Annotated in this window: 61 protein-coding genes, 1 tRNA gene and 1 pseudogene (2 of these 63 running past the window's edge); 32 read left to right on the top strand and 31 right to left on the bottom strand. The window is 66.0% G+C overall.

All coding sequences use genetic code 11. The features are described from left to right. Positions 1-204 carry the 5' end (the start) of a cystathionine beta-synthase gene (locus QGN32_RS17535; protein ID WP_326545580.1) on the bottom strand. Its footprint begins 1,197 nt before the window's first position, so the window shows 204 of its 1,401 coding nt (coding positions 1-204); the start codon lies at positions 202-204; its stop codon lies off the left edge, out of view. A 29-nt stretch (positions 205-233) separates the two neighbouring features. Further along, positions 234-1,295 carry an alpha/beta hydrolase fold domain-containing protein gene (locus QGN32_RS17530; RefSeq protein WP_326545579.1) on the bottom strand — a complete coding sequence of 354 codons (1,062 nt, stop codon included), beginning with the start codon at positions 1,293-1,295 and terminating at the stop codon, positions 234-236. 205 nt (positions 1,296-1,500) lie between these two features. Between QGN32_RS17530 and QGN32_RS17525 the strand changes: the two genes are divergently transcribed. Together QGN32_RS17525 and QGN32_RS17520 are read left to right on the top strand one after the other, a co-directional pair. After that, positions 1,501-2,463: an SGNH/GDSL hydrolase family protein gene (locus tag QGN32_RS17525; protein ID WP_326545578.1), complete on the top strand. Its 963-nt coding sequence runs from the start codon at positions 1,501-1,503 to the stop codon at positions 2,461-2,463. Positions 2,464-2,496: 33 nt separating this feature from the next. After that, positions 2,497-3,714 carry an acetyl-CoA C-acetyltransferase gene (locus tag QGN32_RS17520; protein ID WP_326545577.1) on the top strand — a complete coding sequence of 406 codons (1,218 nt, stop codon included), beginning with the start codon at positions 2,497-2,499 and terminating at the stop codon, positions 3,712-3,714. Between the two features lie 153 nt (positions 3,715-3,867). Here QGN32_RS17520 and QGN32_RS17515 read toward each other — a convergent pair whose 3' ends face one another. Beyond that, entirely contained in the window at positions 3,868-4,725 is an 858-nt protein-coding gene (locus QGN32_RS17515; protein ID WP_326545576.1) for a Bax inhibitor-1/YccA family protein, read from the bottom strand. A gap of 178 nt (positions 4,726-4,903) precedes the next feature. Between QGN32_RS17515 and QGN32_RS17510 the strand changes: the two genes are divergently transcribed. The 3 genes from QGN32_RS17510 to QGN32_RS17500 are packed head-to-tail and all read left to right on the top strand — an operon-like array spanning position 4,904 to position 8,451. Then, positions 4,904-5,953, top strand: a complete 1,050-nt coding sequence (locus QGN32_RS17510) for an enoyl-CoA hydratase/isomerase family protein (protein WP_326545575.1) — start codon at positions 4,904-4,906, stop codon at positions 5,951-5,953. After that, positions 5,950-6,726 carry an enoyl-CoA hydratase gene (locus QGN32_RS17505; RefSeq protein ID WP_326545574.1) on the top strand — a complete coding sequence of 259 codons (777 nt, stop codon included), beginning with the start codon at positions 5,950-5,952 and terminating at the stop codon, positions 6,724-6,726. The genes QGN32_RS17510 and QGN32_RS17505 overlap by 4 nt, the downstream gene beginning before the upstream one ends. A 9-nt stretch (positions 6,727-6,735) precedes the next feature. After that, positions 6,736-8,451: an alpha/beta hydrolase gene (locus tag QGN32_RS17500; protein WP_326545573.1), complete on the top strand. Its 1,716-nt coding sequence runs from the start codon at positions 6,736-6,738 to the stop codon at positions 8,449-8,451. Here the strand turns inward: QGN32_RS17500 and QGN32_RS17495 are convergent. Both QGN32_RS17495 and QGN32_RS17490 read right to left on the bottom strand, forming a co-directional pair. Further along, a complete protein-coding gene (locus tag QGN32_RS17495; protein WP_442791722.1) occupies positions 8,448-8,825 on the bottom strand; it encodes a rhodanese-like domain-containing protein in 378 nt (125 codons plus the stop codon). The two genes, QGN32_RS17500 and QGN32_RS17495, sit on opposite strands and share 4 nt — an antisense overlap. 2 nt (positions 8,826-8,827) lie before the next feature. Further along, positions 8,828-9,373, bottom strand: a complete 546-nt coding sequence (locus QGN32_RS17490; RefSeq protein ID WP_326545571.1) for a cysteine dioxygenase — start codon at positions 9,371-9,373, stop codon at positions 8,828-8,830. A 243-nt stretch (positions 9,374-9,616) separates the two neighbouring features. On the opposite strand from QGN32_RS17490, the gene lpqV reads away from it, so the two are divergent. After that, complete coding sequence (gene lpqV / locus QGN32_RS17485) at positions 9,617-10,057, top strand: lipoprotein LpqV (protein ID WP_326545570.1); 441 nt, start codon at positions 9,617-9,619, stop codon at positions 10,055-10,057. A 29-nt stretch (positions 10,058-10,086) separates the two neighbouring features. Then, positions 10,087-11,094 carry a patatin-like phospholipase family protein gene (locus tag QGN32_RS17480; protein WP_326545569.1) on the top strand — a complete coding sequence of 336 codons (1,008 nt, stop codon included), beginning with the start codon at positions 10,087-10,089 and terminating at the stop codon, positions 11,092-11,094. On the opposite strand, the gene QGN32_RS17475 is transcribed toward QGN32_RS17480, so the two are convergent. After that, positions 11,091-11,936 (bottom strand): patatin-like phospholipase family protein, encoded by an 846-nt coding sequence (locus QGN32_RS17475; RefSeq protein WP_326545568.1) that lies wholly within the window; start codon positions 11,934-11,936, stop codon positions 11,091-11,093. The two genes, QGN32_RS17480 and QGN32_RS17475, sit on opposite strands and share 4 nt — an antisense overlap. Before the next feature lie 22 nt (positions 11,937-11,958). After that, a complete protein-coding gene (locus QGN32_RS17470) occupies positions 11,959-13,008 on the bottom strand; it encodes an NAD(P)H-dependent amine dehydrogenase family protein (protein ID WP_326545567.1) in 1,050 nt (349 codons plus the stop codon). A gap of 152 nt (positions 13,009-13,160) precedes the next feature. Between QGN32_RS17470 and QGN32_RS17465 the strand changes: the two genes are divergently transcribed. From QGN32_RS17465 to QGN32_RS17455, 3 genes are all read left to right on the top strand, one after another. Continuing rightward, positions 13,161-14,822, top strand: coding sequence for a serine/threonine-protein kinase (locus tag QGN32_RS17465; RefSeq protein WP_326545566.1), 1,662 nt, complete (start codon positions 13,161-13,163; stop codon positions 14,820-14,822). A gap of 148 nt (positions 14,823-14,970) precedes the next feature. Further along, complete coding sequence (locus QGN32_RS17460) at positions 14,971-16,176, top strand: lipid-transfer protein (RefSeq protein ID WP_326545565.1); 1,206 nt, start codon at positions 14,971-14,973, stop codon at positions 16,174-16,176. 15 nt (positions 16,177-16,191) lie between these two features. Next, positions 16,192-16,503: a hypothetical protein gene (locus tag QGN32_RS17455; protein ID WP_326545564.1), complete on the top strand. Its 312-nt coding sequence runs from the start codon at positions 16,192-16,194 to the stop codon at positions 16,501-16,503. A 23-nt stretch (positions 16,504-16,526) separates the two neighbouring features. Here QGN32_RS17455 and QGN32_RS17450 read toward each other — a convergent pair whose 3' ends face one another. The 5 genes from QGN32_RS17450 to QGN32_RS17430 form a co-directional block, all read right to left on the bottom strand. After that, complete coding sequence (locus QGN32_RS17450; protein WP_326545563.1) at positions 16,527-17,522, bottom strand: MmpL3/TtfA transport complex stabilizer; 996 nt, start codon at positions 17,520-17,522, stop codon at positions 16,527-16,529. A gap of 494 nt (positions 17,523-18,016) precedes the next feature. Continuing rightward, positions 18,017-18,466, bottom strand: a complete 450-nt coding sequence (locus QGN32_RS17445) for an ATP-binding protein (protein ID WP_326545562.1) — start codon at positions 18,464-18,466, stop codon at positions 18,017-18,019. A 32-nt stretch (positions 18,467-18,498) separates the two neighbouring features. Then, the gene (locus tag QGN32_RS17440) at positions 18,499-18,846 is read right to left on the bottom strand and encodes an STAS domain-containing protein (protein ID WP_326545561.1); all 348 of its coding nucleotides are present in this window, start codon (positions 18,844-18,846) and stop codon (positions 18,499-18,501) included. A gap of 417 nt (positions 18,847-19,263) precedes the next feature. Continuing rightward, positions 19,264-20,184, bottom strand: a complete 921-nt coding sequence (locus tag QGN32_RS17435; protein ID WP_326549125.1) for an esterase family protein — start codon at positions 20,182-20,184, stop codon at positions 19,264-19,266. A gap of 234 nt (positions 20,185-20,418) precedes the next feature. Next, complete coding sequence (locus QGN32_RS17430) at positions 20,419-20,700, bottom strand: DUF732 domain-containing protein (RefSeq protein WP_326545560.1); 282 nt, start codon at positions 20,698-20,700, stop codon at positions 20,419-20,421. A 369-nt stretch (positions 20,701-21,069) separates the two neighbouring features. Between QGN32_RS17430 and ectA the strand changes: the two genes are divergently transcribed. From ectA to QGN32_RS17395, 7 genes and pseudogenes are all read left to right on the top strand, one after another. After that, positions 21,070-21,612, top strand: a complete 543-nt coding sequence (ectA, locus tag QGN32_RS17425) for a diaminobutyrate acetyltransferase (RefSeq protein ID WP_442791721.1) — start codon at positions 21,070-21,072, stop codon at positions 21,610-21,612. Positions 21,613-21,629: 17 nt separating this feature from the next. After that, positions 21,630-22,919, top strand: coding sequence for a diaminobutyrate--2-oxoglutarate transaminase (ectB, locus tag QGN32_RS17420; protein ID WP_326545559.1), 1,290 nt, complete (start codon positions 21,630-21,632; stop codon positions 22,917-22,919). A gap of 32 nt (positions 22,920-22,951) precedes the next feature. Next, a complete protein-coding gene (locus QGN32_RS17415) occupies positions 22,952-23,347 on the top strand; it encodes an ectoine synthase (RefSeq protein ID WP_326545558.1) in 396 nt (131 codons plus the stop codon). Then, entirely contained in the window at positions 23,344-24,258 is a 915-nt protein-coding gene (thpD, locus tag QGN32_RS17410) for an ectoine hydroxylase (RefSeq protein WP_326545557.1), read from the top strand. Before QGN32_RS17415 ends, thpD begins: the two co-directional genes overlap by 4 nt. A gap of 66 nt (positions 24,259-24,324) precedes the next feature. Continuing rightward, entirely contained in the window at positions 24,325-24,687 is a 363-nt protein-coding gene (locus QGN32_RS17405; RefSeq protein WP_326545556.1) for a hypothetical protein, read from the top strand. Between the two features lie 287 nt (positions 24,688-24,974). Then, positions 24,975-25,685: a hypothetical protein gene (locus QGN32_RS17400; RefSeq protein WP_326545555.1), complete on the top strand. Its 711-nt coding sequence runs from the start codon at positions 24,975-24,977 to the stop codon at positions 25,683-25,685. Beyond that, positions 25,682-26,249: pseudogene (locus QGN32_RS17395) on the top strand (Type 1 glutamine amidotransferase-like domain-containing protein); the annotation flags it as partial. The gene QGN32_RS17400 and the pseudogene QGN32_RS17395, both read left to right, overlap by 4 nt. 24 nt (positions 26,250-26,273) lie before the next feature. Here the strand turns inward: QGN32_RS17395 and QGN32_RS17390 are convergent. Continuing rightward, positions 26,274-26,822 (bottom strand): TetR/AcrR family transcriptional regulator, encoded by a 549-nt coding sequence (locus QGN32_RS17390; protein ID WP_326549123.1) that lies wholly within the window; start codon positions 26,820-26,822, stop codon positions 26,274-26,276. 190 nt (positions 26,823-27,012) lie between these two features. Between QGN32_RS17390 and QGN32_RS17385 the strand changes: the two genes are divergently transcribed. The 3 genes from QGN32_RS17385 to QGN32_RS17375 all read left to right on the top strand — a co-directional run bounded on the left by QGN32_RS17385 (position 27,013) and on the right by QGN32_RS17375 (position 29,816). Beyond that, positions 27,013-28,233, top strand: coding sequence for a cytochrome P450 (locus QGN32_RS17385; RefSeq protein WP_326545554.1), 1,221 nt, complete (start codon positions 27,013-27,015; stop codon positions 28,231-28,233). Between the two features lie 501 nt (positions 28,234-28,734). Further along, on the top strand, positions 28,735-28,857 hold the full coding sequence (locus tag QGN32_RS17380; protein ID WP_326545553.1) for a hypothetical protein: 123 nt from the start codon (positions 28,735-28,737) through the stop codon (positions 28,855-28,857). A 56-nt stretch (positions 28,858-28,913) separates the two neighbouring features. Beyond that, a complete protein-coding gene (locus QGN32_RS17375; protein ID WP_326545552.1) occupies positions 28,914-29,816 on the top strand; it encodes a proline iminopeptidase-family hydrolase in 903 nt (300 codons plus the stop codon). A 33-nt stretch (positions 29,817-29,849) separates the two neighbouring features. Here QGN32_RS17375 and QGN32_RS17370 read toward each other — a convergent pair whose 3' ends face one another. Both QGN32_RS17370 and QGN32_RS17365 read right to left on the bottom strand, forming a co-directional pair. Further along, positions 29,850-30,467, bottom strand: coding sequence for a hypothetical protein (locus QGN32_RS17370; RefSeq protein ID WP_326545551.1), 618 nt, complete (start codon positions 30,465-30,467; stop codon positions 29,850-29,852). Positions 30,468-30,530: 63 nt separating this feature from the next. Continuing rightward, complete coding sequence (locus QGN32_RS17365; RefSeq protein WP_326545550.1) at positions 30,531-31,325, bottom strand: PaaX family transcriptional regulator C-terminal domain-containing protein; 795 nt, start codon at positions 31,323-31,325, stop codon at positions 30,531-30,533. 60 nt (positions 31,326-31,385) lie between these two features. Here QGN32_RS17365 and QGN32_RS17360 point away from each other — a divergent pair, with 60 nt between their 5' ends. Beyond that, positions 31,386-32,555: an aromatic ring-hydroxylating oxygenase subunit alpha gene (locus QGN32_RS17360; protein ID WP_326545549.1), complete on the top strand. Its 1,170-nt coding sequence runs from the start codon at positions 31,386-31,388 to the stop codon at positions 32,553-32,555. A 35-nt stretch (positions 32,556-32,590) separates the two neighbouring features. On the opposite strand, the gene QGN32_RS17355 is transcribed toward QGN32_RS17360, so the two are convergent. From QGN32_RS17355 to QGN32_RS17340, 4 genes are read right to left on the bottom strand one after another with little or no spacing between them, the layout of a single operon-like run. Further along, positions 32,591-33,826, bottom strand: coding sequence for an NAD(P)/FAD-dependent oxidoreductase (locus tag QGN32_RS17355; protein WP_326545548.1), 1,236 nt, complete (start codon positions 33,824-33,826; stop codon positions 32,591-32,593). Between the two features lie 54 nt (positions 33,827-33,880). Beyond that, entirely contained in the window at positions 33,881-34,987 is a 1,107-nt protein-coding gene (gene tal, locus QGN32_RS17350; protein WP_326545547.1) for a transaldolase, read from the bottom strand. Then, a complete protein-coding gene (locus QGN32_RS17345; RefSeq protein ID WP_326545546.1) occupies positions 34,987-35,712 on the bottom strand; it encodes a helix-turn-helix transcriptional regulator in 726 nt (241 codons plus the stop codon). The genes tal and QGN32_RS17345 overlap by 1 nt, the downstream gene beginning before the upstream one ends. A gap of 48 nt (positions 35,713-35,760) precedes the next feature. Next, positions 35,761-36,606: a patatin-like phospholipase family protein gene (locus tag QGN32_RS17340; RefSeq protein ID WP_326545545.1), complete on the bottom strand. Its 846-nt coding sequence runs from the start codon at positions 36,604-36,606 to the stop codon at positions 35,761-35,763. 127 nt (positions 36,607-36,733) lie between these two features. Between QGN32_RS17340 and QGN32_RS17335 the strand changes: the two genes are divergently transcribed. Continuing rightward, positions 36,734-37,213, top strand: a complete 480-nt coding sequence (locus QGN32_RS17335) for a DoxX family membrane protein (RefSeq protein ID WP_326545544.1) — start codon at positions 36,734-36,736, stop codon at positions 37,211-37,213. 284 nt (positions 37,214-37,497) lie between these two features. On the opposite strand, the gene QGN32_RS17330 is transcribed toward QGN32_RS17335, so the two are convergent. From QGN32_RS17330 to QGN32_RS17315, 4 genes are all read right to left on the bottom strand, one after another. Continuing rightward, on the bottom strand, positions 37,498-37,953 hold the full coding sequence (locus tag QGN32_RS17330) for a nitroreductase family deazaflavin-dependent oxidoreductase (RefSeq protein ID WP_326545543.1): 456 nt from the start codon (positions 37,951-37,953) through the stop codon (positions 37,498-37,500). A gap of 75 nt (positions 37,954-38,028) precedes the next feature. Beyond that, positions 38,029-38,391 (bottom strand): carboxymuconolactone decarboxylase family protein, encoded by a 363-nt coding sequence (locus tag QGN32_RS17325; protein WP_326545542.1) that lies wholly within the window; start codon positions 38,389-38,391, stop codon positions 38,029-38,031. A 39-nt stretch (positions 38,392-38,430) separates the two neighbouring features. Continuing rightward, on the bottom strand, positions 38,431-38,865 hold the full coding sequence (locus QGN32_RS17320) for an OsmC family peroxiredoxin (protein ID WP_326545541.1): 435 nt from the start codon (positions 38,863-38,865) through the stop codon (positions 38,431-38,433). Between the two features lie 92 nt (positions 38,866-38,957). Further along, the gene (locus QGN32_RS17315; RefSeq protein WP_326545540.1) at positions 38,958-39,542 is read right to left on the bottom strand and encodes a DUF5994 family protein; all 585 of its coding nucleotides are present in this window, start codon (positions 39,540-39,542) and stop codon (positions 38,958-38,960) included. Between the two features lie 74 nt (positions 39,543-39,616). Between QGN32_RS17315 and QGN32_RS17310 the strand changes: the two genes are divergently transcribed. Together QGN32_RS17310 and QGN32_RS17305 are read left to right on the top strand one after the other, a co-directional pair. Further along, a complete protein-coding gene (locus tag QGN32_RS17310) occupies positions 39,617-40,369 on the top strand; it encodes a helix-turn-helix transcriptional regulator (protein ID WP_442791720.1) in 753 nt (250 codons plus the stop codon). Then, positions 40,369-40,737 carry a DUF488 domain-containing protein gene (locus QGN32_RS17305; protein ID WP_326545539.1) on the top strand — a complete coding sequence of 123 codons (369 nt, stop codon included), beginning with the start codon at positions 40,369-40,371 and terminating at the stop codon, positions 40,735-40,737. The genes QGN32_RS17310 and QGN32_RS17305 overlap by 1 nt, the downstream gene beginning before the upstream one ends. Positions 40,738-40,775: 38 nt before the next feature. On the opposite strand, the gene QGN32_RS24310 is transcribed toward QGN32_RS17305, so the two are convergent. Continuing rightward, entirely contained in the window at positions 40,776-40,922 is a 147-nt protein-coding gene (locus QGN32_RS24310) for a hypothetical protein (protein ID WP_442791719.1), read from the bottom strand. A gap of 66 nt (positions 40,923-40,988) precedes the next feature. Here QGN32_RS24310 and fdxA point away from each other — a divergent pair, with 66 nt between their 5' ends. The 3 genes from fdxA to QGN32_RS17285 are packed head-to-tail and all read left to right on the top strand — an operon-like array spanning position 40,989 to position 42,381. Beyond that, positions 40,989-41,333: a ferredoxin gene (gene fdxA / locus QGN32_RS17295; protein ID WP_326545538.1), complete on the top strand. Its 345-nt coding sequence runs from the start codon at positions 40,989-40,991 to the stop codon at positions 41,331-41,333. Beyond that, positions 41,333-42,088 (top strand): helix-turn-helix transcriptional regulator, encoded by a 756-nt coding sequence (locus QGN32_RS17290; protein ID WP_326545537.1) that lies wholly within the window; start codon positions 41,333-41,335, stop codon positions 42,086-42,088. The genes fdxA and QGN32_RS17290 overlap by 1 nt, the downstream gene beginning before the upstream one ends. After that, positions 42,085-42,381 carry a hypothetical protein gene (locus QGN32_RS17285; RefSeq protein WP_326545536.1) on the top strand — a complete coding sequence of 99 codons (297 nt, stop codon included), beginning with the start codon at positions 42,085-42,087 and terminating at the stop codon, positions 42,379-42,381. The genes QGN32_RS17290 and QGN32_RS17285 overlap by 4 nt, the downstream gene beginning before the upstream one ends. Before the next feature lie 101 nt (positions 42,382-42,482). Here the strand turns inward: QGN32_RS17285 and QGN32_RS17280 are convergent, their stop codons facing one another. Then, the gene (locus tag QGN32_RS17280) at positions 42,483-43,136 is read right to left on the bottom strand and encodes an SDR family oxidoreductase (RefSeq protein WP_326545535.1); all 654 of its coding nucleotides are present in this window, start codon (positions 43,134-43,136) and stop codon (positions 42,483-42,485) included. Positions 43,137-43,202: 66 nt separating this feature from the next. On the opposite strand from QGN32_RS17280, the gene QGN32_RS17275 reads away from it, so the two are divergent. The 3 genes from QGN32_RS17275 (at position 43,203) to QGN32_RS17265 (ending at position 44,578) form a co-directional block, all read left to right on the top strand. After that, entirely contained in the window at positions 43,203-43,541 is a 339-nt protein-coding gene (locus QGN32_RS17275) for an ArsR/SmtB family transcription factor (RefSeq protein ID WP_326545534.1), read from the top strand. A gap of 45 nt (positions 43,542-43,586) precedes the next feature. After that, positions 43,587-44,081 carry an SRPBCC family protein gene (locus QGN32_RS17270; RefSeq protein ID WP_326545533.1) on the top strand — a complete coding sequence of 165 codons (495 nt, stop codon included), beginning with the start codon at positions 43,587-43,589 and terminating at the stop codon, positions 44,079-44,081. Between the two features lie 98 nt (positions 44,082-44,179). After that, positions 44,180-44,578 carry a nitroreductase/quinone reductase family protein gene (locus tag QGN32_RS17265; RefSeq protein ID WP_326545532.1) on the top strand — a complete coding sequence of 133 codons (399 nt, stop codon included), beginning with the start codon at positions 44,180-44,182 and terminating at the stop codon, positions 44,576-44,578. Between the two features lie 13 nt (positions 44,579-44,591). Here QGN32_RS17265 and QGN32_RS17260 read toward each other — a convergent pair whose 3' ends face one another. Continuing rightward, the gene (locus QGN32_RS17260) at positions 44,592-46,244 is read right to left on the bottom strand and encodes an acyl-CoA synthetase (protein ID WP_326545531.1); all 1,653 of its coding nucleotides are present in this window, start codon (positions 46,242-46,244) and stop codon (positions 44,592-44,594) included. A gap of 265 nt (positions 46,245-46,509) precedes the next feature. On the opposite strand from QGN32_RS17260, the gene QGN32_RS17255 reads away from it, so the two are divergent. Next, complete coding sequence (locus QGN32_RS17255; protein ID WP_326545530.1) at positions 46,510-46,962, top strand: hypothetical protein; 453 nt, start codon at positions 46,510-46,512, stop codon at positions 46,960-46,962. A gap of 162 nt (positions 46,963-47,124) precedes the next feature. On the opposite strand, the gene QGN32_RS17250 is transcribed toward QGN32_RS17255, so the two are convergent. From QGN32_RS17250 to QGN32_RS17230, 5 genes are all read right to left on the bottom strand, one after another. Next, positions 47,125-47,991 (bottom strand): hypothetical protein, encoded by an 867-nt coding sequence (locus tag QGN32_RS17250; protein WP_326545529.1) that lies wholly within the window; start codon positions 47,989-47,991, stop codon positions 47,125-47,127. 3 nt (positions 47,992-47,994) lie between these two features. Next, a complete protein-coding gene (locus QGN32_RS17245) occupies positions 47,995-49,707 on the bottom strand; it encodes a hypothetical protein (RefSeq protein WP_326545528.1) in 1,713 nt (570 codons plus the stop codon). Positions 49,708-50,265: 558 nt separating this feature from the next. Continuing rightward, positions 50,266-50,339 (bottom strand) — tRNA-Leu (locus tag QGN32_RS17240). A gap of 181 nt (positions 50,340-50,520) precedes the next feature. Continuing rightward, the gene (locus QGN32_RS17235; protein WP_326545527.1) at positions 50,521-52,116 is read right to left on the bottom strand and encodes a phytoene desaturase family protein; all 1,596 of its coding nucleotides are present in this window, start codon (positions 52,114-52,116) and stop codon (positions 50,521-50,523) included. Next, entirely contained in the window at positions 52,113-52,889 is a 777-nt protein-coding gene (locus tag QGN32_RS17230) for an SDR family NAD(P)-dependent oxidoreductase (RefSeq protein ID WP_326545526.1), read from the bottom strand. Before QGN32_RS17230 ends, QGN32_RS17235 begins: the two co-directional genes overlap by 4 nt. A 95-nt stretch (positions 52,890-52,984) precedes the next feature. On the opposite strand from QGN32_RS17230, the gene QGN32_RS17225 reads away from it, so the two are divergent. Next, positions 52,985-54,781: the 5' portion of a sensor histidine kinase gene (locus QGN32_RS17225; protein ID WP_326545525.1), read on the top strand. 717 nt of this gene lie beyond the right edge of the window; the window shows 1,797 of its 2,514 coding nt (coding positions 1-1,797); the start codon lies at positions 52,985-52,987; the stop codon falls past the right edge of the window.

The raw sequence follows: 54,781 nt of genomic DNA, 5'->3' as shown, positions 1-54,781 counted from the left end.
GACGATGGTGCCGCCGGGCTTGAGTTCGCCGCTGGCCTCGGCGGCGTCGATCATCTTGACCGCGATGCGGTCCTTGGAGCTGCCGCCGGGGTTGAGGTATTCGATCTTGGCCGCGACCGTGCCCGCCCCCTGCGGGACAACAGAGTTCAGCTGTACCAGGGGGGTATTGCCAATGAGCTCACTGACGTGCCGGGCGATCCGCATGACTCCATCGTGTCAGGCGGCTTTTCGGGTTACCAGGTGGCCTCTCGGATGTAGTCGCCGATCTGACGTAACGAGCGGGTCGCCTCCGGCACCATCGGCGCCCCGATCTGAAACACGTGCATCTGCCCCGGCCACACCCGGACCTCGACCGGCACGCCCGCGGCCGCCAGCCGCCGGGCGGCCTTGCGCGCGTCACTGATCAGCACCTCGGACCCGGACACGTGGATCAGCGTGCGGGGCAGCCCGGGCTCGATGTGGTCGAGTGGCTCGTAGACCTCTTCGGGCTTGCCGTCGGTGACGTTCCTGCCTGCGGCCTCCTTGACCAGCTCCACCAGCGCGTGAAACGCCCGCGGCGGGAACATCACGTCACTGCGGATATTCGGGTGATTGGCCCTGGTCTCGTTGTCGATCTCGAAGAGCGGCGACATGGCGACCATCGCCGCGGGCACCTCGCCCTCCAGGCCTTCCCGATGCAGTCGTTCGGCCAGGGCGAGCGCCAGATAACCGCCCGCGGAGTCGCCGGCCAGGACGATCTGGTCGGGCTCGTAGCCCCTCAGCCGCAGCCACTGATACGCGTCGTAGCAGTCGTCGACGGCCATGCCGACCGAGTGCTTGGGGATCATCCGGTAGTTGACGACCAGCACCGGACAGTCGGCGTAGCCGGACAGCGCCTGCACCAGCCGGCCGTGCGAGTTGACACCGCAGGTCAAGAACGCCCCGCCGTGCATGTAGAGAATGACGCCGCGTTTGCCGTCAGCGGGCAGGACACCGGGCGCCCTGACGAGTTGCGCAGTGCATTTCGGCAAAGAGATCGTGGCGCGCACGGTACCGGGCGCCGGGCGCGCGACACGGGCCACGAAATCGATCAGACCCCATGGCCACGGCAGCCGCGGAGCGTAGCTTCCGATAGCCAGGGTCGGCCGAACAGTTAGCAGCGCGGCCAGTGAGGTGAGTCGTCCAGCGAGGCTGGGACCGTCCTCGACCACCTCGACCGGCGCCCCGTCACTGACCGGGAATTTGCGTGGTTTACGGGCCTGAAGTGGCGATACGCCTGGGCGGCCGGCACGACTCGCCTTGCTCGGTGCGGTCATGACAACCACCCCTTCCGACGCTGGAAGACGTTGCAGTGCAGAGCACGCCTAATTTTCTCGGCCTGACTCGCACCTTAGCCTGACACCTTACGTTCGAATCAACAATCAGCGAGGCAGATTCGATACCGGACTTGATACCGCAATGTGACCCCGTTCGCTTCCCGCCACGCGGATACCTCCGGAAAACAGACCTAAACTTGCCGTCGTGGGCACACCGCGACGGACGACCACCATCGCCTTTGCGGCCGCGGCCACACTCGGCTCGATCGGGTCCGCCTACATCGGGGCGCGCAACCTGCTGGTCGGCCAGGCCGATCAGGCTCGCAGCATCATCCCGCAGTCGTGGGACATCCCCCCGCGCGCGGACGGCGTGTACGCACCCGGCGGAGGTCCCGTCGAGCGCTGGAGCCGCGACGTGCTCTTCGACCTGCACCTGATGATCTTCGGCGACTCCACGGCGACCGGCTACGGCGCCACCACCGCCGAGGAGGTGCCCGGGGCCCTGCTCGCGCGGGGACTGGCCGACATCTCGGGTAAGCGGATCCGGCTGAGCACCAAGGCGATCGTCGGGGCCACATCGAAGGGACTGTCGGGGCAGATCGACGCGATGTTCGTCGCCGGGCCGCCGCCCGACGCCGCGGTGATCATGATCGGCGCCAACGACATCACCCGGCCCAACGGCATCCGGCCGTCGGCCCAGCGACTCGGGAAGGGCGTGTGCCGGTTGCGCGCTGCGGGCGCTGTCGTGGCGGTGGGCACCTGCCCGGACTTCGGGGTGATCACCGCGATCCCGCAGCCGCTGCGGGCGGTCGCTCGCAGCCGCGGCCTGCGACTGGCGCGCGCCCAGGCGGCCGCGGTTCGGTCCGCCGGTGGGATACCGGTGCCGCTGGCCGACCTGCTGACGCCCCACTTCCGCAGCACCCCCGAGGCGCTCTTCTCACCCGACATGTTCCACCCGTCCGGTGCCGGTTACGCGCTGGCTGCCAGCCAGCTGCTGCCTGCACTGTGTAATGCGTTGAGCGACTGGCTCGGTGCCGCGGCGCCGGAGTTGCCCTGGCGGACGCGCTCGGGTGAAGGCTTCGCGCTGCTGGCCCGGGTCGGCGGGTTGAGCAGGCTGTGGCGGCGCTCGACCGGGGTGCCCGCGCCTATCGTGATGCCCGCCAGCTAGGTTTTCCTGATACCCACGATGCGAGGAGACGTTATGCCTGAAGCCGTCATTGTCGCGACCGCACGGTCGCCGATCGGCCGCGCCGCCAAGGGTTCGCTCGTCGACATGCGGCCCGACGACCTGGCCGCACAGATGGTGCGCGCGGCACTGGACAAGGTGCCCGCCCTCGATCCGCGCGAGATCGACGACCTGATCATGGGCTGCGGTCAACCCGCCGGAGAGGCCGGCTTCAACATCGGCAGGGCGGTCGCCGTCGAACTCGGTTACGACTTCCTGCCGGGCACCACGGTGAACCGCTACTGCTCGTCGTCGCTGCAGACCACCCGGATGGCATTCCACGCGATCAAGGCCGGTGAGGGGCACGCGTTCATTTCCGCTGGGGTGGAGACGGTTTCACGGTTCCCGAAGGGTACGTCGGACGGCTGGCCGGACAGCAAGAACCCGTTGTTCTCCGACGCGATGAGCCGCTCGGATCAGGCGGCCGCGGGCGCTGAGGAATGGCACGACCCGCGCGAGGACGGCTTGCTGCCCGACGTGTACATCGCGATGGGCCAGACCGCGGAGAACGTCGTGCTGCACACCGGGATCAGCCGCGAGGACCAGGACCACTGGGGTGTGCGGTCGCAGAACCGCGCCGAAGAAGCGATCAAGAACGGCTTCTTCGAGCGTGAGATCGTCCCGGTGACCTTGCCCGACGGCTCGACCGTGAGCACCGACGACGGCCCACGGGCGGGCACGACGTACGAGAAGATCAGCCAACTCAAGCCGGTCTTCCGGCCCAACGGCACCGTGACCGCGGGCAACGCCTGCCCCCTGAACGACGGCGCGGCCGCGCTGGTGATCCTGTCGGACACCAAGGCTCGCGAACTCGGGCTCACACCGCTGGCGCGCGTCGTGTCGACCGGGGTGAGCGGGCTCTCGCCGGAGATCATGGGTCTCGGCCCGATCGAGGCGACGCGCAAGGCGCTCGCCAACGCCGGGATGTCGATCGGCGATATCGACCTCTACGAGATCAACGAGGCTTTCGCGGTCCAGGTGCTCGGTTCGGCGCGGGAGCTCGGCATGGACGAGGATCGGTTGAACGTCTCGGGTGGTGCGATCGCGCTCGGCCATCCGTTCGGCATGACGGGCGCGCGGATCACGACCACGCTGCTGAACAACCTGACGACGCACGACAAGACGTTGGGCCTCGAGACGATGTGCGTCGGCGGCGGTCAGGGCATGGCGATGGTGATCGAGCGGCTGTCCTGACTGGCGACGGCCCTTAACCGGTTGATTGCCCTACGTATTTGCGAGGGATCAACCCGTTAAGCGAGCCGTTGCGCAAATTGAGCGACCTGGTTGGCTCTCCGACGAACGACGAAGGGCGCCCGCTTTCGCGGACGCCCTTCGTCGTGATGGCTGCTAGTCGCTGTTGAAGTACGACAGCAGCCGCAGGATTTCGATGTACAGCCAGACCAGCGTGACCGTCAGGCCGAGCGCGATGCCCCACGCCGCCTTTTCCGGGGCCCCAGCGCGGATCATCTGATCGGCCGCGTCGAAGTCGATCAGGAAGCTGAACGCCGCCAGGCCGATGCACACCAGCGAGAAGACGATCGCGATCGGGCCGCCTGCTCGCAGGCCCATGCCTTCGCCACCGCCGACACCGAACATCGCCAGCACGAGGTTGCCGAGCATGAGGACCAGAACACCGAACAGGCCGGCGACGATCATGCGGGTGAACTTCGGCGTGACCCGGATGGCGCCGGTCTTGTAGACGACCAGCATGCCGAAGAACACACCGAACGTGGCGAGCACCGCCTGGGTGATCAACGCGCCGGCGCTACCGCCGGCGATCTCGACGCTCTTGCCGAACACCCACGAGATGGCACCAAGGAACAGCCCCTCGAGTGCCGCGTAGCTCAGGACGATCGCGGGGTTGTCCTGCTTGCGGCCGAAGGTGGCCACGAGCACCAGCACCAGACCGCCGAGCGCGCCGACCATCGCCAGCGGCAAGGCCACGGCCGGGTTGACCGAAGCCAGGAAGTAGGTGACGACTGCGACGGCCGACAGCACCGCCAGCGTGACGCCGGTCTTGGTGACGACGTCGTCGATGGTCATCGGCCGGGCGACACCGGCCTGCGTCTGATCGGGGTACTGGGTCACATAGGGGTCGGCGTGTACCGCCTGTGCACCGTAGCCGGCTGCTCCGGTACCGAATTGCGCATATCCGCCCTGCGTCTTCGGCAGGGTTCGGAATACGGGGTTGCTGGATTCCCGCACCGTCGGTTCCTCTCCTGTGATGTGGTTCGACATTCGGCGAACACACCGTCAACGATCCATCTCCCTGGTCGGTTCCCGGCTGCTCGGACGAACCTCGAAGCCGAACTTCCCAGCGTCTTCACGCCGAAACCCTACCCGGAGCCGCCGCGGGCCGGTCAACGTTCTAGATTGCATGCTCGTGGGCGAAAACGAGGATGTCCTAGTAAGCATCGATCGCGGTGTCGGGCTAATCACCCTCAACCGGCCCAAGGCCATCAATTCGCTGAACCATCCCATGGTCACTGCGATGTCACGCGTGCTCGCCGATTGGGAGCGCGACGACGCGGTCAGCGCGGTCGTCGTGGACGGCGCCGGCGAGCGGGGCCTGTGCGCGGGCGGCGACATCGTCGCGCTCTATCACAGCGCGAGAGCCGAGGGCCCGGAAAAAGGCCGTGAGGCGCGAGCGTTCTGGTACGACGAATACCTGCTCAACGCCCAGATCGGCCGCTTCGGCAAACCCTATGTCGCGCTGATGGACGGCATCGTCATGGGCGGCGGCGTCGGGATCAGCGCCCACGGCAGCGTCCGCGTCGTCACCGACACCACCAAGATGGCGATGCCGGAGGTCGGTATCGGCTTCGTCCCCGACGTCGGCGGCACGCTGATCCTGCCGCGTGCACCCGGCCTGCTCGGCTATCACGCCGCGCTCACGGGTGCGAACTTCGACGGCGCCGACGCGATCGCGATGGGCTTCGCCGACCATTTCGTGCCCCACGAGAAGCTTGCCGGCTTCAAGGCCGCGGTGATCGACGACGGCATCGACGCCGCACTGGCAGCGCATGCCGTCGAGCCGCCACCGAGTCAGCTTGTCGCGCAGCGGGACTGGATCGACCAGTGCTACGCCAACGACACGGTGGCCGACATCGTCGCCGCGCTGCATGGACACGACGGCGGTCCGAGTGACGACGCGGCCGACCTGATCGAGACCCGCTCGCCGATCTCGGTCTCGGTCGCGCTGGAAGCCCTGCGCCGCGCCGCGAAACTCGACACACTCGAAGACGTGCTGCGCCAGGAGTACCGGACGTCGTGTGGCGCACTGCGCTCCCACGATTTCGTCGAGGGTATCCGCGCCCAGGTCGTCGACAAGGACCGCAACCCGAGATGGTCGCCCCCCTCGCTGGCGGCCGTCACCACCGCCGACGTCGAGGCCTACTTCGCGCCGGCCGACCGCGAACTGGAGTTCTCATGACCGAGTACGAGACCATAATCGTCGCCTGCGATGACCGCGTCGCCACCATCACGCTGAACCGGCCGAAAGCGCTCAACGCGCTCAACAGCCAGGTGATGCAAGAAGTCACCTCTGCGGCAGCCGAATTGGACGGCGATCCCGGTATCGGCGCGATCATCCTCACCGGCAACGAGAAGGCCTTCGCCGCCGGCGCGGACATCAAGGAGATGGCCGGCCTGAGCTTCGCGGACGTGTTCGGCGGCGACTTCTTCGCGGCATGGGGCAAATTCGCCGCCACCCGCACCCCGACGATCGCGGCGGTCGCCGGCTACGCGCTGGGCGGCGGCTGCGAGCTGGCGATGATGTGTGATCTGCTGATCGCCGCCGACACCGCGAAATTCGGCCAGCCCGAAATCAAGCTCGGCGTTCTGCCGGGAATGGGTGGCTCACAACGGCTCACCCGCGCCATCGGCAAGGCGAAGGCCATGGACCTGATTTTGACCGGCCGCAACATGGCCGCCGAGGAGGCCGAACGCGCCGGCCTGGTCTCGCGCGTCGTGCCCGCCGACACGTTGCTCGACGAGGCGAACGCGGTCGCCAAGACCATTGCGGCAATGTCGCTGTCGGCGTCGCGGATGGCCAAGGAGGCCGTCAACCGCGCCTTCGAGACGACCCTGGCCGAAGGTCTGCTCTACGAGCGCAGATTGTTCCATTCGGCGTTCGCCACCGAAGATCAGACCGAGGGCATGGGCGCGTTCACCGAGAAGCGCCCACCGAACTTCCGCCACCGCTAATCTGCGGAGGTGACCGACACCCGCGACGACACTGAGGCAACACCTGAGACGTCGCGGGAGCAGGAAGCTGCCGAGAAACCGCCCGACAAACCCTGGTGGGTGCGCCGGTACACGTTCACCGGAACCGCGCTGGCGCTGGTCTTCATCTGGCTCTCGCTGACCCCGTCGTTGCTGCCACGAGGCCCGCTGTTCCAGGGCCTGGTCAGCGGCGCTGCAGGCGCATTCGGATACATGCTCGGCGTGTTCGTGGTGTGGCTCACGCGCTACATGCTGTCGAGGAACAGCAGCCCGCCTGCGCCGCGCCAAGCCTGGATCGCCCTGGTGATCATCGGCATCGTGGGGCAGATCCTGATGATCGTCTACTTCCACATCTGGCAGGACGAGGTCCGTGACCTCACGGGCGTTCCGCGGATGGGCTTCTGGGACCATCCCCTGACCGCGGTGCTGTCGATCGTGACCCTGTTCGTGCTCGTCGAGATCGGCCAGTTGATCGGCCGGCTGGTGCGCTTCCTGGTACGCCAGCTGGAACGTGTTGCGCCCCCGCGTGTTTCGGCCGTCGTGGTGGTGGTGTTGCTGCTCACCCTGAGCATCGCGCTGCTCAACGGAGTCGTCGTGCGTTTCGCGATGAGCACGATCAACAACACGTTCTCCGCGGTCAACGACGAGACCGACCCCGACTTCGACGCCCCCACCTCGCCGCTGCGGTCCGGCGGCCCGGAGTCGCTGGTCAGTTGGGAGTCGCTCGGCCACCAGGGCCGGATCTTCGTGGCGGCAGGCCCGAGCGTCGAGCGACTGACGGCGTTCAACGGCCGAGAAGCCATCGAGCCGATCCGGGCCTACGCCGGACTGCATTCCGCCGCCGGCATCCGGGCCACCGCCCAGCTGGCGGCACGGGAGCTGCAACGGACCGGCGGCCTGAACCGCCAAGTGGTCGCGGTGGCCACCACCACCGGCACCGGGTGGATCAACGAAGCGGAGGCCTCGGCACTGGAGTACATGTACAACGGCGACACCGCGATCGTGTCGATGCAGTACTCGTTCCTGCCGAGCTGGCTGTCGTTCCTGGTCGACAAGGAGAACGCTCGGCAGGCCGGGCAGGCATTGTTCGAGGCCGTCGACGAGCTCATCCGCGAGATGCCCGAAGCGCAGCGGCCGCGCCTCGTCGTGTTCGGCGAGAGCCTCGGCTCGTTCGGCGGAGAAGCGCCGTTCCTCGCGCTCAACAACCTCATCGCACGCACGGACGGCGCCTTGTTCAGCGGCCCGACATTCAACAACACGATCTGGACGCAGCTCACCCGTGACCGCGACCCGGGTTCGCCGATGTGGCTGCCGATCTACGACAAGGGTGAGAACGTCCGGTTCGTCGCCCGCGCCGAAAACCTGGCCCGGCCCGCCGACCCGTGGAACCACCCGCGGGTGGTGTACCTGCAGCACGCATCCGACCCGATCGCGTGGTTCAACCCGGATCTGCTGTTCGCCGAACCGGATTGGCTCAAGGAGCCGCGTGGCTACGACGTGTCGGGCCGGATGCAGTGGATTCCGGTGGTGACGTTCCTTCAGGTGTCGGCGGACATGGCGGTGGCCGTCGACGTGCCCGACGGGCACGGACATGTCTACGTCGAGAACGTGGCCAACGCGTGGGCGGCGATCCTGGAGCCGCCGGAGTGGACGCCGGACAAGACCGAGCGTCTCCGGCCTCTGCTGAGCAGCGACGAAAAGGACTAGCCCAGAACGCCTTCGGCCTTCAACGCGTGGTATCCGCCGACGACGTCGGTGGCGCGGTGCAGCCCCAGATCGAGCAGCGACGCGGCCGCCAGGCTGGAGGTGTAGCCCTGCGAGCACAGCACCACCCACTCGACGTCGTCGCCGACGGCCTGTGGCAGCCGCGTGTCGCTGGTCGGATCGCAGCGCCACTCGAGCACATTGCGCTCGATCACTAATGCCGCCGGGACATGCCCCTCGTGCGCGCGTTGAGCCTGTGGCCGAATGTCGACCAGGATCGCGCCGCGATCCAATGCGGCGGGCACCTCCGAAGCCGGCAACCGGCGCAGCCGGGCGCGAGCGTCGTCGAGGACCCGGTCGATCCGACTGGTGGGCATCGTCATCCCTCCGGTGCGTCGGTCAGCTCGGTCCGGTCGCGGCGCAACGTCTTGCGATCGGTTACGTCGTAGTACGACATGGCGGTGAGTGGCGGCGAGTAGGCGTGCACGCTCAGCGTCGGCGCGACCGGAGCCGAGATCTCACGCTCGGGCGCCCAGACGACGTCGTGCACCCACCCCAGCGGGAAGGCGGCCTGATCACCGGCCGACAACCGCCGCCGGCGCAACCCCCCACCGTCCCAACGGGTCTCGCGCAATGCGCCCGACACCACGGTGAGAGCGCCGAGGGAGCCACCGTGATCGTGCAATTCGGTCGATCGGTCCGGCACCCAGCTGATCAACCAGATGTCGAGTTCGTCGTCGCCGTGCAGACGAGTGAACCACCGCTCGTCGCGAGGCGGACCGCCGACCGGCAGCAGGTGGTCGAAACGACCGGTCAGCAACTCGTCGGCGCCGCGGTCGCTGGCCAGCAACAGATCGGGTAAGCGCAATCGCGTCGGCGCGGACACCGCCGGCGCGGCAGAAGTCAGGACTGCAGGCGAGACCATGAGAGCTCCAGAGGGGGGACGAAACGGGCAGGGCGCGGCGCTCAGCCCGACAACACCGCCGGCGTCCGTTCGTCATGCACACCAGTCTCAACCCCGACGGCCGGCACCGGCCGCCGCGGCCGGCCAACGAACCGGATAACCGCTGGCCACTGGGCCCCCACCGCTCAGATTCAGGCTGAGTCGAAACGCGGCAGGACAGGGCGGCCCGGCCGTCCGCTCGACCGGTTGCCTAGATTGACGGACATGCTCAGGCACACTGGCCACCTCACCGCGGCTGCCGTCGCGATCGCGATCCTCGTCGCCGGTTGCTCGTCCGAAACCGACCGCACGCCCGAGAAATCCTCGCCCCCAACCCCCTCGGCCTCGACCGCCCCCGGCTCGGAAACGCCAAGTGTCGCACCGGGTTCCACCGCGATCTCACCTGACGGCGTCACCACCGCGGTCGGAGCTCCCGCCGATTCGACCGAGGACGAGTACTTCAAGGCCTGCGACACGGCCAGACGGTGGATGGAGCAGCAGGGCGGCGACGCGAAGATGCAGGTCGAGCCGTACCTCGGCATGCTCCAGTCCACGGATTCGGCGGGTCCGGGCACCTACGACACCGCCTGGTCGCAGTTGCCGCCGCCACGGCAGGCCGCGGTCATCGTCGCCGTACAGGCAGCCGCCGACGGCCTCTGCGGATAGCACCGCAGACCGCGCGCGACAATGGCGGTATGGCTGGCAAGCGGGTAGCGCTGGCGCTGGGCAGCGGTGGCGCCCGCGGTTACGCCCACATCGGGGTGATCGAGGAGCTGCAGGAGCGCGGATACGAGATCGTCGGGATCGCCGGGTCGTCCATGGGCGCCCTGGTCGGCGGGCTGCAGGCCGCAGGAAAGCTCGACCAGTTCGCCACGTGGGCGAAGTCGCTGACTCAGGGCGCGGTACTACGACTGCTCGATCCGTCGATCACCGCCGCGGGCGTGTTGCGCGCGGCCAAGATCCTCGACGCGGTCCGCGACATCCTCGGTGAGGTCAGGATCGAGGACCTGCCGATTCCCTACACCGCGGTGTCGACCGACCTGATCGCCGGCAAGTCGGTGTGGCTGCAGCGAGGCCCGGTGGACGCCGCGATCCGGGCCTCGATCGCGATCCCGGGGGTGATCGCACCGCACCTGCTCGACGGTCGTCTGCTCGCCGACGGCGGCATTCTCGAACCGCTGCCGATGGCGCCGATCGCAGCGGTCAACGCCGACCTGACCATCGCGGTGTCGTTGTCGGGCAGCGAATCCGGCGGTGCCCAGGAGCCTGCCGAACCCGGGTCGCGCGCGACGACAGAGTGGTTGGCCCGGGTGTGGCGCAGCACCACGTCGCTGTTCGAGTCGAATGCGGTGCTCGGCCGCTTCGGCGCCGGCTTCGACGAAGATCCCGAATCTTCCGACAACGAAGAGGAACTCGTCGACGCGACCAAGGAAGTGACCAAAGAAACGCCGGTGGTGCCCAAACTCGGCAGCTTCGAGGTGATGAACCGCACCATCGACATCGCCCAGGCGGCGCTGGCGCGGCACCAGCTGGCCGGCTATCCGCCCGACCTGCTCATCGAGGTGCCCCGTTCGGCATGCCGGAGCCTGGAGTTTCACCGCGCCGCCGAGGTGATCGACGTCGGCGCCGAGCTGGCCGCCGCCGCCCTCGATGCGTTCGGCAAGCCCAATCGCGCCGAAACGACCTCTGGCGCAGAGGATTAGAGCCCGAGGTACGCGGCCACCTCTGCAGCGACCCGCCTGCCCTGTGCGCGCCCGGCGTGCGCGGACGGAATTCGGCACGCGGGGTCCAACGGGTTGGTGCCGAAAGCGGCCAGGGCCTCGTCGGCGGCGAACACGCCGAAGGCATCGTGCGCGGCGACCTCGTCCCTGGCCTCCGTCCCGAACGGCGAAGGCGACGAAAGGCCCTGCGGGATCAGCGCTACCACGACATCGCAGTCGTCGGCGAGCACGAGGTTGACGGTGCTGCCGACGCCACCGTCCATGAACCGCCGCGCTCCGATGGTCACCGGCGGCCACACGCCCGGCACTGCGCAACTGGCCGCGACCGCGTCCACCAGAGAGACGCCCGACGCGCGGTCGAACGCTACCAACTCGCCGGTGGCCGTGTCGATCGCCGAGATGCGCAGCTCGCGGTCCGGCCAGTCGTGCGACGGCAGCCGGTGCTCGATCACCTCGCGCCGGACCGGTTCGGTGACGGTGTCCGTGGCCAGCGCGATCGCTCCGATCCGCTGCAGTTTCTCGGTTTTGGAACCGGGCGTGGTCATCGCGCTGAGGAGGATCTCGGTGATGTCCTCGATGCCCGCGCCCGGGTTGATCTCCGCGGACGCCTCCGCGGTCTGCCTGTCGAACAGGGCTTCCAGGCTGAGCCCGCTGCCGAGTTGCGCCGCGACCGCCGATCCCGCCGAGGTGCCGACCAGGACGTCGGAGTCCAGTAGCGTCTGGGCCGCCGCGGGCGACTCGTCGGCGATACCCGTAAGGACTCCGGTCTCCCACGCGATGCCCGCCAGCCCGCCGCCGGCGAGTACCAGTGCTCGTCTCGTCACACCCCGTGAGTGTGCCAGGCGGCTACCCGAGCCCCGGCGCCGCCTTGCCGCTGATCAACGGCAGGTCGAGGTAGGTCGCAATACCGGGTTCGGCGGCACATACTGCGGGCACCGAGTTCACGCAGTGCGCCGCCGTGCCGACGATGCCGTACTCCGGACCCTCGCCGCCGACCGCCGACTGAAAACCCTTGACGACGATGTTGACGTCCGGGTTGCCTCGGACCTCCATCTCGTACCGCTGGCCTTCGGGGCCGAACGTCCAGGCGGGATCGAGGTTCTCCTCGCCCATCAACCAGTTCACGGTGACCCTGACGACCGGTTCACCGTCGACGAGCGCTTCCCAGTAAAACTTTCGGCCCGCAACCTGTCCCGGCTCGATCACACCGATCGGAGATTCGATCGGCGCGGTGGCGACGGCGATCTCCTGGGTAGACCGGACTTTCGCATCTGCCCGGAACCCGACCTTGTCGACGATCATCTTCACGGCCTGGATGAAGCCGCCGTCGAGCAGCTTCTGCATCGGCCCACTCAGCGCCTTCTCCGGCACCTCACCGAAACCCATCACATGCCGGACGACATCGGGCGCTTCATACGTGCGCAGGTCCGAATACTCCTCGGCGCGAACGTAAGTCACCGCCGTTGAGAATGCGGAGAACAGCAGCGGGAATTTCTCACTGATTCCGCCGGGGGCGATGCCGGTGCCGTGCAGGGTGGCATTGCCCGCGATCGCCGCGTCCCGCAGCGGCGCGCTCTGACGGTCACCCGGGTATACCCAGCCGACGGGTGTGACGACGTTCTTGCCCGAGCGCAACAGGGCCGCGACCTCGTCGGGGTTGGGCAAGAGCGGGGCGTAGATCACCGCGTCGGCGTCGAGGGCGAGGATGTCCTCGACAGTGTTGGTCGCGGTGACGCCCAGCGGTTCGGTGCCGATGATCTCGCCGACATCCTTGCCCGCCTTGTCCGGCGAATGCACCCAGCAACCGGCGAGTTCGAGTTCGGGGTGTTCGAGCACGCCCTTGATCGCTGCGACTCCCACCCCTCCTGTTGCCCACTGCACGACCCGCAGGCTCATACCGATCCTCCATCGCGGAACTAGAACACGTTCTACTCTTGCAGGTCTACACCACGGTGCCGGGCATACGGGACGTTTCGGATAGAGCCGCGTCCGGCGTGACACGAGATTAGATTGTGTTCGCCGGCTACCGCACCGCCCGAGGAGCATCAATGACCGACCCCGAATCACGTGTCGGTTCCCGGATCGGCCCGTATCGGCTGCGCCGGTTGCTGGGCAAGGGCGGCATGGGCGAGGTTTACGAAGCCGAGGACACCGTCAAAGACCGTATCGTCGCGCTGAAGCTGTTACCCGAGTCGGCCTCGAACGATCCGGTGTTCCGGAAACGACTTCAGCGCGAGGCGCACTCGGCAGGCCGGCTGCAGGAGCCGCACGTGGTGCCGATCCACGACTACGGCGAGGTCGACGGCCTGCTCTACGTCGATATGCGCATGATCGACGGCACCGATCTGCGCAAGGTGCTCAAGAACTACGGTCCGATGACGCCCGCCCGGGCAGTCGCTGTCGTCAAGCAGGTCGCTTCGGCCCTCGACGCCGCCCACGAGAGCGGTGTAATGCACCGGGATGTCAAGCCCGAGAACATCATTCTGACCCGTGACGACTTCGCCTACCTGGTCGACTTCGGCATCGCCAACGCCGCCACCGACGAGAGACTCACCGAGCTGGGCACCGCGGTCGGCACCTACGCGTACATGGCGCCGGAACGCTTCACCAACGACGAGGTGACCTACCGCGCGGATGTGTACGCGCTGTGTTGTGTTCTGCACGAATGCCTCACGGGCTCACAGCCGTTCCCCGGCGATAGCGTCAGCGTCGTCATCACCGCGCACCTGATGCAGCCCGTTCCCAAGCCCAGCGAGCAGCGGCCCGGCATTCCGGCCGCCTTCGACGCGGTGATCGCCCGCGGGATGGCCAAGAACCCGGTAGACCGCTACGCCAGCGCCGGCGATCTGGCCGCTGCGGCGAACGACGCACTGACACAACGGGATCAGGATCAGGCCGCCACCATCCTGCAACGCAGTGAGGCCGCGGGTCCAACTCTCCCGCCGGCTGCGCCCGGTCGGCATCAGACACCGCCGCCCGCCGGGCGGCCGGCCGCGTTTTACACGCCGCCGCCGGCCGACGGACCGCCGAGCGGGCCGATGTGGGCCACCCCGGCACCGACTGGACCGCCACGACCACCGGGGCCGGGACACAAGAGCTCGTCTTGGGTCCCGATCGCCGCCGGGGTCTCGGTGTTCGTGTTGGTGCTGGCGATGTTCGGAATCTGGTTTTTGATCAAGCTCGACGACGCACCGTCGGCTTCGACCACCACCTCGACGACCCAGCCGGCACAGACCACCGAGCGCACCACCCGCCAGACCCCGCGCACCACTACTGCCGCGCCGGGTGCGAATTCTTTCGACGCCACATTGCTCGGGCTGCTGCGTGGCTACGACGACGGCGTGTGCGAGCCGGTCCACCCGCCCGCCACCGGCGCGTTGGCAACGGTGGACTGCGGCCAGGCCGCACCCGAGGGCGGCCCGACCAACGCGCGGTATTCGCTGTTCGCCGACCAGCCGGCCCTGGACAAGGCTTTCGACCAGTCCGTCGCGGCGAACTCCGAACTGCTGCCGTGCCCCGACGGTGGCGCAGACTCACCGACGACCTGGCACTACACCCCCACCCCCGACCAAGTGGAGGGACGCATCGCCTGCGGCGTCTTCAACGGCAACCAGGACGTGACGTGGACCAAGAACGCCGAGCTACTGCTGGGCGACGCGCAGAGCCAGAACCTCGTCGACCTGCACAACTGGTGGCTGACGTACGGCTGACCGGTCGGCCAAGACTGCGCTCGGACTGGCCGCCGTCGCAGGGCCGACCCGATCCCCAGCCAACTCGAGATGACCCCCGATACGGCGTCCACTTGGGATGACGCGCAGTATGTTTTTGTCGTCGCAGCGCAGCGAAAGGATCAGCACGATGTCCACCGCAAAGAAGAACAGGGTTTTCGTCGTCGGCGTCGGAATGACGAAGTTCGAGAAGCCCGGCCGCCGCGAGGGCTGGGACTACCCGCAGATGGCCAAGGAGTCCGGCACCAAGGCCCTCGAAGACGCCGGCATCGACTACTCCGAGGTGCAGCAGGGGTTCGTCGGCTATGTCGCCGGCGACTCGACGTCGGGCAACCGGGCCCTCTACGAACTGGGCATGACGGGCATTCCGATCGTCAACGTCAACAACAACTGCTCGACCGGGTCCACCGCGCTCTTCCTCGCCGCGCAGACCATCCGCGGTGGGCTGGCCGACTGCACGATCGCGCTGGGCTTCGAGAAGATGCAGCCCGGTTCCCTGCAGGGCGGCCACGACGATCGCGAATCGCCGATGGGCAGACACGTCAAGGCGATGGCTGCGATCGACGAGTTCGGCTTTCCCGTGGCGCCGTGGATGTTCGGTGCGGCCGGCCGCGAGCACATGCGCCAACATGGAAGCACCGCAGAGCATTTCGCGAAAATCGGCTACAAGAACCACAAGCATTCGGTGAACAACCCGTACGCGCAGTTCCAGGAGGAGTACAGCCTCGACGACATCCTGGCCGCGAAGATGATCTCCGATCCGCTGACCAAGCTGCAGTGCTCGCCGACCTCCGACGGCTCGGGCGCGGCGATCGTGGCCAGCGAGGAGTTCGTCGACAAGCACGGTCTGGCCGGTCAGGCGGTGGAGATCGTCGGGCAGGCGATGACCACCGATTTCGAGTCCAGCTTCGACGGCAGCGCCAAAAACCTCATCGGCTACGACATGAACGTCAAAGCGGCGCAGCAGGTTTACGACCAGTCCGGCCTCGGGCCCGCCGACTTCCAGGTGATCGAGCTGCATGACTGCTTCTCGGCCAACGAACTGCTGCTCTACGAGGCGCTCGGCCTGTGCGGCGAGGGCGAGGCGCCCAAGCTCATCGACAACAACGACACCACCTACGGCGGGCGTTGGGTCGTCAACCCCTCGGGCGGGCTGATCTCCAAGGGTCACCCGCTCGGTGCGACGGGTCTCGCGCAGTGCGCGGAGCTGACGTGGCAGTTGCGCGGTACCGCGGACAAACGCCAGGTCGACGGGGTCACCGCCGCGTTGCAGCACAACATCGGGCTCGGTGGCGCCGCAGTGGTGACCGCTTATCAGCGCGCCGAGCGCTTATAGGGGATCATGAACCCCATGCGGACGACATGGATCCTCGCCGGTGCAGCCGTCGTGTGCGCAGCGATCGCCGCCCCTGCCGGTGTCGCGTCAGCCGATGACCAGGAATCGGCGCAGGAAGTCATCACCAAGCTGCAGGACCAGGGTTACAACGTGACCATCGACAAGATCGGCACGGCCCCGCTCTCTGACTGCGTGGTCACCAGCGTCCGCAACCCGCAGCAGTTCACCCAGTTGATGCCGCTGCTCGGGGGCAACCAAGACGGTGTGCTGTTTCCGGTGACCATCAGCAAGCCGATCTCGGTGTCACTGGACTGCAGCGGCCGCTGAGCAACGCTCACGGGCATATCGGACTACGCGGTGACCCGCTCCGGTTCGGGGACCTCGGGGGCGATGAACGGATCGGTCGCGACGAACTGCGAGTACAGCAGCGGCATCGTCGAATCGACGGCGAACACCGACACCCCGCCGGCGTAGTCGGCGACGTACACGCGACCGCCGTGCGAGTCGACCGCTACGCAGGACGGACGGGCCCCGACGGTGATTGTGTTGACGACCTGCAACGTGAGCGTGCACAACACCACGACGTGGTCGTAGTCGACGATGTAGGCCCTGGCTTTGTCCGCACCCATCGCCAGTTGAGTCGGGGCGCCCCCGAGTTCGACGACATCGGTCACACGACCCGCCGACAGGTCGATCACGTGCACCACGCCACCGCGGACCCGGTCCGAGCTGAGGACCAACGCCGTGCCGTCGGCCAGCGCGATATCGCGAATGGGCGAACCGATCCGCACCGCGCGCCCGACGCGTCCGGTCTCGAGTTCGACGGTCACGACCGCGCTGCCGCGCGCATCCGTGGTCGCGACGTAGAGCCGTGTGCCGCTCGGGTCGATCGCAAGCGCATCGATGCCGATGCCTGCGCCGGTCGCGACGTCGATCGTGCCAACCCGGTCGGCGGGGATGTCGATCACCGCGACGTCGATGCGCCCGTCACCGGTGCGGCCGGCATAGACGCGCTTGCCGTCGGGGCTGACCACGAGCGCCGTGATGTTGTCCGCGAGTGGATACGCCGCGATCACCGACTTGGTGACGGTGTCGATGACGGTGACTTCGTCCTTGTGGCTCCACGAGGAGGTGCTCACATAGGCGCGATCGTCGTGCAACGCGACGGCGAACGGCTCACCGGCCACCGCGATGATCGCGTCCGCAGTGAGGGTGCGGGCGTTGAGCACCGCGACGCTGTCGTCGCCCGGGTGGGTCACCACAGCGGCACCCGCACCGGTGGCGATATCGCCGACCGGTCCGCGGTGCAGTTCGACGGCACCCAACGCGGCAACGCTTGGATCCACTCGCGTCCGGGAGGGGGCCTCCGCGTCAAGGGCATGTTCAGGCATCAAAACGCTAACCATCGTTGTCGGGTACCTCCGCCGGCATGACGTGCGCCAGCCCTAGATTCCAAGTCACATCGCGCCGTGCAGGCGCGGTCTTGAGTCGAGCATAGCGACGGATTCGGACGGGCTGGAGCCACGCAAAGCTCGCGGATAGAGGCTTCTTGAGAACCTCTCAGACATCGCTTAGAAAGTCGCTCGTTACCCAATTGTTACCTATCACGAGCAACCCGGTGAGCACGGTTGACCTGTCGAAATGATGCTGCGGCAAGGCCTTCCGAAGAATGTGACCGACCACACGGCTCACCGTTTCTTACGTTCGGGCGACCAAAGTGAGCGGTAAATCACACGCGACACGACAGCAAACACGCCACATGAGTCACGACGGTCACACGCTCACGCGCGATACAGCATCAGAACCCGCGAGTGAACCCGTCGGCGGCGGCTCGACGCGATCATGCGGACGTCGCGCAGGGCTCCGGCGAGATGAGCGGGCAGTTGTCGAACTCGAGTTGGACGCGGGTGCCAGAAGGCGAGGCGTCGATAGTCGCCCGGTCGGACAGGGCGCGCATCAATGGAATACCGCGGCCCCGGGTGTTGGGCCGGCCGTCGGGCTCCTTCGCCAACCAGGCGCCCCGGTCGGAAACCGCCGCCACCAGGCGCCGGTCCCCGGTGTCATAACGAGCCGTCACCGACATCGTGCCCGGCTGCTGCGATTGGACATAGGCGAATTCGGCCGCGTTGGTCAACGCCTCGTTCACCGCCAGTAGCACGTCGCTGAGCCGCTCCGCATCGAGCGCGAAAGTGGCACGTAGCCACTGAGCGAAGGCATTGCGGAACTCTGCGACGGTCCGGGCGTCTGCGGGGCCGTTGCTCGAAAATCCAAGTTCCGTCGGATTGTTCATGATGACGTCTGGTTACCCCGTCAGACGCGCGCTCACGCGGTGAGGTTGTCGAGGGCGACGTCCAAGCCGGAAAACAGGTCGATCACATCGGCGATGCCCGTGATCTTCAGGGGCCGGCTGGTGGCCGGGCCGTCCGCGACGACGGCGAACCGCGTCTCGGAGCCGTCGGTCTGGTTGTGGGTTTCCATCAGCACCTGCATGCCCGCCGAGCCGAGGAACTCCACGTTGGTCAGGTCGACGATCAAGCCCGTCGGATCCTTACCCAACGCCGCCTGCACGGCGTTCCTCAGCTGAGGCGCCGTGAGCATGTCGAGATCCCCCGAGGCGGCGACGACAGCGACGCGTCCCACCCAGTTCTCGGTACAAAGTTGTCCGTCCAAGCCTCACCTCGTGTTTGGCAACCACCGTAGCGGTCATGGCCGATCGCCTGAGGGCAGTCTTAACCCGGGCAATAGGGTAGCGACTTCACCCTACGCATGCATCGCGGGGACCCATTCGCGCCCGTCAGAATGCAGAAGGCGAATCGACGCGGCTCGCCGATGACGATCCGCTCCCATTAGGCGAGCGGATGGTCGCGGTTGACCAGTTGCTCGGCGATCAGATGCAGCGGTGTCTTCGTCTGCCGGGAGAGCCTGACCAGCAGATTGAACGCATCGCCGCGTCGACCTTGCATGTGCGGCCGCCGCCAGCCCAGGTCCCCCACTGGGGGCGTGAAGGCACGCGTTCGCTCTGAGTAGAGGCTCAGCGCACCGATCTCGCATCGTGGGTGTTGAGCTGGATGGACAGACCGGGACCTGTCAGGGCCGGTCGGCTCCGAGAATGCGCACGAGGTCGGGCTTCATCGCCTGTAGCTGCGCGCCCCAGTAAGCCCAGCTGTGCGTCCCGTCCGTCGGAAAGTTGAAGACCGCGTTGTGGCCACCCGCCGCGAGGTACTTCTGCTGGAACTCCTTGTTCGTCGACAGCGTGATGTTCTCCAGGAACTGCGCGCTGTACTGCGCGCCGAAGTCCGCGCCGTCGTCGAGTTCAGAGGTCGCGCCGTTGCCGCAGTAGATCCACAACGCGGTGTTGTTGGCCACCAGCGCGTTGACGTTGACCATCGGGTCGTTGCGTCGCCAGGCCGGATCCGACGTCGGCCCCCACATGTTCGTCGCGCTGTAACCGCCCGCATCCTTCATCGATAACCCGATCAGCGTGGGCCACAAGCCGTTTGAGGGATTGAGATAGCCCGACAGCGAGCTGGCGAAGATGAACTGCGCCGGATGCCAGACGGCGAGGGTCAACGCCGCACCGCCCGACATGGACAGCCCCACGACGGCGTTGCCGGTCGGCGCCTGTCCTCTGTTGGCCGCCAACCACGCGGGCAGTTCCTGGGTCAGGAAGGTCTCCCATTTATAGGTGACGGTGCCGGCGGTTCCCGCCGCCGGTTGGTACCAGTCGGTGTAGAAGCTGGCTTGTCCGCCGACCGGCATGACGACCGAGATGCCCGACTGGTGAAACCACTCGAACACCGCAGTGTTGATGTCCCAGCCGCTGGCGTCCTCTCGGGCCCGCAACCCGTCGAGCAGATACACCGATTGCGGGCCACCGCCTTGGAACTGCACGCGGATGTTGCGGCCCATCGACGGAGATGGTACGTCGAGGGTTTCAACCGGCAGGCCGTCACGCGAATACGCAGTCGCCGAAGGGGTTTGGACCGCCACCCCCGCGAGCATCAGCATCGCGAACAGCACCGCGCAGAATCTGCCGACTGACGATTTCACGCGGGCAAGCTAGCAACCCGATAAAGCCGTCGGCCGTGCGCCACGCGCCGCTTGACCAGCTTGTTACCAAACCTCGTCCGCAGAGTCGCCGGTTCGGCATGACCGGCGATTTCGCCCAGCTTCCAGTGTGCATTCAGATCGTGAATTCGCCCGTTGAGAGGCTGTTCGCGTTCTGTGCAACTGGCCTTCGGGTCAGCAGCCGAGTTCGACGACAGCGCGGCTGACGATGTCGCCGGCGGCCTTGATCGAGATCCCGAGAGAGTCGCGGACCATGATCACCGAATCGGAGGCGGGCACTCCGCTTCTCGCGGCGGCGCAGACGTCGTGACCCGCGGTGATGAGCTGTTCCGCGGTCAGGAAGACGTATCGCTCCCGCAGCTTGCGCACGAACTCCGACTGGTCCGCCGCCGCAGGCGCGGCGAAGGCGACTGCGGTGGCGATAGCGGCGATCCACACTCCGATGATGCGTCGCACGAGAAAACTCCTCCAATAGTTCAGTCGGCTTTACGGCGCTCATCGCATTGGCTCCGCATTGACGGTCGCGTCATATTACCGATCGCCAGCGCATCGAAGCGTTTTCCGCTCCGTAGATAACGATTGAATAACAGACCGATCACGTGACACGTCTCACCCGGCGCGGCATCGGCGCAGGTGACTCCCGCGCCGACAGGCCACGACGGCTTCCGTGCAGAGCCATCGAAACTTGCCTGTCATTTTTTGCTGGCATACGGTCACGGCGCCGATGACGTAGCTGATGAGACTCGATGACTTTGTTCGGTGGTGACAACGCAGGTGACTATTCGTGCGCGTCGTGACCGGGGACCCACCTCGGACGCGTGGCCTATGGGGCCGAAACCGACGGCACCCCAAGCACTTTCCTGGACGCGCTTCCTTCGGCCACCCGATGATGGCGACGCCATCGCGATGCACCGTCTGATCGCCGCGACAGAAGTGCTCGATCTGAATTCCACTTATACCTATCTTCTGACTGCCACCGACTTTGCCAGTACGTCAATAGTGGCCGATAGAGACGGCGACATCTGTGGGCTGATCACCGGCTACCACCCGCCGGCGCGACCGGAGGTGCTCTTCGTCTGGCAGGTGGCCGTCGCGACAACCGCCCAAGGGTCCGGGCTCGCCAGCGCCATGCTCGACACCCTCGTTCACCGGGTCCGGAGCAACCGACGGGGTCATCCGGTCACCGTGGAAGCCACGGTGTCGCCGAGCAACTCGGCGTCGCGAGCATTCTTCGGCGCTTTCGCGCGGCGGCACGGCGTGCCTCTCCTCGAGGAGCCCCGTTTCACCGCCGCACAGCTGGACGCCGATCAGACCCACGAGGACGAACCGACGCTCCGCATCGGACCCATCACCAGGCCATTGGACTGACACCCCGGAAAGGACACATGTCAACGCCAGCAACGCTCCCCCGTCCCGACGAATCCGACCTGCCCGAGGTCTATGCCTCGGTCGAATCGGAGGTGCGCAGCTACTGCCGGGGGTGGCCGACGACGATGGCCGTCGCCCGAGGCTCCTGGGTGACCGACACCTCGGACCGCCGGTACCTCGACTTCTTCGCGGGCGCCGGTGCGCTGAACTACGGCCACAACAACGCTGAACTCAAGCGGCCACTGATGGACTACCTGGCCAACGACATGATCGTGCACTCACTCGACATGGCGACGTCGGCGAAGACGGAGTTCTTGCAGCGCTTCGAGCAACTGATCCTTCGGCCGCGCGGCCTCGATTACAAGGTGCAGTTCCCCGGTCCGACGGGTGCGAACGCCGTCGAGTCGGCGCTCAAACTGGCCCGCAAGGTGACTGGCCGCGAATCGATCATCAACTTCACCAACGCATTTCACGGCATGACGCTGGGGGCACTGTCGGTGACCGGCAACTCGATGAAGCGAGCCGGGGCAGGTATCCCGCTGGTTCATGCGACGCCGATGCCGTACGACAACTACTTCGGTGGCGCCACCGAGGACTTCCACTGGTTCGAGCGGGTGCTCGACGACTCGGGCGGCGGGCTCAACCGTCCCGCGGCGGTGATCGTCGAGACCGTGCAGGGAGAGGGCGGCCTGAACGTCGCCCGGATGGAATGGTTGCAGGCGCTTGCCGACCTGTGCAGCCGACGCGAGATTCTGCTCATCGTCGACGACGTGCAGATGGGGTGCGGACGAACCGGCCGGTTCTTCAGTTTCGAAGAGGCCGGAATCGTCCCCGATATCGTCACACTGTCCAAATCGATCAGCGGATACGGCCTGCCGATGGCACTGACCCTGTTCCGCAGAGAGCTGGACGTGTGGGCACCCGGTGAGCACAACGGCACGTTCCGTGGCCATAACCCGGCCTTCGTCACTGCGGCCAAGGCGCTCGAAATATACTGGCAAACTGAGACATTCGCAGATGACACCCTCGCCAAGGGTGAGCAGATCCGCGCCCGGCTGGAGAACATCGCCGAACGGTATCCGGGCGTCGGTGCGCGAGGACGGGGAATGGCGCAGGGACTCAAGTTCGAGGATGAGCCGCTGGCGGCGGCGGTGTGCCGCGCGGCGTTCGAACGTGGGGTGTTGATGGAAACCAGCGGTCCGTCGGACGAGGTCGTCAAGCTGCTCCCGCCGCTGACCACCTCCGAGTCAGACCTCGATGCCGGCATCGACGTGATCGCCGAATCGGTCGCCGCAACGCTTTCCTGATCACCCTCATTCGCTACGAAAGGAGCACGACCGTGATCGTGCGTACTACCGACCAGATCACCGGCACCGAGCGTGACGTGTCTGCGAAGGACTGGAGATCCAAGCGCATCGTCCTGGCCGGTGACGGCGTCGGCTTCTCGTTCCACGAGACCACCATCAAGCCGAACTCCGTCAACGAATTCCACTATCGCCACCACGTCGAGGCGGTGTGGGTGGTGGAGGGCACCGGCACGCTCACCAACCACGAGAACGGCGAGGAGCACCCGTTGCGGCCGGGCACCATGTACCTTCTCGACGGCCACGAACGCCACCGTGTCACGTGCGATACGCAGCTACGGATGCTGTGTGTGTTCAATCCGCCGGTAACCGGCCAGGAGGTGCACGACGTAACCGGCGCCTATCCCCCTCCGGTGGTGCAGACTAGTTGAGCGACAACAGATTTGTCGTCCGCGAAGACAGGTATCCCACCCGCCTCGACGAGCCGGCCGACCCCATCCCCCGCGCCGAGCCCACGGTCTGGGGCAGGGAGCCGGACGGTCCGCTCGACCAGGCCGACCTGCAATCGATAGCCGCCGACGGCTATCTGATCCGCCGGTCGGCGGTCGGCGACAACTGGGTGTCGACGCTGCGTGACGAGTTGAACCGCATTGGCGCCCAAGCCGATCCCCGTGATCCGAGGATCATCCGGGAGCCCAGCGGCAGCATCCGGTCGGTGTTCCAGCCACATCTGTTCAGCGATGTGATCGCCGAGGTCATCACGCTCGACACCGTCTTGCCGGTAGCCCGTCAACTGCTCGGCAGCGACGTTTACCTGCACCAGGCGCGGATCAACCTGATGCCCGGATTCACCGGGACCGGTTTTTACTGGCACTCCGACTTCGAGACCTGGCACGCCGAGGACGGCATGCCTGCGATGCGGGCCGTGTCCTGCTCCATCTCGCTGACCGACAACTTCCCGTACAACGGTTCGCTGATGGTGATGCCGGGTTCGCATCGGACGTTCTATCCGTGCGTCGGGGCCACACCGCGCAACAACCACACGTCCTCGCTTGTCAAACAGGAGATCGGGGTACCGAGCCAGGCCACTCTCGCCGAGGCTGCCGCACGCCATGGCATCGATCAGGTCACCGGTCCCGCCGGAACGGTGCTGTGGTTCGACTCGAACCTCATGCACGGGTCGGGTTCGAACATCACGCCGTTCCCGCGCTCCAACGTCTTTCTCGTGTTCAACTCCATCGAGAACCAACTCGTGTCGCCCTTCGGCGCGGAAGGCTCGAGGCCGGAATACCTGGCCGCCAGGGACGGCCGACCATTCAGCACGCTTTCACTCGTACAGTGAGCGTTGGCGCTCGCCGCGATACGGTGGGTCCAGGTTGAACCGATCCCACGAGTGAAAGGGTGGCCGATGAGGTCCATCTCGCTGTCGGCGCGACGATCGATCATCGCCGGCGGGTTCGTCATCGCGGCCATGGCACCGGTGCTGGGCGTGGTCGTCTCCGTGCCGTCGATTCCGGCTTCGCAACTCGCCAACTGCCCGGCCGGCGAGGAGGAGGATCTCTACGCCGGCCAATGTGTGCCTTACCTGGTGCCGAACTCGCCTGCCGGCGCGGCCGCAGCCAACTCCGCATGCCCGCCGGGAGTGAGCGGCGCCGAGTGCGGCGGGTCGACGGGCAACCAGGTGGGCTCCCCGAAGCCGCGGATGCCCGCGCCGGTTCCCCCGCAGGAACCCGAACAGGAACTCGCAGAGGTCGTCACGCCCGGTTACTAGCGGACGGCGCTCACGCGCTAGTGGACTCCGACCGGTGGCCGGAATCCGACGGGTCACGCCGGTACCGAGGTCGTGACGACCACGTCGCCGACGGGGGCGGACACGACGACCACCAGCGGCAACAATGGCGGCGACACCGGAAAACCTGGGGGTCCGGGCCGGGAGGCTAAGAGGCGATAAGTAGTACTTCGCCGGTCGACGGCCCCGGGGCATCGTTGCGCCGCGGCTACCGACCGTTTTCACTGAACCAACAGAAGCGTCGGTCACGCTCAACTACTTTGGCTGGTGTGGAACCACCCCACAGCCTCGTCCGGGATCCAACCTCTTCGGTGGTCCACCACCGGGACTATCTCAACCACGACGATCGACAGGCTTTCTGCGGCGTTGAGTTCGACAGCCCGGCGGCGCTGGTCAGGGCAACTGCCGAAGTGGCGATCTGTCCCGACTGTGAGGCGAAGTTGGCGGAGTATCACGTCAGGTGGTGGCGCGAGCGAGCTCAGGCCGCCGAAGCAGAGCTCGAGGAACTCCGCATCAAGTACCGCGATCTGTCGGAGGCAGCGGATCGAATGCGCCGCCGACAGGTCAGCACGGAAGGTGCGCAGGCTCCAGGGCAAGAGGAGCCGCAGGGCGCCCCAGCCGCCGGGCATGACGAAAAGGAGCCGACCTCCCTCCTCGATCAAGCGCGCGCGGAGTTGATGGGACTCTGTCGGCAATGCGACGGGACCGTACCCTATTGGCGGCTCAAAGCCGCGATGCAGGCGTTCAGCGACAAGCTGAGCTCCGACGAACGAGTGCTCCTTGCTCAGGAGATCGGTGCTGACGGATCCCTGATCCGATGGTGCACAACGGAAATCGTCAACCGGGGATGGCATGTCACCAACAGCCCCGTACAGGAGGAATCCGAGGCGATGTGGGACGCCTGGACCCGCGATGCGTACCAGACGCCCAAGAGGACCAAGTGGCGCCTGGGGCGGCCCCGATCGCAGGACGCCAGTTGACGCTGTCTCACAAACGTCAACTGCAACCGCTCTGTCTGCTGGCGGACAGTCAGCTGCTGTTCTCCGAAGCGGCACGACCGACTGCTCCTCGAGGCAGCCCTCGACGGGTTGGGTCAGGACACACCGCTTTTGTCCGGAGCGTGCCGATTTGATCGTCCTCGCGGGAGGTGATGTGCGTCTGGGCTGGAACACGTTCGAGAAAGCCGGTATGAAGGATGTCATCGGGGACCGATACGCCCAAAGCGGCGGTCCTGGTGGGCATTTCGGCCCGGCCCGGTCCAGCTCGGACGCTATGCGATCGCCGAGGCGCCGCAGTCCGCCGAGACCGAGTTGTTCGATGTGTTCGGGTTCGTTCCCGTGGTCATCGACATGCATGACGAGCGGGCCGAGTAGGAGCGGCTGTCACACACGGTCAAGGTGCTGGAGGGCGCGGCCACAGGCCTCGGAATCCCCTCTGGGGGTGGAATCGCGCACGCGGATGCCACCATCGAGCCTCTGCGGCATCCCGCGCATGAATTTCGTTACGAGGACAACCGCGTCGTGCACTCGCTGTTGTGCCCGGGCAACTCGAACCCGCAGTGGATGGAGTTACTCGGCGAATGCCGGGGCGATGAAGCGCCGCAGCAAGTGCTCCTCGCCCTGCCCGTCGCTCGTCGGCCAGTAGGCGAAAGACACGACTACGCGCACGATCCACTGCGCAGCCTCGGGATCGTCGTCGGTGATTCCGGCGAGTTCGGCCGCGAGATGCCCTAGTAGGGGCGAAGAATGCAGCTCACCCAGGTGAGGAGCGCTGCTCGTGCTAAGCATCAATCGCCGCATGGGATCGGCCCTGATCTGGTCGAGAGCCACCTTGATCGCGCGAATGACCCGGTCCGGTCCACTGAGCCCCTCGACGGCGTGCCGAACGGTTTGGATGACCCCCGCGGCCAGGCGCATCAGCACCGCGTCACGTATCTGCGCCTTCCCTCCGGCGTAGCGATAGATCGTGGCTCGCGAACAATGGAGTCGCGCTGCCAGGGCGTCGATGTCGAAGGCGTCCAGTCCGTTCTCGACAACGAGTTCGGTGGCGGCTCGATAGATCCGGTCGGCCGCAACGTCGCGACGGGCGCAACCGACTATCCAGTCGTCGCGAGTCATCGGGGGCCGGCCTCTCTGCATCGGTTCTAGGGTATTTTCTCAGGTGTGAGACAAATGTGGTGGTCATTCTCACGATCTGCGCAGGCCACCGAGTGTGCGATGAGACGAGGTCGCCACACTGCCCGTCTTCGGTGTTTCGAATCCATCGGCATCCGTTGACTCAGAGCCTGTTCGTCGCGAACGTTGAGGGATGGCATCCCCGGATGGTGCGCTCGGCCTCGCACTCTTCGACGATCGGTACATCCAGGATCCGTATCCGCTCTACGCGCAGATGCACCGGACGGGACCGGTCCACCGCATCGGAGAATCGGAGTTCTTCGCCGTCAGCAGTTGGGATGCCGTCACCGAGGCGATCGACCGCAGCGAGGACTTCTCCTCGAACCTGACGGCGACCATGGTCTACCAGCCCGGGTGCGGTGTGTCGGCATTCCCGGTCGGCGAACTCGGCGGCGCCACACAGGCGCTCGCCACCGCTGACGAGCCGTTCCATGGCATTCACCGCAAAACGTTGCTGCCGCAAATGGCCGCCAAGCGCATCCGCGCCTTCGAGCCGTTCATCGCGGACACCGCCACCGAGTTATGGAACAGCAACGCCAGCAACGGAAGCGTCGAATGGATGGGCGCGATGGCCAACCGCCTGCCGATGATGGTTGTCGGGAGGATCATCGGTGTGCCCGACGTTGACATCGACAAGCTCATCCGGTGGGGGTACTCGGCCACTCAAGTCGTCGAGGGACTGGTCACCCGGGAGCAGCTGGAAGCCGCCGGTATTGCCGTAATGGAACTCAGCGGCTACATCACCGAACAGTTCCAGCAGGCGGCGACCCACCCGCAGGACGATCTGCTGGGCGACCTGGCGACAGCGTGTGCCGACGGCGCACTGGATGACATCGCGGCACTAGCCATGATGATCACACTGTTCAGCGCCGGCGGGGAATCCACGGCATCGCTGATCGGTTCCGCCGCATGGGTTCTCGCGACCCGCCACGACGTGCAACAGCAGGTGCGCGATGATCCGCAACTCCTCGGCGCATTCCTCGAAGAGACCCTGCGCTACGAGCCGCCGTTTCGCGGTCACTATCGCCATGTGGTGAACGACACCGAACTCCGCGGCGTCGAACTGCCATCGGGCTCACGACTTCTGCTGCTCTGGGGTGCGGCCAATCACGACCCGACGCACTTCGACGATCCGGACCAGTTTCGATTGGATCGCGCTTCCGCGAAGGGGCACATCAGTTTCGGCAAAGGCATTCACTTCTGCGTAGGCGCGGCTCTGGCCAGATTGGAGGCCAAGCTCGTGGTCAGCCTATTGCTTGAGCGGACAACCCTGGTCGAAGCGAGGGACGTTGGCCGCTGGTTGTCGAGCCTTTTGGTGCGCCGTCTCGAACATCTGGACTTGGCTCTTGCATGACCGGCAACATCGAGCGAAATGGTGAGCAACCGCGCCGCGATCAGCGTCTCTCGGCCGCCTTCGCCATCTCGATCCGCTGCATCGTCGTCGGATGCGTGCCGCGGAGGATCTGCGCCCATTCCGGCGGCGTGGGATCAACCAACCCCGTCACGTGAACCGCCGCTGCGCCGAATGGCAGTCGCCGGGTGATCTGTGACGCGCCGAGACAGCCAATCGGCCTCCGTCTCGTAGCGGCGTGAGATCGAGTTCTGTGCCGGCAGTACCAGAACGGAAAGTGCGAACGCACACACCAGGGCCAGTGGAACAACCGCTGGGTCACGTATGCCGCCTCGGCGCTCGGTGGCCCAGGCGATCGCCGCCAGGACCGGGATTGCGAAAAGGGCGAACCACACCACGCCCGTCCAGACGTGACTGCGGGCAAGTTGTGCCAACTCGGGCGGACACCCAAGCGATTTCGCCGTCCGTGAAGCGGCCGTCCAGCAGCGTGTCGTACAGGACGACATGGCGGGTCTCATCTCCGACGCCCACGTCACGAAGCACGCGTTGGAAGCCGTGCTCTACGCGGTCTGGTGTCTCGGCGACGTCGTCGGTTATGTGTCCAGCCTGGGGAAGACCGGGGCCTGAATGCTGGTGAAACGGACCATCGACCATCCGAGCTATCACAAGATTGGGGGCATGACATGGCAGCCGGTCGCAGTCCTGCGGCGATGATCGACGAGCAGCGCTTCATCGCGGTGGAAGACGAGCTGCGCGTCTGGACCCGTCGACTGGGCGGTGGCGCGGAGGACGAACGCGCACCCCTGCTGGTCCTGCACGGCGGGCCGGGATTCCCGCACGACTACCTCGAGAATCTGGCAGCGCTGGCCGGGCCCCGACAGACCGTGGTGTTCTACGACCAGCTGGGGTGTGGGCGCTCCGACTGCCCTGACGAACCCGAACGCTGGCGGCTGCCACGCTTCGTCGCCGAAATCGACAGCGTCCGTCGGGCGCTTCGCCTGAATCGCGTGGTGCTGCTCGGTCAATCCTGGGGCGGCATGCTCGCCATCGAATACGCGCTCACCCAGCCCGCCGGCCTGGTCGGGCTGGTCCTGTCCAACAGCACCTCCAGTGCCCCGCTGTGGGGTGCCGAGGCACAACGCCTGCGTGCCGACCTGCCACCCGACGTGCAGTCCACGCTGGCGCGACACGAGGCCGCAAAAACCACCGACAGCCCGGAATACCGGGCAGCGATCGAGGTCTTCTATGCCCGCCACGTCATCCGCGTGCAATCGATGCCCGACTCTGTGCGTCGCAGCTTCGACCGTCTCGGGCAGCCCTACTTCGTGATGTGGGGGCCCAGCGAATTTCACGTCACCGGCAATCTCGCGGACTGGGATCGAACCCAGCGGCTCGCCGAGATCCGCGTGCCGACGCTGCTGATCTCGGGAGAACACGACGAGTCCACCCCCGCCATCAACCGCGTGCTGCAACGCGGCATCCCCGGGGCGCAGTGGATACTGCTCGAGGGCTGCTCGCACCTCGCCCATGTCGAGGCACCGGAACGCTACCTACGCGTGGTGCAGGACTTTCTCGATTCCCTGTGACGAACGGATTTCGTAATCGGTGCAGGTACCGACTCAGCACCAGTTGTAAACGACGTTCCAGTGACCGTCCCGATACGTGGCGACGAAATCTCCACCGAGAGAGCGATCCGCGTCTTGAATCGTCCCCGAGCCGCCGTCGTTCACTCTGAAGCCCGGCGCGTTCCAAGTGATTGCGACGATATCGGCCACGGCGTCGCGGGTCGCGTCGCAGTCGGCCAGCTTCTTGTCATATCCCTGTTCGATCGCTGACTCTGCGCTGGCCTGATCGCCGGAAACCGGTCCGGAAGAATAGGTACCCGGAGCCGGCAAGCTGTTCGGTGAAGAGGTGGTCGCCGTAATGCTGGGCGAGGGCGTCATCGGTGTGCCCGAAGACGGCTCGTCGCTGTCGCTCTGGTTGCATGAAGCAACGAGTGCGACGACGAGGGCACCGACCCCCACCCTGAGCAAGACGTGTCGTCCTGCTCGAGCCGCACTGCCACCGAATCGCACGAAGTTCAATGCTACGCCGATGAGGCACTCGCAGCATGCAGGCTCCGGCTGATCGACTGTCACAGCACCGGCGATGTCGAGGCGTGCCGCGCGCACGCCGGAGGAATGGCCGTAAGCAGTGTCAAAGCAGAGGCAGCACAAGCGAACACGTCCGCCGGCCATGCTCCCGGAGTACACCACGTCGATGCTCAGAACATTCGTCAGCGCCGACGTTGGTCAGGTCGGTCAGCGGAAGGCAGTGCTCAGTCGTTGCTTGTACACCTCGTCGAAGCGACGGTAGGCGCTGCGCAAGTCCTGGCCCGGCCAGTCCCTCGGGACGAACTCAGCGGGTAAGAGCGGGTCGAGTTGAAGATGACGGACGGCGGCGACGGACAACGCGAACCAGTATGCGAAGTCGTCGGTCGCAACAGCTTCGGTCTCGATCTCGTCGCACAGGGCGCGAATGATCCGCCGCGCGTCGACCGCCCAATGCTGAAGGCTGAAAAGGGATCTGACGGTTTCGGCGGGGATATCGGTCGCGGCGTCGTGGAAGTGGACGCATTGCCGGTCCAGCACCGCCCGCAGCACCGGCGACCTGTCCCGATCCAGATTGTCCGGCCGAATCCAGACGCCTTGCCGCAGCTCGACGAGGTGCAGTCCCGTTGCGGCTTTCCGCAGCGCAAGTCGGTCGGCCGCCGACCGGCGGTCCAACGACACCACGGCCAGTTCCCAGGTGCCGTCCCACGACCGAATGTCGGCGTCCCGGGATGCCGCGTCGACGCGTTGGCGCCGCTCCAACAGGCCACCCGCGAGCGTGTAGGTGCCGTCGTCGCTGGTGAGTTCCCCGTTGGAGACCATGCGCCACAGACAGGTGCGAGCGGCGCCGTCGCTGATGCCGAAAAGCGAAGCCATCGCGACGAGTTCACCGACCGTGAGGTGGGGTTCGTCGGCGCCCAGCAACGCTGTCGCGAGGACGGATCGAGCACTGAACGAGAGGTCACCGATCAGATCGGCTACCCGGCTGCGGCGCTCATCGGACACGCGGTCATCATCTCACGATCTCATTGACGCGTGGTGAGTACAGTGTGATACTTCTTCGGTATGAGCATCCCGACCACGGCGTCGGTCGCCGACGATGTCGAGATCGTTCGTCGCATCTTTGCGCATATCGACGCGGGTACGACCGACGAAGGCGATGCCTGGCGCGAACCTGTCGAGAACTATTTGGACCCAATCCGATTCGTAAACGAGCTCGAGACCCTGCGCGCATTCCCGAGCGTGTTCATGCCGTCGGCAACCATTCCCAACGCCGGCGATCATGCCGAACGTGTCACGTTCGGAGTACCGCTTTGTGCGGTACGCGACCGGGACGGTCGCGCCCGGGTATTTCGCAACTCCTGTCGCCACCGCGGTATGGCATTGGTCGAGGGGCCGGGATGCTCCCGCGCGCTGGTCTGCCGCTATCACGGCTGGACCTACCGCCTCGACGGCTCACTCTCCCACGTTCCCCACCCCGAGGCGTTCCCCGACCTGGACGTGTCTGCCCGCGGGCTCGTCGAGGTCGACAGTCGTGAGGTCGACGGCCTGATCATCATCGGCCCACTGTCACCGCCGCCCGATCCGCAACGCGCCGACACCGCGATGGCCGCCCTGGCCGACGGCAGCCCGTGGCGCGCCAAGCTGCTACCCGCAGACCGGCTTTTCACCGTCAGGCCGGCCCTGCGCGCGATGAACTGGAAGGTGCTCGTCGAGCAGTTCCTGGAGGGCTACCACATCCGCACGACGCACAAGGAGACGTTCTACCCGATTCAATACGACGATCTCAACATTGTCGAAGCGTTCGGCCCGAACACCCGAATCACCTTCCCCTACCAGAACATTGAGCGACTGCGCGAGCGCCCCGAATCCACCTGGAACGTAGGTCACCGGGTGACCTACGTGTACCACCTTTTCCCGAACGTCATGGTTGCGACGTTCCCGAACCAAGTGCTGGTGATAACGATCGACCCGATCGACATCGACCACACCACCGTCACGATCTACGCCATGGTGACACCCCACGTGGCGGAGCGGGTGTCCGCCAGCCCGGAAGACGCCGCGGGGTCGCGAAACCTCCTCAACGCCGGAGGCATAGAAGACAACGAGATGTCCGAGGGCGTCCAGCGGGGTCTGCACGCAGGAGCCAACGCGTTCGTGGAGTTCGGCAGGCACGAGAGCGCGATCGGCCGCTTCCACGCCACGCTCGACGAGCGACTGGCGGGCAGCCGATGAACGATCACCGGCACATCACCTAGGAGCAGTGCGTCTCACTTACTCGACAGCAACTCCTGCCAGGGGGCTGCGGGGTCGGCCAACTTCGCCGAATCGACCTGGGCACCGGAGCGCACCAACCCCTCGATGGCCTCGGTGACGTCCCAGACGTTGACGTTCATCCCCGCGAGTACCCGCCCATCCCGCATCCAGAATGCGATGAACTCGCCGCCGGCGACATCGCCACGGAACACGACGGTGTCGTAACCGCCGCCGTCGACGTAGCCGGTGTATTCCATCCCGCTGTCGTACTGGTCGGAGAAGAAGTACGGCACCCGGTCATACGACACGGGCTTGCCGATCATGTTCGCGGCCGCAACGGGTCCTTGGTTCAGGGCAGCCGACCAGTGCTCGAGCCGCAGGTGGGTGTCCAGCGTTGGGTAGTAGGCATTGGCGACATCCCCGGCAGCGAACACATCGGGGTCGACGGTGGCCAGGTGTTCGTCGACGACGATCCCGTTGTCGATCGGCAGCCCGGCTGCTTCGGCCAGCTCGGTGTTGGGTGTGATGCCCACGCCGACCACGACGGCGTCGGCCTGCACTACACCGTCAGCCAAGCTGACACCGGTCACTCCGCTGCTCGCTCCGACGATCTCGATCACCTCCGCGTCAAGCCTCAGGTCGACACCGTGGTTGCGGTGAAGGTCAGCGTAGGTGGCGGCCACCTCGGGCCCGAGCACCGTCAGCAGTGGCAGCTCTGATCTCTCGATCAGGGTCACATGGCACCCGGCGGCCCTCGCAGCGGCCGCCGTCTCCAAGCCGATCCAGCCGGCTCCGATCATGGCCACCCGCTGTGCCGAATCGAAGGCCGCACGCAGTCCCTCGCTGTCGGCGACCCGGCGCAGGTAATGCACGCCACCCAGCTCGGCGCCGGGCACGCGCAGGTGCCTCGGCGAGGAACCGGTTGCCAGGAGCAGCTTGTCGTAGCGGAGCTCTTCTCCGCGTTGGGTTTTCACGGCATGGTCAGGCCGATCGATTTCGACGACTCGTGTGCCGACGCGTAAATCGATATCGTTCTCGGCGTACCACTCGGGCGGATGAACGTAGATTTCTTCGCGCTCGGATTTGCCCAGCAGGTAACCCTTTGACAAAGGCGGTCGGTCGTACGGTCGGTCGTTCTCGTCCCCGATAAGCACGACCTTTCCGCCGAAATCCTGAGCGCGTAGCGCCTCGGCTGCCTTGGCACCCGCCAGTCCGGCGCCGACGATGACGAACGTTTCCTGTGCGCTCATCTGTCTCACATCCTTCTTCTGTTTGCTTCCGTTTCGCCGGCGATCCGACGGGACTCAATGTTGTGCCAGCTCGTGCGCCCTGTCGCGCAGTGTGTTCAGCAGCTGGGCAAATGATTTGTGGAAACCGTCGACGCCTCGGCCTTCGAGCGTGCGGCCGACCTCGTCCATATCCACTCCTACCGTCGCCAGGTCCTGCATGACTCGATCTGCCTGCTCCACGTCCACGTCGACGCTGCGCGAGACGGTGCCGTGATCCTCGAATGCGGCGATCGTCGCCTCGGCCATGGTGTTGACCGTGTCCGGGCCGATGAGGCTGTCGACGTAGAGCGTGTCGGGATAGTCGGCATTCTTCGTCGACGTCGACGCCCACAATGGCAGTTGCGGACGCGCACCGAGGGCTGCGAGTTCGTTCCATCGCTGGCCGCTGAACCGGTCCCGGAAAAGCCGGTACGCGAGACGCGCCTGGGCGACCGCCGCACGCCCCCGAAGCGCTAGCGCGTCCTGACCGCCGATCTGTTCGAGCCTCTGGTCGACCTCGGTGTCGACGCGGCTGACGAAGAACGACGCAACGCTTCGAACCGTAGCGACATCACCACCGCGTGCCGTCAGGGCTTCCAGACCGTGTAGATAGGCGTCGATCACTTGCGCGTAACGCGCCAGCGAAAAGATCAGGGTGACATTGATGTTCAATCCCGCGCCGATCAACGCCGCGATCGCCGGGATGCCCTCGGCGGTTGCCGGGACCTTCACGAACAGGTTCGGCTCGCTGATCCGCTGGTGCAGTTGGCGGGCCGCGGCGATCGTGGCGTCGGTGTCTCGCGCCAGCTCCGGAGCAACTTCGATCGATACGAAACCATCGCTGCCGCCCGAGTTGTCGTAGACCGGGCGCAAGACGGTGAGCGCATCGGCGACGTCCTGCACAGCAAGTTCCCAGTACGCGTCCTCGACGGCATAGCCCTGCGCGATGAATGCGGCGAACTGGGCGTCATAGGCATCGGAACCTTCGATCGCCTTGGCCAGGATCGTGGGATTGGCTGTCACGCCGCGTATCCCACCGGCCACAAATCCGGCCAGGGTGCCGTCGCGAAGGTAGGGGCGGGTGAGGTTGTCGAGCCACGGGCTCTGCCGCTGCTCGGCGTAAAGCCGTTCCAACCGTGTCATCATTGAGCCTCTCGCTCGGCGGGTGTGGTCTGCGTCTGCGACCTGCCTGCATGCCGGGATCCCAGGCCGTGCAACACAACACAGCATCGGTCGGGGTGTGGGCTGAGCTCCGCGAGCGCCTGCGGATGACCACAACCCGCGATGACCCCCTCGACCAGGCGCAGGTTCAGGCCACACACCACCTCTCGGTGGTCACGAGCCACCATATGAAACGGACAATTTCGCAGGCTGACGCAATCGTCGTCGTCGACGTGGGGCAGATAACCACAACTGCGCAACGCCGCGATTACGTCCCCGCCAGATTGTGCTCCCGCACGCTGGCCGGCTTCGAGCGCGACGCCGTTCACCGCCGCACGTACTGCGCCACCGGCATCCTGCTCGACCGCGGCGACGAGCAGCCTGGCGAGGAGTTCGTAATCGCGGGGCGGCACGCTGACCGTCATCTCTCGCGAGGCGCGTGTGTAGAGCTTTGCAGGGCGCCCAGCCCCCGGTCCGGCACGCCCGGTGAGGCGTTGATAGCTGATAGTCAATATGCCGGCGTCGGCCAGCTTGTCCAGATGGTAAGCGGCAAGGGTCCGTCCGATCCCCACAGCCGCAGCAGCCTGCTCCCGCGAAATCGGTCCATCGCTTTCGGCCACGTACTCGTACAACCGGCGTCGTAGCGGGTCCTCGAGATGGCTCAAAGCAGTCAATGCAGCCAGATCGTCGGGTCGATGGGTGGACATACTCAACTCTAACACCAAAATAGATTGACAAATAGGGCCCGTAGCCGCTCAGTGACGGTGCGGCGCGAGCAAGGCTGCCTGACCGGTTGTCGGACGGGGCTTCGCCAGCCACTCGCGCGTCCCGGTATGCGATCGCTCGACGAGCTCGGCCGAGTGCGAGAAGTCCACCGGTGATATGCCGATCGGGCAGGGCTGCGGGATCACGCGCAGGTCGACCGAGCCCTCGAAGCGGGCGATGTCGACGGCGAGGCGTTGATTGATGGCGAGATTCAACGCGTGCAGGCCCATCGCCAACGCTCCCTTTGGCGGCTTGGACAGTGCGCAGGAGTAGCCCGTCGGCAGTACCCAGACCCGATCGGCTCCGAGCGCGATGGCATGTGACAGCGGGGTGTTGTTCACGACACCACCGTCGATGAGGTACCGCCCATTGATCTTCACCGGCGGGAAGGCGGCGGGGATGGCGGCGCTGGCCAAGATCGCGTCGATCGCGTCTCCCGACGACAACAGGACGTCATGGCCCGAGAGCACGTCGGTGGCCACCACGTGGAGGGGAATCGGCGCATCCTCCAGCCGGGAGAACTCGAGGTGGTCGGTGAGGAGCCGCCGCAAACCACTGTCGGGCAACAGGTTCGGACGCCGACCGAGGAAGCCCAGGAGCCCCAGGATCGGGCGGGTAGGGAAAACGTCGTTGCGCGACAGCGACGCCCACAGGTCGGCCAGCGCATCGACGCCGGCACGGTCGGGCCGCGAGGAGATCCACCCGCCGTTCAATGCGCCGACGGATGTGCCGATGATCAGGTCCGGTGTGGTCCCTGCGTCGGCCAGGCCGCGCAGCATCCCGACCTGGACCGCCCCGAGGCTCGCGCCCCCGGACAGCACGAATGCCGTCGTCATGTCGGACTCAGATCGGCGGGTCGGTGGATGGGCATTCCCCAAATCTAACATCAAAAAGTCTTGACAAATAGTCGGCGGGGGAAGACTCTAAAAATGTGTCCTATCACTTTTACAAGGAGGCCTCGAGATGACCACCTCACGTTCGACATCTGTACCTGCCGGCGTCCTGGACCGCGCCCGCAGCGATCCCGCCTATGGCGCGTTTCTGCTTCTCCGGGTTGGGTTTACGGTGCTACCGATTCTCATGGGCCTTGACAAGTTCTTCAACCTGCTCACTACGTCTCCGGCGAACTGGGAAGGCTATCTGGCCGGCTGGATCGCGGACCTGAGCCCGCTCAGTCCGGCTCACACGATGATGGTTGTCGGCGTGATCGAAATCGTCGCGGGCATCGCCGTTGCGATCAAGCCGCGATACGCCGCTTACATCGTCGCCGCCTGGCTCGCCGGCATCATCGTCAACCTGCTGACATTCTCCGGCTTCTACGACATCGCCTTGCGTGATCTCGGCCTGCTGTTGGCCGCACTGACACTAGGTCGGCTGGCCTCGCTGTATGACCCGGCCTGGGGTCGGCACACCGTATCGGCCACCAATTCCCCTGTCGCATAGGTGCTTCACCCACCGCCGCGCTCACCCGTCGAGCCCACTTGCTTCGGCGGGTGGACGGGGAATCTCGTGCCTGCCGAGAGGAAGCCGACCCATGCGACTCGCCGCCGCGGAAATCGCCGCCGCCTTCCTCCGAGCGCTGGGGATCTCGCTGGAGTCGGAAGTCTCGGCGGCACCGCCGGCCGGATGGCGCGGGGCTACGTCCGCATGACTGGGCACGTTGCGCGACGACGCTCGCTCACGCCAGGAGTTCTTCGCGCTCATCGGCGTCACCACCTGACCCGAAGCTAGGTCGACTCACAGATCACTACCGGAATCACCCGATCGGTCCACGATTGGTATGTGGCCCACCGCGGATTGTGCGCAATGAGTCGCGGCCAGAGTCGTGTGCGTTCCGCGTCGTCGGCGACGCGAGCGCGCATGGGGCGCTTTTCGGCTCGGATCTGCACGTGCACTTCGGGATTCGCACGGAGGTTCAGAAACCACATCGGGTGCTTGGGCAGACCGCCCTGTGATGCCACCAGGACCACGCGAGCACCGTCTGCCAAGAATATCAGTGGGCTCGTTCGGGACAACCCGCTCTTGCGGCCCGTTGTGGTCAACAGACACAGCGGAATCCCCAACTCGTGGCCGCCGATGCGTCCACCGGTGGCGCGATAGATCGCTGCGTTCGACTTGGACCTCCATTTCATAAGCCGTGGAGCCAGTATCGAGAAGAGAGCCGGCGGCCTCTTGGATGACATATTCCTCGTCCTGTTTCAGTCCCGGGCGAGCAGTTGGCGCCGTCGACGCTGCGTGCGCATCAAAGCTGGTGGTCTTCACGACCGTCCGTCGGCGGTGTGACGGTGACCGCTGCCGTTGTCCATCGCGTTGATCGCCAAGGTGGCGTGCGCGAAGGCTCCCCCGGCCCGCATCTCGGCGGCCACCCAGATGGCTTCCATGATCTCCTCCGGGGTGGCACCCTTGCGGCCGGCCAGTTTGGTATGGCCGGTGATGCAGAACGGGCACTGCGTGACGTGTGCGACCGCCACTGCGATGAGTTGTTTGGTCTTCTCTGGCAGCGCGCCCTCCGCGAACACGGCCTTGCTGAAACCTTCGAAGGCGTCGTGAATCTCGGGTGCGAGCGCCTTACGGCGGGCAGAGACCTCGGGGGTGGTGGGTTGATAAACGGAGTCGGACATGTGATTCTCCGATCGGTTTCGTGTCCATCGGTGAGCGGATCACGCCAATGCGGCGTCGAGACTGATGGGCACACCCGTCAACGCCTTGCTGACCGGGCAACTCTCCTTCGCGGCCTGGGCGGCCTTGCTGAACCCGTCGGCGTCGAGCCCGTCGACCGCTCCGCGGACGGTGAGCTTTATCCCGGTCAGTTTGAATCCCGGCGAGTCCGGGCCGAGTGAGACTACGGCCGTGGCATCCAAGCTCTCTGGCGTTGCGCCCATCTCTGCGATCACAGCGGACAGCTGCATGGCGAAGCAGGCCGAATGCGCGGCAGCGATCAGCTCTTCGGGACTCGTGTTGCCGTCGGCTTTCTCGGCGGCGCGACTGGGAAACGACATGTTGAACGTCCCCACACCCGAGCTTGTCAGCTCCACCTCACCCGAACCCTCCTGCAAGCTTCCCTTCCACGCGGTACGTGCGCTACGGCTAGGCATTGTCGCTCCCGTCCTCTCTCTGTTATCTCAATGACCGGGCAGCGTCTGCGGCCCGGTCCTTCGTTGGTGCAGCCAGGTTCTGCGCCATGCCGTCAAGCATGCTGCACCGTGGGTCTTGTTGTGCGCAGGTCGATCTCGCCGACCTCGTGGTCTAAGCGCCGGAGCGCGCCCCCTTCGGTCTCCCAGCGCTGCTGGGCGATCAGCGCCTGACGCCGATCCTCGGCCTCGTGTTCATCGATACCGAGCAATTCGTCGGCGGTGGAGCAATCATCGGGATCGGCCGCTGTCGTCACAGCCGTGTACGCGAGTGCGGGTTTGATGTACGGAGGGACCACAAGCAGAACCAGCGTCCCGAATTGTCGGCCGATCACGGACAGGATGTTCAGCGACTCGTCGCGAGAGGCCTCCAGCAGGACCGGGTGGCCCCCCGCCTCGATACGTAACGGCCCTGAGGCCCACAGATTCTCGTCGTACACGACCCGCTCGACATGGCCCAACCTAGACGTGAGGTCGACGAGTAGGCCGGGAAGTTCGGTGGCCAACTGCGTCGACCGCGGCCACCAACCACCATGGACGAATCCCGAGCGCTGACCGCGCGGCTTCAACCGCAATCGGAGGCCTTCTGCGGTCGACGGGCTTGGCTGGACGGCGAGCGTGTGGAGCGTGGACACAGACATGTTTACTCTTCGTTGAGGTGCCAGTATTATAACGGAAGTATATCCGCTAAAAAGGCCGAGGGATAGGGGTCGAGGTGAACGAGGAAACCGATGCCCGGGCCGGGCGGCAGCGGCGGAACCGGTTGCCGCGCAATCGACAACGTGAACGAGTGCTTACGATGGTGCGCGAGCACGGCGATGCTGTCGATGCGCTCGAGCTGGCCGCAGAAATCGGCGCGCATGTGACCACGGTGCGGTTTCATCTGGACTCGCTGTGTGACGAGGGCGCGATCGTGCGCACCAGGCTGCCCCGGGCGGGCAAGGGCCGGCCACGAACCGGCTACCGGGCGGTCCAACAGCGGGTGGATTACCGGATTCTGGCTGAGATCCTGGCAATGGAGTTGGGACGGAACGTCCACACACGCGCTCGCCGTGCGCAGCATGCCGGGCGAAAGTGGGCCGCCCGCATGGCGACCCCCGAGGAGTCGGATGCCGATGCCGTCGAGACGTCGCCCGCGACCCACGCCGATGACGTCCTCGACCGCGCGGCCGTACGCACCACCGTAGCTTTCACCGGCATGGGATTTGCGCCCGAACTCGTTGCCCGCACCCCACCGGTGCCGAGGCCGGAGCGGATCATTCGGCTGCACGCCTGCCCGGTCAGGGATCTCGCCCGGACGCGCCCGGAAGTGGTGTGCGAGATACACCGGGGATTGCTGGAGGGTCTGGTGGCCAAGACGCCGGTTGAGGAATGTCAACAGAAGAGCCGAGGTCCCGCGCTGTCGGCGCGCCTCGAGCCGTTCGTGGAGCCCGAACTCTGCGTGGCCAGACTCGTGTCAGGCAAGTGATGACCCGCCAGCGACATGTCCGGGTGCGCCGGATCTATGACCCGGCGTCGGCCGACGACGGCACCCGCATCCTGGTGGACCGGATCTGGCCCCGCGGCATGACGAAAGCCAGGGCGCAGCTGGATGAGTGGTGCAAGAACGTCGCGCCGTCCACCGAACTGCGCACCTGGTATCGCCACGATCCGAAACTGTTCGACGAGTTCGCGCGTCGCTACGGCGAAGAATTGGCCGAGTCCGCCCGTGCCGATGCGCTGGCGCATCTACGCGACTTGGCGGATAAGCACACGCTGACGCTTCTCACTGCGTCCAAAGCGGTTGATATCAGCGAAGCGGCGGTCCTTGCCGATCTGCTCGCCGAACGGCATTAGCGTCCGCGGAAGCGGGGCGCGCCCAGCTCCCTGAACAATCACCCCGGCCCCGGATAGGCGAGGACGACCCGTCCGTGGCCGGGGTCGCAGCCGTCGACGAACGTGACCCCGTTCTCGACATGGGTGTAGGTCGCCGCCGGTGTCACTATGTTCCAGGTGAAGATCGGCATCCGAAACATCGTCATGCCTCGACCGGAGAATTGCTCCGCAGATACTATTACTACGAGTGTCAATTGTAGTAATGTTGGCATATGACCTACGTGATCGGGCAACCTTGTGTCGACATCAAGGACCTTGCCTGCGTTGAGGAGTGCCCCGTCGACTGCATCTACGAGGGCGGTCGGATGCTCTACATCCATCCTGACGAATGCGTGGACTGTGGGGCGTGCGAACCGGTGTGCCCGGTGGAGGCGATTTACTACGAAGACGACCTTCCCGCGTCGCTGGAACCCTATACCGCGGAGAACGCCAAGTTCTTCACCGACACCCTGCCAGGGCAGGAACGACCTCTGGGATCACCGGGCGGGGCGGCGAAACTCGGCGCTCTTGACGCGGACACCGAGATGGTTGCGGCCCTTCCACCGCAGGCGACCTGATGCCCATCGACGCGACACCGAAGAGTCCGCCTGTTGGTTCCGGGCGTCGCGACGTCATCCTGGCGCTGCTGCGCAACTCGACTGCGCCGCGCAGCATCGCCGATATCGCCCGAGAAATGGGATTGCATCCCAACACCATTCGTTTCCACCTCGACGCCTTGGTCCGCGCCCAGCGTGTCGAGCAACTGATAGGCGACACCGCCGGTCCGGGGCGACCGCCAACGCTCTTCCGGGCGTTGCGCCGGATGGACCCAGCCGGTCCGACCAATTACCGGTTGCTCGCCGGCATCTTCGCCGACTACTTCGCCACCAGTGCCGATGATCCCGGCGGAGCCGCGGCCGAGCTTGGTCGCTCGTGGGGCACGTCGCTCGTCGAACACCATCGCAGTCGGGCTCGGTCCAAATCCCAGACCGTTTCGGCACTTACCGACCTGCTCGGTGACCTCGGGTTCAAACCCGAACCGCCCCGCAGTCGGCGTGCAGCACAGATCCGACTGCGGCACTGCCCATTCCACGAGCTGGTCGACGAACACGGCACCATGATCTGCGCGGTACACCTCGGGCTGATGCAAGGGGCGCTTGACGGGATGCGCGGCCCAGTGACCGTCGACCGGCTCGACCCTTTGGTTGAACCGGACCTGTGTGTGGCCCACCTCGCGCCCGCATCCGCCGGGAATGAAGGTGACGGTTCCCGCGCGCATCCCGGTGAGCGGTCGTCGCGGCGGCGAATCTCTGGAAAGGAGCAGCGATTATGAGCACCAATGACCCCGCCATCGAAGCGCTCGGCGATCACGATTACCTCGTACATATCCCCCAGGACGAGGACCTCATCGCCATCCGGATACGAGCCAACCCCGAGGCCGTCGCCCGCATCGCCGGGCCCCACGCCGACGAAACCAGCGTGGTCGCTGCGACCGTGACCTACCTGACCGTGCGCCAACGACCCGATGACTTACCCGAACAACTGGACCTCGACGACGTCATCGCCGCCTACAGCGACTACGTCGACGAACTGCAGACCAAGTTCGGCCATCCGATGAATGCATAGGTGATGCGAACGAGGTGTCGTCCGGCAGGCACCGGAGAGCGATCGGCCGTTCCTGCGCCAATCACGACGGGTAGTTCGCGTGCAGCCGACGAGCCGATACGTCACGCCCCCTGAGACAACGCTTCGGCGATCGGTACGCCGCCGTTGTTGAACTCGATGGTGCGCCCGACGGTCGTGTCGTCGGCCAGGCAGGCGGCGGCGACCAACGCGACGTCCTCCCGGGACACCTCGCCACCGGCGGCGTCGGGGCCGACGGCGATGCGCCCAGTCGCCGGTTCCAGGGTCAGACTGCCCGGCCCGAGAACCGTCCACTTCAGGCCGCTGGCCCGCAGATGCGCATCTGCAGCGGCCTTGGCCTCTGCGTAGGGATAGAACGAGTTGTCCTTCGGTACACCGTGATTGGGCCCAGCACCGAAGTAGGACACCATGATGAGCCTGGGCACTCCCGCCTGCTCGGCGGCATCGATCACGCGGATGGCGGCGTCTCGGTCCACCGCATAGGTGCGTGTCGGATTGCCGCCGCCGGCGCCCGCGGAGAACACCACCGCGTCATGCCCGCCGGCAAGCTCGGCAAGCGCATCGGTGTCCATCCGCTCGATGTCGGCCACCACCGGTTGGGCCCCGGTCACCAGAACTTCCTCGGAGTGATCGGGGTTGCGGAACACCGAGGTCACCTCGTCCCCGCGGCCACTGAGAATTCGCGACAGATGCAGAGCGACCTTGCCGTGGCCACCGATGATCAGAGTGCGCGCCATGACTCCACGGTAGCCGTTGTGAGATATTCCTTGACAGGAATATGTCATGGCGCGTATTTTCGCAGTGTGCAGTCGACGGTCTTCGGCGCTCTTGCCGAGCCAAGCCGCCTGAAAATCGTCGAATTGTTGCGCGCAGGACCGCTTTCGGTGGGCGAGATCGCGGCGACACTCGAGATTCGGCAACCGCAGGTGAGCAAACACCTTCGAGTGCTGGGTGATTCGGGGATCGTCGCCGGCCAGGCCGTGGCCCGACAGCGGATTTACCGCCTCGAGGCAGCACCGTTCGAGGAGATCGGTCGCTGGGCCGAATCCTTCGCGCAACTGTGGGAGGCCCGCCTCGACTCGTTGGGCAGATACCTCGAGTCCATCACCGAAAGGACGGAAAACGACCCGGACGCCCGCTGATCGCCTCTTCGACACGCTTGTCGACCGACACCTGGAGGACTCACCATGCTGATGCAGATGTTCAAGAAGACCAAGAACCTTCATCTCGAGCGCTCGTACCATGCACCCATAGAGACCGTTTGGCGCGCATGGACAGAGCCGGACATGCTGCGCGAGTGGTGGGGCCCGGAGAAGACATTCGTGCCCGATTGCGAGATCGACCTGGCTGTCGGAGGCAGAATTCACGTCGTCATGGAGGCCGGTGAGAGCATGGGCAAGTACCAGGGCACCCGCTGGCCGATGACTGGCACGTTCACCCGCATCGAGGAACCCACCCGCCTGTGCTACGACGCGCGATCGTGGACCGAAGGCGAGGAAGAGGGTTCGACGATCCACCACACCAACGACGTCACGCTCACCGAACGCGACGGCGTGACGGATGTGCAACTGCACGTGACGATCACCCGCATCGGCGCGAAGGCCAAGATGGCCGCCTTCGGCATGAAGTGGGGTTACAAGGCGCAGCTGGACAAGCTCGAGAAGTACCTCGCGACACGGTGACCGTGCCACCAAAGACTCAAGGCGTGTGTGCCGAAAGTCCTTTTTCGAAGTAGTTTCGGCCCTCGCGAGGAGTGGCTCCGAGCGTGCAGTATCGAGTCATGTCTGACCTGATCCTGGCAGTTCGAGATCGGATCCGTCCCTTCAACAAACACGTGCTGAACCCCCTGATGTTGCGGTTGGCCGGGCGCAGGCACTGGTATGCCGCCGTCATCCGATACACCGGGCGGCGGTCGGGGCGCCGGTATGCGACACCGGTGGTGGCCGATCGCGTGGAGGATGGTCTCATCATCCCGCTGCCCTACGGCACCCGTGTCGACTGGCTGCGCAACGTACTTGCCGCCGGGCGGGCCACAGTACAGGTCGGCGGCCAGACCTACGACGTCGTGGAACCGACGATCATCGACGCGGCCGTCGCCGAGCCGCAACTACCGGCCCGCCGCCGCCGGCTTTTCCAGCACTCCCATATCGACAAGTACCTGAAGCTGACGACCACGTAATCGGTCTGGCTTGTCAGCTGTCGACGTCCATGTCGACCAGGACCCGGCGCAGCAGTTTCCCGGTGGCGTTGCGGGGTAGCTCCTCGACGAAAACCACGTCGCGAGGCACCTTGTGACGGGCCAGGTTGTCCTTCACGTACTGCTTGACCTCCGCGGCGTCCCGTACCGCACCCGGCTCGGGAACGACGAAGGCACGCAACCGCTTTCCGAACTCGACGTCGTCCACACCCACCACAGCCGCCTCGGCGACGTCCGCCCGCTCCTCGAGCAGATTCTCCACTTCCTGCGGGAACACGTTCTCACCGCCGGAGACGATCATGTCGTCGTCGCGGCCGTCGACGAACAACAGCCCGTTCTCGTCGAACTGGCCCGTGTCGCCGCTTGACATGTAGCCGTCGATGATCTGCTTGCTGCGGCCGTCGGTGTAACCCTGGAACGGCGCACCGTTGCGGACGAAGATCCGGCCACGACGGTTGACGTCCTCGACGCGCTGATCGTTGTCGTCGTAGAGGACCACCTCGCAGGTGACCGGCGCACGACCGACGGTGCCGGGTGCGGCGCGCAGCTCAACCGGATTGGCAACCGTGGCGATGGCGCACTCGGTGGAGCCGTACATGTTGTAGAGAACATCGCCGAAGGTGTCCTGCACCCGGGTGGACAGGTCGGGACTCAGTGCCGAGCCGGCGATCAGGATCACCTTCAACGAGGACGTGTCGTACTTGGCGAAGGTGTCGGGGCCGAGCTCGACCATCCGGTGCAACATGGTCGGGACCGCGACCAGCATGTCGGCCTTGTGGTCGGCGATGAGCTTCAGTGTGTTTTCGGCGTTGAACCGCCTGGCGGTCACGATCTTGTTGCCCAACGCCGCGCCGACCGTGTAAGTGGCCCAGCCGGTGCTGTGAAAGATCGGCGAGATGATGACCATCGTGCCCTTGCGGGGGAACGGGATTCGGTCGACGATCTGCGCCGTCGCAAGCGGGTTCACGGTGTCGCGCGGCGCCCCCTTCGGCACTCCGGTGGTACCGCTGGTCAAGATGACCGAGCCGCCGGGCTTGCTCGGCGAGGGCAATGGCTCGGTGGAGTTCGAGACGACGATCTCGTCGAGTGTGTGTGCGGCCGCCGGTATTTCGGCGCCGTCGTCCACCCAGGTCAGCACGCGGGGCAGGTCGGCGGGCAGCGCATCGAGCAGCGCCATGAATTCGCTGTCGTGGAGCACCACCGTCACCTTCTCGCGCGCGCAGACCTGCGCGAACTGCGGCTTGGCGAACCCGGTGTTCATCAGCACCATCCGGGCGCCGAGCTTGCCGCACGCGGCCATCGCGATGACCAGGCCCCGGTGATCGCGACACAGCAACCCGACGACGGAACCCTCGACTACACCAAGACACCGCAGGCCGTGCGCCAACGCCCACGACTGGTCGTCGACCTGTCGATACGTCAATGTCCCGCGCTCGTCGACGATCGCCGGCAAGGTGGGAAACCTGCGGCCACCCTGGATAGCCATCGTCGCTTGCGGTCCATAGACACCGACGAGCTTGGCGCCCTGAAGCGTTCCGCCCAGATCTCTCAGGTCCAGGACCCCGGTCTCGACGAGTCGTTTCGCCGCACGCCCCGCCTCGGTCACGTGCTGCAGCCGCTGCCGAATGCCGGTCAGAAAACTGGCCATCGGGTCCCTTCGGCGTCAGGAGTGTTCGTGACCGCAGCCGGACTCGAACCCACACTGTGCGGATCTAGCTCGGTACGGCTTGCTAGCCAGCGAACTTACGCGACGTGTGCATATTTCACTCTTGCTTTGCATCCTTGGCTACTCGTCCAGCAGGTTTCGTGCGGACAACGGGCGCAGAGATGCGTGCGGTACGGCCAGCGATGGCTTCTGAATGCGGTGCCGCCCTTGGCGCAATCGCAGCCACCCATGCCCGCGTCGGTGGCCGGTGCTCCATGGAGTCATCAAGCAGACGAAAGTCGAACGAACCGCGCGCTACGGCCTTCCTTACGGAGCCCCGGGGGCGCTGTTCGACCGACTGCAATTCTGGGTATGCGATGCCGAGGCGGGTCGATCCGACGGGAGGCGTGCGATGGCGGGTCTGGGTGTTGTGTTGCTGGTGTCGGCCGCCCTGGCGGTTCTGATCGGGCTGGTGTTCTACGGGAATGGTGCGGGGACGGTCCCCGACCGGCCCATGCGCGATGCGACCGCCACCCGACGGGGTGTGTCACGCATCGCCTGGTCGGATCTCTTTGCCACGATGAAGACTTCGGTCAAGCACGCCACCAACGGCGATGCCGATCGGCGCCAGCGGGCGGCATCGATGGGCGCGTTTCTGGTGCTCACGGGATTGATCCTGGTGGTCCTTGCGATTCTGACGTTCATCGTCGCCATGGTGTGATCCGCGGGCAGTCACCGCCCACGCAGCTGCACCCACGGTCAACAACGACACATGTCTCGGTCGGCTGTCGTTCTGCGGGTACGAATCGAGTGGCGCATTCGCGTGATGTGTTGACGGCGAGCGTGGGAATCGGCTCGCCGAGCCAAGCCAGCCAGAGCGGGTCTAGTCGGGAGCGATGAGAACACCGAGCGTGCCGGTGGGTATGTCGTCGCCTTCCATGTCCACGAAGCGCTGGTTGAGCACGAACCCGTTCGCCGCACCGCTGACGGGTGGGTCGGAGAAGCGCAACGTCACATCCACGGTCACCACCTCGCGCGCTTCCAGTTTGATCCGCTCCGCCCCTTCTTCGCCGATCTGAAGCTCGACACCATCCATGCCGGTCTGGACGTCGCGCTCGTACAACCGGCCGAGGCGATCCGCCGTCCGTCGCGACATTGGCTCGATCGTCACCGCCGCGAACGTCGTGTGGGTGAACGGGTTTGCGAGTTGGATCGGCAGCACAGCGGTGCCGTCGCCGGAGATCGTGGTCACCTCGACCAGGTTCAGTTGTGCCCAGTGCCGGTCGCTGTAGGGGTTCGGGACGCCGGAGGCGCCGTCGATCGGTGCGGACACCTGGGCGAGCAGGCAGACATGGGGCGAAGCGCCGACCGGCACCGTGACTCTGAAGTCACCCGTGCGAACCGGGTAGCCGCCCGGCGGGACGATGACCGTCGTCTGCCCGATCGACACCGCAGCCGAGAAGGCCAGTGTCGGGTCGGACCACCACAGCCTGACGAGCGCGGGCGCCGGCAACGTGCCGGCGCCCCAGTTCGCGACCTCGAGGCTGATGCGCAGCGGCACCCCACGCCGGAACTTGGTATTGCCTGGCACGTTGTCGACAATGATTGCGGGGCACAGCCAGGAGGCGCCCTTCCCGGGTGGTAGCGGGCGTTCGACCTGCTTGCGCCCCTGGTCACCGGCGAAGTAGGGAATCACCAGCCAGGTGTTCACGCCTTCCGGGCGGTCGCCGTGTTGCTCCTCGCTGCCCATCGTCTACTCCTCGCCGAAGTTCAGGATCTCGACGTCCAGCGGCTGGTCGGCGATGGAGGTTCCGGCTCGGACGGACCATGCGGGGTGCAGCCGGCCGCGATCGGCGTCGAGGTCGAGGTTGGTCTGCTCGTCGGCTCGGACGTACGCCCGCAGGGCTTCGATGACCACCTCGCTGATCGTCGACTCGTTGTCGACCAGGTCGGCGTGCAGCAGCCATGCCGGTCCCCGGTCCGGATACGGCACTGCCGTGGTCGGCTGCTCGGCCGCGCTGGTGGGACGAGTCGCATAAGTGTGCGCAGCATCCGCAGGCTCGCGGCCGGGCCAAGGCCCAGTCGGGGACACCTCAAGAAACTGCCGGTACAGCGGCTGGCTGAGCTCTTGCTCGTCCGGGGCCAGCAGACCGCAGACGGTCAGGAACGAACGTGCGGCGGCGAAGGCCTGCCATAGACGCAGCTCCAGTTGGTAGATATCGCTGAGGATATGGTTGACCGCAGCCGGCTCGCGCAGCTTCTCGAGCTTCTGTTGCGTCGTCGGCGCGGTCGGGTCGGGCGGATCGGGAGAACCTGCGCCGACGAAGTCCTCGATCCCACACTTCTTGTCATCGGTCAGGCGGCCGATGCACCAGATGAGGTACGCCAGTCCCACTGTCGCGATCAGGAGGAGGATGTAGGCGCAGACGTCGCCCTGTGCCTTCTTCTGCGAGGACATGCCGGGCGAGTCGTGATCCGTCTCCGGGCCCATCCCGACGGTCATGTCGACGCCGTCCTGCGGCTGGTCGAAGGTTTGGGTCTCGATGGGTCCGGTGCCTCCACCGGCGGCCGGCACGATTGGGGGCGGCTCGGGCGGTAAGGGCAGCGCGAAGGAGTCGAGAAGTTCGAGGTGCTCGATCATACTGCGGTACCCGAGTTGGACGTCGGCCGCGGGGCGCGAGGGGTAGGCATCGGCGAGCGCCGCCTCGAGTTGCACAGCGAGATCGGCGGGCATCTGGAGTGGGTCGTCCCGTCCGTCGAGGCGGAGCAGCCCGGCCAGCTCTCCCGACCGCGGGGTTGAAGTCTCGCGGCGGAGCCAGACTCCGAGCGTATTGCGCGCCAGGCGGTCACGGAACCGATGGAGGCGGCGAGGGCCGCCGACGACCGTCCCGAGGAACGCCGAGCCTGCGACATGCCCCGCATACCCCGAGAGTGTGCCCGCGGCGAACGCCTGTCCCCGCTCGTCCTGCGCGCCGGCGAGCACTGCCGCGACGAAGGCGAACGCTCGGCGACCGGCGAATGCGTTCCCCCAACCCCACGCCATCGACGGCTCGTCCGCCTGACGGGGATGTGGCGGTAGGTGATCGAGCGTTGTGACCTCGGACTGCAGCGCGGACACATCCGCGATCAGGTCCTTCACGACACCGTGCAAACCGGTCAGCCGCTGCATGCCCATGTCGAGCACCTCCAGCGCGTCGGGCAGATCGTCACGGGCGAGCGACAGCTCGAACTCGACCCGAGCGGTGTGGAGCTGGTCGGCGGCGCTCGACCCTCGCTGCCACAACGCAGACGCGCGACGCAGCAGGTCGAGCTCTGCATCGGATTCGCTCAGCTCGAGGAGGGGGCCGACACAGGCGCCGAGGCGCGCCACGTTCGGCAGCGCAGCGAGCGACGCCTGCAGACCGGCGGCCTCCGAGGCGATCGTCGCGTCGCCGCCGGCCGCACTGAGCGCAAGGTCGGATGCCACTAGAGCCGAGCACAGGCCCTGATACTCGATCACAACGGACCTCCCGATGATGCCGGGTGGGCGATGCTGCGGACCGCTAGAAGGCGTTCAGCGGCAACCCATGAGCACACGCCCGACGCCCGGTTGAGCCCAGCTTGCCACAACGCAGGGCCTCGCGGTTCACAACGACAATCCCCTAGAAAAGCGGAGACTTTGTCTGTAGGGATTTGATCGTGACAAGATGCCTTGGGGCCCCGCGGCGATCCGGAAGGACTCATGTGCGCTGGCCCAGAATTCTGACGAGCGCTTTCGCGGTGCCTGGCCTTCGCTCAGCAGTTCACCGAAGTCGCTGCCGCGCATAGCGTGCGATTTCAGGCGACCGCCACGCCTATCGCGGTGATCGCCGCGTGGCTCGGGCACCTGGCGCAGCGTTCACCATGAGCGTGTACGCGCTCAGCCAAGACGACGCTTTGAAGACTGCCGCGAACAGTTCCGGTCGAGGTTTGAGAATCGGTGACATCGAGACCGGCTCCGATGTCTGACAATCGTTTACAAACCCCTTCGGTCTGCTATTTCGAGTGCCCCCAGTCGGACTCGAACCGACACTGTGCGGATTTTAAGTCCGCTGCCTCTGCCAATTGGGCTATGGGGGCGACCCCGATCAGTATGCCGGTCAGCACGGTACCGAAAGCGCCGACTGCCGGTTGACGACCGTGCCAGCGGCCACCGCGTCATGATCCAGTCGCAAATATGCTGTGTCCAACACGTCGTCCCGGCCAGCAATCCGAATAATCGTCGGCACCATCGCGCAGCCGATCGAAATCGCTCACCGGCTCACCGCGTCAGCACTGACAGGATCGCGCGGTTGAGCTGTCGGCGCGGCCAACCCCGCCGGCCGGCGCCGGCCAGGGCGGCGCGCGCGGCGTTGCGTCCGCAGACTCCGTGCACTCCCCCGCCCGGCGACGCACCGGCGCTGCCGAGATAGACGTTCTCCACCGGCGTTTCGGCACCCCCGAAGCCAGGGAACGGCCGGAAGATCAACTGCTGGAACAGCTGTGAGGTACCACCGTTGACCGCACCGGCGTGCAGGTTCGCATCGCTGGCCTCCAGGTCCGACGGACGCTGAATCGACTTGCCGACGATGTTGTCACTGAATCCCGGCGCGTGCTTCTCCAGCACCATGTCCACCGCCGCCGACAGTTGGTCGGCCGACGCGTCGTCGGCCACACCACGCGGCAGATGGGTGTAGGCCCAGGCGCTTTCGGTGCCCTCCGGTGATCGGCTCGGGTCGGCGGTCGTCATCTGGCCGAAGAGCAGGAACGGATGAAGCGGCACGGTGCCGGTGTTGAGGTCGGCCATCCACCGGATCAGACCGTCGTGGTCGGCGCCGAGGTGGACGGTTCCGGCTTCGCTCAGGCTCCTCGATCGCCACGGGATCGGCGCGTCGAGCGCGTAATTGATCTTCAACACGGGGGTGTCCCAAACGAATCGGTCAACACTCTGCAGTACCGAGTCGGGAAGAGCATCGGCGGGCAGCAGATCGCGGTACAGCAGCGGCGCCGAGGTATCGGCGATCACCGCCCGGCGAACCCGGACGGTCTCACCGCCGGCAGTACGAACCGACACCGCACGGTGGCCGCGGACATCGATTCCGTCGACCTGCTCTCCGCATTCGATCCGGGCGCCCGCCGAGGTGGCCCGGTTCACCAGTGCCGCCGTCAGATGTCCGGCGCCTCCGACCGGGACCGGAAAGCCGCCGTCCTGAGCCATCATGATCAGCATGTAGCCCATGACGCCGCTGCCGGGCGCGTCGACGGGGACGTCGGCGTGCATTGCGTTGCCCAGCAACAGGAGTCGCGCAGCCTCACCGTCGAACAGGGTCTCAGCCATCACCCCGGCGGGCAGCAACATCAGGTGTGCCAGTCGCAGCGCCTCGGCGGTGCCCAACTCGCGCAGCAGTCCCACGGCCCCGCGCACCGGTGGGAACGGCGCGAACAACGTCTCCAACAGTGGTTCTTTGATGCGCCGCCACTGGGCGAACAGGTCGCGCCAGCGGGCGCCGTCTCCTGGTGTGCGGCGCTCGAGATCCGCTGCGGTGCGGTCGAGTTCACGCCAGATCACCGGCGCGTCATCATCGTCGGCCGAGCGCGCATGCCCGACGACCGCCGGCGAATGCGACCAGCGCAGCCCGTGCTCCTCGAGGTGCAGCGCCGTCAACGCGGGCGATGTGACCGACAGCGGGTAGAACGCGCTGTACAGATCGCTGACATAGCCGGGGAACAATTGGGCGCTTTTCACCGCGCCGCCGGGTTGCTCCTGCGCTTCCAGGACAAGCACATCCCAGCCGGCGTCGGCAAGCATCGCCGCGGCCACCAAACCGTTGTGGCCGGCTCCGATCACCACGACGTCGGCGGAGGCCGGGACGCTCACTTCGAGATCAACCTGTTGAAAGTTGCCTTCACCGAGTCGGGAAGGAAGCGGTTCATCAAGCCCAACCCCTTCGAAAGTGGCGAGGACGCAACGACTTTCTTGTCTTCCTGCATCAACGCGTCGTAGCCCTGCTTGGCAACCTTGCCGGCGTCGTCCTTCGGCATCCGTCCCACGAGGGTGTCCAGCATGCCCGCACGCCGGAAGAAGTTGGTGTCGGTCGGTCCGGGCATCAGCGAGGTGACGGTGACGTCGGTGTCGCGAAGTTCGTCCTGCAGCGCTTCGGCGAAGGACTGAACGAACGACTTCGACGCGTTGTAGACGGTCTGGTACGAACCGGGCATCATCGCCACGATCGACGACGTGAACAGGAGCTTGCCGGAATTGGCGCTGACCATGTCCGCCAGCACCAGCTTGGCGAGTTGGGTCGTTCCCCGGACGTTGAGGTCGATGATGTTGAGATCCTCTTCGAGTCCCCGGTCGACGAACCGGCCGCCACCGCCGGTGCCGGCGTTGAGCGCGACGGCGTCCAACCGGCGCCCGTCTTCGGTGGCGGCGCTGTAGAGCCGATCGACCTCGTCCTCTTTGCGGAGATCAACCTGCACCGCGCGGACCTCTCTGCCGCTGGCGGCGAGTTTATCGGCGGCGGCGTGGACACCGTCGTCGTCGGCGGCCACGACCAGGTCGTATCCGTCGTCGGTGAACAGCTTCGCCAACTCGAAGCCGATCCCGCTCGAGGCACCCGTCACGAGCGCAAGTGGTCGTCCCTGAGCCATGGTGGCGGGCTACCCGACGCGACCTTCGTCAAACGCGGGTGGCCGGATCACGAGCTCCGCTGTCGTCCTCGGTGCCGAAAGTGGATTATGTAGGCATGGGAATTCTGGGGCGCAAAGTCGGCGACCTGCGCGTTTACCTCGGCGCCGCGCCCGGTGTCGGCAAGACCTACTCGATGCTCGCCGAGGCGCAACGGCGGCTGGAGCGCGGAACCGACGTGGTTATCGCCGTGGTCGACACCCACGGTCGTCGCAAGGTCGGCCAGCAGCTCGCGGGTATCGAAGTGGTACCTCCCCGCACGACGGAGCACCCAGGCACCCCTGGCACCTTCTACCGGGAAATCGACGTCACCGCGATCCTGCAGCGGCGGCCCAAGGTCGTGCTCGTCGACGACCTCGCCCACACCAACGCCCCGGGCAGCAAGAACACCAAACGCTGGCAGGACGTGGAGGAACTGCTCAACGCCGGCATCACCGTGATCACCACGGTCAACATCCAGAACTTGGAAAGCGTCGCCGACTTGGCCGGCCAGATCACCGGGGTCGAGGAACCGGACCGGATTCCCGACGAGGTCGTCCGCGCCGCAGACCAGATCGAGCTGGTCGATATCACGCCGGAAGCGTTGCGGCGCAGGCTTGCTCACGGCAACGTGTATCCACCGGAGCGTGTCGATGCCGCACTGTCCAACTACTTCCGGCCCGAGAATCTCACCGCCCTGCGGCAGTTGGCCCTGCTGTGGCTGGCCGATCAGGTCGACGCCGCGCTGGCCAAGTACCGGTCCGACAAGAAGATCAGCGACCGGTGGGAGGCCCGCGAGCGCGTGGTGGTCGGGGTGACCGGCGGCCCCGAGTCCGAGATCTTGGTGCGACGGGCGTCACGGATCGCCTCCCGGTGGGGGGCAGACCTCAACGTCGTGTACGTCGTCGACGGCGACGGCCTCACCGCGATCTCGGCTCAGCAGAAAAGGGCCCTGCGTGAGCTGGCGGCCAGTTTGGGCGCCACCATGCACACCGTCGTCGGCGACGACGTAGCCGCGTCACTGATCGCCTTCGCGCACGACGTCAACGCGACCCAGTTGGTCGTCGGAACCTCACGACGTTCGCGGCTGTCGCGCGTCTTCGCCGAGGGCATCAGCGATGCCGTCGTCCAGCAATCCGGCGGCCTCGACGTCCACATGGTCAGCCACGACCAAGCCGCCACCGGCATCTCGTGGTCCCGGCTCTCACCCCGCCAGCGCCGATTCACGTCATGGCTTGCCGCCGTGGCGGCTCCGGTCGCGATCTGGGCGCTGACGATGCTGCTGCCGGAACAGGTCCTCGGGATCGGTGGCCAGGGTGCCCTGTTCTTCGTCGGGGTGCTCGGCACCGCACTGCTCGGCGGGCTCGCGCCGGCCGTGTTGGCCGCGGCGCTGTCAGGAGCGCTGATCACGTACTTTCTCCTCGCACCATCGCACACGTTCTCCGTCCAAGACGCCGACAGCGCCACCGCGACCCTGGTGCTGCTGGTCGCTGCCGTCGCGGTGGCCGCGCTCGTCGACCGGGCGTCCAGGCGGCTTCGGGAAGCGCGTCGGGTCAGCCAGGAAGCCGAGTTGCTGGCCCTGTTCGCCGACGGCGCGCTGCGCGACTCGGACCTCGACAGCCTGCTGGAACGGCTCCGCGAGACGTACTCCCAGCGCGCCCTGAGCCTGATCCGAAGCCAGACCGGTGAGGTCCTGGCCCAGGTCGGCCAGGATCCCTGCACCGACGTCGACGACGCCGACACCTCAGTCGAGATCGGAGACGACGAGTACTGGATGCTGCTGACGGGTCCGGCGTTGACCGCACGCGACCGCCGCGTCCTCAACGGCGTCGGCAAGCAAGCGGTAAACCTTGTCCAACAACGGGAGCGGGCCGAC

This window comes from Mycolicibacterium sp. ND9-15, from assembly GCF_035918395.1.
GTDB lineage: Bacteria > Actinomycetota > Actinomycetes > Mycobacteriales > Mycobacteriaceae > Mycobacterium.
The sequence above is the reverse complement of the archived record's forward strand: the minus strand, read 5'-3'. Positions and strand labels throughout refer to the sequence as shown.

What these genes read in the sequence shown, in the direction of transcription:
- QGN32_RS17530 (WP_326545579.1), bottom strand. Translation starts at nt 1,295, where the DNA reads ATGACCGCACCGAGCAAGGCGAGTCGTGCCGGCCGCCCAGGCGTATCG.
- QGN32_RS17520 (WP_326545577.1), top strand. Translation starts at nt 2,497, where the DNA reads ATGCCTGAAGCCGTCATTGTCGCGACCGCACGGTCGCCGATCGGCCGC.
- QGN32_RS17505 (WP_326545574.1), top strand. Translation starts at nt 5,950, where the DNA reads ATGACCGAGTACGAGACCATAATCGTCGCCTGCGATGACCGCGTCGCC.
- QGN32_RS17495 (WP_442791722.1), bottom strand. Translation starts at nt 8,825, where the DNA reads ATGCCCACCAGTCGGATCGACCGGGTCCTCGACGACGCTCGCGCCCGG.
- QGN32_RS17490 (WP_326545571.1), bottom strand. Translation starts at nt 9,373, where the DNA reads ATGGTCTCGCCTGCAGTCCTGACTTCTGCCGCGCCGGCGGTGTCCGCG.
- lpqV (WP_326545570.1), top strand. Translation starts at nt 9,617, where the DNA reads ATGCTCAGGCACACTGGCCACCTCACCGCGGCTGCCGTCGCGATCGCG.
- QGN32_RS17480 (WP_326545569.1), top strand. Translation starts at nt 10,087, where the DNA reads ATGGCTGGCAAGCGGGTAGCGCTGGCGCTGGGCAGCGGTGGCGCCCGC.
- QGN32_RS17470 (WP_326545567.1), bottom strand. Translation starts at nt 13,008, where the DNA reads ATGAGCCTGCGGGTCGTGCAGTGGGCAACAGGAGGGGTGGGAGTCGCA.
- QGN32_RS17465 (WP_326545566.1), top strand. Translation starts at nt 13,161, where the DNA reads ATGACCGACCCCGAATCACGTGTCGGTTCCCGGATCGGCCCGTATCGG.
- QGN32_RS17460 (WP_326545565.1), top strand. Translation starts at nt 14,971, where the DNA reads ATGTCCACCGCAAAGAAGAACAGGGTTTTCGTCGTCGGCGTCGGAATG.
- QGN32_RS17455 (WP_326545564.1), top strand. Translation starts at nt 16,192, where the DNA reads ATGCGGACGACATGGATCCTCGCCGGTGCAGCCGTCGTGTGCGCAGCG.
- QGN32_RS17445 (WP_326545562.1), bottom strand. Translation starts at nt 18,466, where the DNA reads ATGAACAATCCGACGGAACTTGGATTTTCGAGCAACGGCCCCGCAGAC.
- QGN32_RS17435 (WP_326549125.1), bottom strand. Translation starts at nt 20,184, where the DNA reads ATGCTGATGCTCGCGGGGGTGGCGGTCCAAACCCCTTCGGCGACTGCG.
- ectA (WP_442791721.1), top strand. Translation starts at nt 21,070, where the DNA reads ATGGGGCCGAAACCGACGGCACCCCAAGCACTTTCCTGGACGCGCTTC.
- ectB (WP_326545559.1), top strand. Translation starts at nt 21,630, where the DNA reads ATGTCAACGCCAGCAACGCTCCCCCGTCCCGACGAATCCGACCTGCCC.
- QGN32_RS17405 (WP_326545556.1), top strand. Translation starts at nt 24,325, where the DNA reads ATGAGGTCCATCTCGCTGTCGGCGCGACGATCGATCATCGCCGGCGGG.
- QGN32_RS17390 (WP_326549123.1), bottom strand. Translation starts at nt 26,822, where the DNA reads ATGACTCGCGACGACTGGATAGTCGGTTGCGCCCGTCGCGACGTTGCG.
- QGN32_RS17385 (WP_326545554.1), top strand. Translation starts at nt 27,013, where the DNA reads ATGGCATCCCCGGATGGTGCGCTCGGCCTCGCACTCTTCGACGATCGG.
- QGN32_RS17380 (WP_326545553.1), top strand. Translation starts at nt 28,735, where the DNA reads ATGGCGGGTCTCATCTCCGACGCCCACGTCACGAAGCACGCGTTGGAA.
- QGN32_RS17375 (WP_326545552.1), top strand. Translation starts at nt 28,914, where the DNA reads ATGGCAGCCGGTCGCAGTCCTGCGGCGATGATCGACGAGCAGCGCTTC.
- QGN32_RS17370 (WP_326545551.1), bottom strand. Translation starts at nt 30,467, where the DNA reads ATGGCCGGCGGACGTGTTCGCTTGTGCTGCCTCTGCTTTGACACTGCT.
- QGN32_RS17360 (WP_326545549.1), top strand. Translation starts at nt 31,386, where the DNA reads ATGAGCATCCCGACCACGGCGTCGGTCGCCGACGATGTCGAGATCGTT.
- QGN32_RS17355 (WP_326545548.1), bottom strand. Translation starts at nt 33,826, where the DNA reads ATGAGCGCACAGGAAACGTTCGTCATCGTCGGCGCCGGACTGGCGGGT.
- tal (WP_326545547.1), bottom strand. Translation starts at nt 34,987, where the DNA reads ATGACACGGTTGGAACGGCTTTACGCCGAGCAGCGGCAGAGCCCGTGG.
- QGN32_RS17345 (WP_326545546.1), bottom strand. Translation starts at nt 35,712, where the DNA reads ATGTCCACCCATCGACCCGACGATCTGGCTGCATTGACTGCTTTGAGC.
- QGN32_RS17340 (WP_326545545.1), bottom strand. Translation starts at nt 36,606, where the DNA reads ATGACGACGGCATTCGTGCTGTCCGGGGGCGCGAGCCTCGGGGCGGTC.
- QGN32_RS17335 (WP_326545544.1), top strand. Translation starts at nt 36,734, where the DNA reads ATGACCACCTCACGTTCGACATCTGTACCTGCCGGCGTCCTGGACCGC.
- QGN32_RS17330 (WP_326545543.1), bottom strand. Translation starts at nt 37,953, where the DNA reads ATGTCATCCAAGAGGCCGCCGGCTCTCTTCTCGATACTGGCTCCACGG.
- QGN32_RS17325 (WP_326545542.1), bottom strand. Translation starts at nt 38,391, where the DNA reads ATGTCCGACTCCGTTTATCAACCCACCACCCCCGAGGTCTCTGCCCGC.
- QGN32_RS17320 (WP_326545541.1), bottom strand. Translation starts at nt 38,865, where the DNA reads ATGCCTAGCCGTAGCGCACGTACCGCGTGGAAGGGAAGCTTGCAGGAG.
- QGN32_RS17315 (WP_326545540.1), bottom strand. Translation starts at nt 39,542, where the DNA reads ATGTCTGTGTCCACGCTCCACACGCTCGCCGTCCAGCCAAGCCCGTCG.
- QGN32_RS17305 (WP_326545539.1), top strand. Translation starts at nt 40,369, where the DNA reads ATGACCCGCCAGCGACATGTCCGGGTGCGCCGGATCTATGACCCGGCG.
- QGN32_RS24310 (WP_442791719.1), bottom strand. Translation starts at nt 40,922, where the DNA reads ATGACGATGTTTCGGATGCCGATCTTCACCTGGAACATAGTGACACCG.
- fdxA (WP_326545538.1), top strand. Translation starts at nt 40,989, where the DNA reads ATGACCTACGTGATCGGGCAACCTTGTGTCGACATCAAGGACCTTGCC.
- QGN32_RS17290 (WP_326545537.1), top strand. Translation starts at nt 41,333, where the DNA reads ATGCCCATCGACGCGACACCGAAGAGTCCGCCTGTTGGTTCCGGGCGT.
- QGN32_RS17285 (WP_326545536.1), top strand. Translation starts at nt 42,085, where the DNA reads ATGAGCACCAATGACCCCGCCATCGAAGCGCTCGGCGATCACGATTAC.
- QGN32_RS17280 (WP_326545535.1), bottom strand. Translation starts at nt 43,136, where the DNA reads ATGGCGCGCACTCTGATCATCGGTGGCCACGGCAAGGTCGCTCTGCAT.
- QGN32_RS17270 (WP_326545533.1), top strand. Translation starts at nt 43,587, where the DNA reads ATGCTGATGCAGATGTTCAAGAAGACCAAGAACCTTCATCTCGAGCGC.
- QGN32_RS17265 (WP_326545532.1), top strand. Translation starts at nt 44,180, where the DNA reads ATGTCTGACCTGATCCTGGCAGTTCGAGATCGGATCCGTCCCTTCAAC.
- QGN32_RS17260 (WP_326545531.1), bottom strand. Translation starts at nt 46,244, where the DNA reads ATGGCCAGTTTTCTGACCGGCATTCGGCAGCGGCTGCAGCACGTGACC.
- QGN32_RS17250 (WP_326545529.1), bottom strand. Translation starts at nt 47,991, where the DNA reads ATGGGCAGCGAGGAGCAACACGGCGACCGCCCGGAAGGCGTGAACACC.
- QGN32_RS17230 (WP_326545526.1), bottom strand. Translation starts at nt 52,889, where the DNA reads ATGGCTCAGGGACGACCACTTGCGCTCGTGACGGGTGCCTCGAGCGGG.